This window comes from Ideonella sp. (assembly GCF_041914305.1).
Taxonomy (GTDB): domain Bacteria; phylum Pseudomonadota; class Gammaproteobacteria; order Burkholderiales; family Burkholderiaceae_C; genus Ideonella.
Genome location: NZ_JAYSDQ010000025.1, coordinates 55,655 through 109,887 on the forward strand (window position 1 = coordinate 55,655; position 54,233 = coordinate 109,887).

General features: G+C 69.1%; 52 protein-coding genes (1 of these 52 cut by a window edge). 17 read left to right on the top strand and 35 right to left on the bottom strand.

The features are described 5' to 3' along the window. From ACE3SG_RS25780 to ACE3SG_RS25840, 13 genes are all read right to left on the bottom strand, one after another. Positions 1 to 1,517, bottom strand: partial view of a M14 family metallopeptidase gene (locus tag ACE3SG_RS25780; RefSeq protein ID WP_374569110.1) — the 5' portion only. It extends 253 nt beyond the left edge of the window; the window shows 1,517 of its 1,770 coding nt (coding positions 1-1,517); it begins with the start codon at positions 1,515 to 1,517; its stop codon lies off the left edge, out of view. A gap of 218 nt (positions 1,518 to 1,735) precedes the next feature. Beyond that, positions 1,736 to 3,505, bottom strand: a complete 1,770-nt coding sequence (locus ACE3SG_RS25785) for a M14 family metallopeptidase (RefSeq protein WP_374569111.1) — start codon at positions 3,503 to 3,505, stop codon at positions 1,736 to 1,738. Between the two features lie 109 nt (positions 3,506 to 3,614). Beyond that, positions 3,615 to 5,159, bottom strand: coding sequence for a malonyl-CoA synthase (locus ACE3SG_RS25790; RefSeq protein ID WP_374569112.1), 1,545 nt, complete (start codon positions 5,157 to 5,159; stop codon positions 3,615 to 3,617). Then, complete coding sequence (locus ACE3SG_RS25795) at positions 5,156 to 6,013, bottom strand: enoyl-CoA hydratase/isomerase family protein (protein ID WP_374569113.1); 858 nt, start codon at positions 6,011 to 6,013, stop codon at positions 5,156 to 5,158. The genes ACE3SG_RS25790 and ACE3SG_RS25795 overlap by 4 nt, the downstream gene beginning before the upstream one ends. Beyond that, positions 6,013 to 7,005 carry a Bug family tripartite tricarboxylate transporter substrate binding protein gene (locus ACE3SG_RS25800; RefSeq protein ID WP_374569114.1) on the bottom strand — a complete coding sequence of 331 codons (993 nt, stop codon included), beginning with the start codon at positions 7,003 to 7,005 and terminating at the stop codon, positions 6,013 to 6,015. The genes ACE3SG_RS25795 and ACE3SG_RS25800 overlap by 1 nt, the downstream gene beginning before the upstream one ends. 25 nt (positions 7,006 to 7,030) lie before the next feature. Beyond that, positions 7,031 to 8,371, bottom strand: coding sequence for a malonyl-CoA decarboxylase domain-containing protein (locus ACE3SG_RS25805; protein WP_374569115.1), 1,341 nt, complete (start codon positions 8,369 to 8,371; stop codon positions 7,031 to 7,033). Then, the gene (locus tag ACE3SG_RS25810; RefSeq protein ID WP_374569116.1) at positions 8,361 to 9,107 is read right to left on the bottom strand and encodes a GntR family transcriptional regulator; all 747 of its coding nucleotides are present in this window, start codon (positions 9,105 to 9,107) and stop codon (positions 8,361 to 8,363) included. Before ACE3SG_RS25810 ends, ACE3SG_RS25805 begins: the two co-directional genes overlap by 11 nt. 217 nt (positions 9,108 to 9,324) lie before the next feature. After that, positions 9,325 to 10,014 (bottom strand): aquaporin Z, encoded by a 690-nt coding sequence (gene aqpZ / locus ACE3SG_RS25815; protein ID WP_374569117.1) that lies wholly within the window; start codon positions 10,012 to 10,014, stop codon positions 9,325 to 9,327. Positions 10,015 to 10,196: 182 nt separating this feature from the next. Continuing rightward, positions 10,197 to 10,820: a hypothetical protein gene (locus ACE3SG_RS25820; protein WP_374569118.1), complete on the bottom strand. Its 624-nt coding sequence runs from the start codon at positions 10,818 to 10,820 to the stop codon at positions 10,197 to 10,199. 436 nt (positions 10,821 to 11,256) lie between these two features. After that, complete coding sequence (locus ACE3SG_RS25825) at positions 11,257 to 11,646, bottom strand: tautomerase family protein (RefSeq protein ID WP_374569119.1); 390 nt, start codon at positions 11,644 to 11,646, stop codon at positions 11,257 to 11,259. 55 nt (positions 11,647 to 11,701) lie between these two features. Beyond that, on the bottom strand, positions 11,702 to 13,042 hold the full coding sequence (locus ACE3SG_RS25830; RefSeq protein ID WP_374569120.1) for a dicarboxylate/amino acid:cation symporter: 1,341 nt from the start codon (positions 13,040 to 13,042) through the stop codon (positions 11,702 to 11,704). A 105-nt stretch (positions 13,043 to 13,147) separates the two neighbouring features. Continuing rightward, on the bottom strand, positions 13,148 to 13,570 hold the full coding sequence (locus ACE3SG_RS25835; RefSeq protein WP_374569121.1) for a DUF3052 domain-containing protein: 423 nt from the start codon (positions 13,568 to 13,570) through the stop codon (positions 13,148 to 13,150). Next, entirely contained in the window at positions 13,560 to 14,450 is an 891-nt protein-coding gene (locus ACE3SG_RS25840) for a hypothetical protein (protein WP_374569122.1), read from the bottom strand. Before ACE3SG_RS25840 ends, ACE3SG_RS25835 begins: the two co-directional genes overlap by 11 nt. 174 nt (positions 14,451 to 14,624) lie before the next feature. Here ACE3SG_RS25840 and ACE3SG_RS25845 point away from each other — a divergent pair, with 174 nt between their 5' ends. Next, entirely contained in the window at positions 14,625 to 15,743 is a 1,119-nt protein-coding gene (locus ACE3SG_RS25845; protein WP_374569123.1) for a hypothetical protein, read from the top strand. Positions 15,744 to 15,766: 23 nt separating this feature from the next. On the opposite strand, the gene lepB is transcribed toward ACE3SG_RS25845, so the two are convergent. Beyond that, entirely contained in the window at positions 15,767 to 16,435 is a 669-nt protein-coding gene (lepB, locus tag ACE3SG_RS25850) for a signal peptidase I (RefSeq protein ID WP_374569124.1), read from the bottom strand. A 434-nt stretch (positions 16,436 to 16,869) separates the two neighbouring features. Between lepB and ACE3SG_RS25855 the strand changes: the two genes are divergently transcribed. Further along, complete coding sequence (locus tag ACE3SG_RS25855) at positions 16,870 to 17,715, top strand: hypothetical protein (RefSeq protein WP_374569125.1); 846 nt, start codon at positions 16,870 to 16,872, stop codon at positions 17,713 to 17,715. Between the two features lie 88 nt (positions 17,716 to 17,803). Beyond that, on the top strand, positions 17,804 to 19,309 hold the full coding sequence (locus tag ACE3SG_RS25860) for a sigma-54 interaction domain-containing protein (protein WP_374569126.1): 1,506 nt from the start codon (positions 17,804 to 17,806) through the stop codon (positions 19,307 to 19,309). A gap of 26 nt (positions 19,310 to 19,335) precedes the next feature. Here ACE3SG_RS25860 and ACE3SG_RS25865 read toward each other — a convergent pair whose 3' ends face one another. The 14 genes from ACE3SG_RS25865 to ACE3SG_RS25930 form a co-directional block, all read right to left on the bottom strand. Next, positions 19,336 to 20,307, bottom strand: coding sequence for a DMT family transporter (locus tag ACE3SG_RS25865; protein ID WP_374569127.1), 972 nt, complete (start codon positions 20,305 to 20,307; stop codon positions 19,336 to 19,338). 3 nt (positions 20,308 to 20,310) lie between these two features. Further along, a complete protein-coding gene (locus ACE3SG_RS25870; RefSeq protein ID WP_374569128.1) occupies positions 20,311 to 21,078 on the bottom strand; it encodes a 2OG-Fe dioxygenase family protein in 768 nt (255 codons plus the stop codon). An 8-nt stretch (positions 21,079 to 21,086) separates the two neighbouring features. Then, the gene (locus tag ACE3SG_RS25875) at positions 21,087 to 22,319 is read right to left on the bottom strand and encodes an argininosuccinate synthase-related protein (RefSeq protein ID WP_374569129.1); all 1,233 of its coding nucleotides are present in this window, start codon (positions 22,317 to 22,319) and stop codon (positions 21,087 to 21,089) included. 157 nt (positions 22,320 to 22,476) lie between these two features. Next, positions 22,477 to 24,657 carry a sugar-binding protein gene (locus ACE3SG_RS25880; RefSeq protein WP_374569130.1) on the bottom strand — a complete coding sequence of 727 codons (2,181 nt, stop codon included), beginning with the start codon at positions 24,655 to 24,657 and terminating at the stop codon, positions 22,477 to 22,479. 83 nt (positions 24,658 to 24,740) lie between these two features. After that, on the bottom strand, positions 24,741 to 26,183 hold the full coding sequence (locus tag ACE3SG_RS25885) for an MATE family efflux transporter (protein ID WP_374569131.1): 1,443 nt from the start codon (positions 26,181 to 26,183) through the stop codon (positions 24,741 to 24,743). Between the two features lie 39 nt (positions 26,184 to 26,222). Next, on the bottom strand, positions 26,223 to 27,026 hold the full coding sequence (locus ACE3SG_RS25890; RefSeq protein WP_374569132.1) for a 2OG-Fe(II) oxygenase: 804 nt from the start codon (positions 27,024 to 27,026) through the stop codon (positions 26,223 to 26,225). Between the two features lie 55 nt (positions 27,027 to 27,081). Next, entirely contained in the window at positions 27,082 to 27,468 is a 387-nt protein-coding gene (locus ACE3SG_RS25895) for a hypothetical protein (RefSeq protein WP_374569133.1), read from the bottom strand. A gap of 3 nt (positions 27,469 to 27,471) precedes the next feature. Beyond that, positions 27,472 to 27,900, bottom strand: a complete 429-nt coding sequence (locus ACE3SG_RS25900) for a DUF2000 domain-containing protein (protein ID WP_374569134.1) — start codon at positions 27,898 to 27,900, stop codon at positions 27,472 to 27,474. Positions 27,901 to 27,955: 55 nt separating this feature from the next. Beyond that, on the bottom strand, positions 27,956 to 28,273 hold the full coding sequence (locus ACE3SG_RS25905; protein WP_374569135.1) for a ferredoxin: 318 nt from the start codon (positions 28,271 to 28,273) through the stop codon (positions 27,956 to 27,958). A 75-nt stretch (positions 28,274 to 28,348) separates the two neighbouring features. Beyond that, on the bottom strand, positions 28,349 to 29,584 hold the full coding sequence (locus ACE3SG_RS25910) for a fatty acid desaturase (protein WP_374569136.1): 1,236 nt from the start codon (positions 29,582 to 29,584) through the stop codon (positions 28,349 to 28,351). A gap of 63 nt (positions 29,585 to 29,647) precedes the next feature. After that, positions 29,648 to 30,460: a phytanoyl-CoA dioxygenase family protein gene (locus ACE3SG_RS25915; RefSeq protein ID WP_374569137.1), complete on the bottom strand. Its 813-nt coding sequence runs from the start codon at positions 30,458 to 30,460 to the stop codon at positions 29,648 to 29,650. A 50-nt stretch (positions 30,461 to 30,510) separates the two neighbouring features. Further along, the gene (locus ACE3SG_RS25920; RefSeq protein WP_374569138.1) at positions 30,511 to 31,776 is read right to left on the bottom strand and encodes an ATP-grasp domain-containing protein; all 1,266 of its coding nucleotides are present in this window, start codon (positions 31,774 to 31,776) and stop codon (positions 30,511 to 30,513) included. Positions 31,777 to 31,804: 28 nt separating this feature from the next. Further along, positions 31,805 to 32,695: a DUF6202 family protein gene (locus ACE3SG_RS25925; protein ID WP_374569139.1), complete on the bottom strand. Its 891-nt coding sequence runs from the start codon at positions 32,693 to 32,695 to the stop codon at positions 31,805 to 31,807. Positions 32,696 to 32,749: 54 nt separating this feature from the next. After that, positions 32,750 to 34,096, bottom strand: coding sequence for a hypothetical protein (locus tag ACE3SG_RS25930; protein WP_374569140.1), 1,347 nt, complete (start codon positions 34,094 to 34,096; stop codon positions 32,750 to 32,752). Positions 34,097 to 34,403: 307 nt separating this feature from the next. Here ACE3SG_RS25930 and ACE3SG_RS25935 point away from each other — a divergent pair, with 307 nt between their 5' ends. From ACE3SG_RS25935 to ACE3SG_RS25975, 9 genes are all read left to right on the top strand, one after another. Beyond that, positions 34,404 to 35,330 carry a LysR family transcriptional regulator gene (locus ACE3SG_RS25935; protein WP_374569161.1) on the top strand — a complete coding sequence of 309 codons (927 nt, stop codon included), beginning with the start codon at positions 34,404 to 34,406 and terminating at the stop codon, positions 35,328 to 35,330. Positions 35,331 to 35,658: 328 nt separating this feature from the next. Further along, positions 35,659 to 36,807, top strand: coding sequence for a substrate-binding domain-containing protein (locus ACE3SG_RS25940; protein ID WP_374569162.1), 1,149 nt, complete (start codon positions 35,659 to 35,661; stop codon positions 36,805 to 36,807). Between the two features lie 72 nt (positions 36,808 to 36,879). After that, on the top strand, positions 36,880 to 38,367 hold the full coding sequence (locus ACE3SG_RS25945; RefSeq protein ID WP_374569141.1) for a fibronectin type III domain-containing protein: 1,488 nt from the start codon (positions 36,880 to 36,882) through the stop codon (positions 38,365 to 38,367). Between the two features lie 15 nt (positions 38,368 to 38,382). Then, on the top strand, positions 38,383 to 39,144 hold the full coding sequence (locus tag ACE3SG_RS25950) for an ABC transporter ATP-binding protein (protein ID WP_374569142.1): 762 nt from the start codon (positions 38,383 to 38,385) through the stop codon (positions 39,142 to 39,144). Next, the gene (locus ACE3SG_RS25955; protein ID WP_374569143.1) at positions 39,141 to 39,887 is read left to right on the top strand and encodes an ABC transporter ATP-binding protein; all 747 of its coding nucleotides are present in this window, start codon (positions 39,141 to 39,143) and stop codon (positions 39,885 to 39,887) included. Before ACE3SG_RS25950 ends, ACE3SG_RS25955 begins: the two co-directional genes overlap by 4 nt. Next, positions 39,884 to 40,876, top strand: coding sequence for a branched-chain amino acid ABC transporter permease (locus tag ACE3SG_RS25960; RefSeq protein WP_374569144.1), 993 nt, complete (start codon positions 39,884 to 39,886; stop codon positions 40,874 to 40,876). Before ACE3SG_RS25955 ends, ACE3SG_RS25960 begins: the two co-directional genes overlap by 4 nt. Beyond that, positions 40,873 to 41,985, top strand: a complete 1,113-nt coding sequence (locus ACE3SG_RS25965) for a branched-chain amino acid ABC transporter permease (protein ID WP_374569145.1) — start codon at positions 40,873 to 40,875, stop codon at positions 41,983 to 41,985. Before ACE3SG_RS25960 ends, ACE3SG_RS25965 begins: the two co-directional genes overlap by 4 nt. Further along, positions 41,982 to 44,117 (top strand): D-(-)-3-hydroxybutyrate oligomer hydrolase, encoded by a 2,136-nt coding sequence (locus tag ACE3SG_RS25970; protein WP_374569146.1) that lies wholly within the window; start codon positions 41,982 to 41,984, stop codon positions 44,115 to 44,117. Before ACE3SG_RS25965 ends, ACE3SG_RS25970 begins: the two co-directional genes overlap by 4 nt. A 22-nt stretch (positions 44,118 to 44,139) precedes the next feature. Then, positions 44,140 to 44,985 carry an alpha/beta fold hydrolase gene (locus tag ACE3SG_RS25975; RefSeq protein WP_374569147.1) on the top strand — a complete coding sequence of 282 codons (846 nt, stop codon included), beginning with the start codon at positions 44,140 to 44,142 and terminating at the stop codon, positions 44,983 to 44,985. Between the two features lie 6 nt (positions 44,986 to 44,991). Here ACE3SG_RS25975 and ACE3SG_RS25980 read toward each other — a convergent pair whose 3' ends face one another. After that, the gene (locus tag ACE3SG_RS25980; protein WP_374569148.1) at positions 44,992 to 45,405 is read right to left on the bottom strand and encodes a hypothetical protein; all 414 of its coding nucleotides are present in this window, start codon (positions 45,403 to 45,405) and stop codon (positions 44,992 to 44,994) included. A gap of 345 nt (positions 45,406 to 45,750) precedes the next feature. Between ACE3SG_RS25980 and ACE3SG_RS25985 the strand changes: the two genes are divergently transcribed. Then, complete coding sequence (locus tag ACE3SG_RS25985) at positions 45,751 to 46,110, top strand: hypothetical protein (protein WP_374569149.1); 360 nt, start codon at positions 45,751 to 45,753, stop codon at positions 46,108 to 46,110. Positions 46,111 to 46,137: 27 nt separating this feature from the next. Here the strand turns inward: ACE3SG_RS25985 and ACE3SG_RS25990 are convergent, their stop codons facing one another. The 6 genes from ACE3SG_RS25990 to ACE3SG_RS26015 all read right to left on the bottom strand — a co-directional run bounded on the left by ACE3SG_RS25990 (position 46,138) and on the right by ACE3SG_RS26015 (position 51,121). Beyond that, positions 46,138 to 47,544: a S8 family serine peptidase gene (locus tag ACE3SG_RS25990; protein ID WP_374569150.1), complete on the bottom strand. Its 1,407-nt coding sequence runs from the start codon at positions 47,542 to 47,544 to the stop codon at positions 46,138 to 46,140. Continuing rightward, complete coding sequence (locus ACE3SG_RS25995; protein WP_374569151.1) at positions 47,541 to 48,224, bottom strand: zf-HC2 domain-containing protein; 684 nt, start codon at positions 48,222 to 48,224, stop codon at positions 47,541 to 47,543. The genes ACE3SG_RS25990 and ACE3SG_RS25995 overlap by 4 nt, the downstream gene beginning before the upstream one ends. Continuing rightward, positions 48,221 to 48,799 carry an RNA polymerase sigma factor gene (locus ACE3SG_RS26000; RefSeq protein ID WP_374569152.1) on the bottom strand — a complete coding sequence of 193 codons (579 nt, stop codon included), beginning with the start codon at positions 48,797 to 48,799 and terminating at the stop codon, positions 48,221 to 48,223. Before ACE3SG_RS26000 ends, ACE3SG_RS25995 begins: the two co-directional genes overlap by 4 nt. 109 nt (positions 48,800 to 48,908) lie before the next feature. Then, positions 48,909 to 49,640, bottom strand: coding sequence for a hypothetical protein (locus ACE3SG_RS26005; protein WP_374569153.1), 732 nt, complete (start codon positions 49,638 to 49,640; stop codon positions 48,909 to 48,911). Then, positions 49,637 to 50,491: an archaetidylserine decarboxylase gene (gene asd, locus ACE3SG_RS26010; RefSeq protein ID WP_374569154.1), complete on the bottom strand. Its 855-nt coding sequence runs from the start codon at positions 50,489 to 50,491 to the stop codon at positions 49,637 to 49,639. The genes ACE3SG_RS26005 and asd overlap by 4 nt, the downstream gene beginning before the upstream one ends. 63 nt (positions 50,492 to 50,554) lie before the next feature. After that, positions 50,555 to 51,121 (bottom strand): DUF1415 domain-containing protein, encoded by a 567-nt coding sequence (locus ACE3SG_RS26015; RefSeq protein ID WP_374569155.1) that lies wholly within the window; start codon positions 51,119 to 51,121, stop codon positions 50,555 to 50,557. Positions 51,122 to 51,153: 32 nt separating this feature from the next. Here ACE3SG_RS26015 and ACE3SG_RS26020 point away from each other — a divergent pair, with 32 nt between their 5' ends. From ACE3SG_RS26020 to ACE3SG_RS26035, 4 genes are all read left to right on the top strand, one after another. Beyond that, a complete protein-coding gene (locus tag ACE3SG_RS26020) occupies positions 51,154 to 51,657 on the top strand; it encodes a YbaK/EbsC family protein (protein WP_374569156.1) in 504 nt (167 codons plus the stop codon). Then, positions 51,654 to 51,914: a DUF1289 domain-containing protein gene (locus ACE3SG_RS26025; RefSeq protein ID WP_374569157.1), complete on the top strand. Its 261-nt coding sequence runs from the start codon at positions 51,654 to 51,656 to the stop codon at positions 51,912 to 51,914. The genes ACE3SG_RS26020 and ACE3SG_RS26025 overlap by 4 nt, the downstream gene beginning before the upstream one ends. Before the next feature lie 9 nt (positions 51,915 to 51,923). Next, a complete protein-coding gene (locus ACE3SG_RS26030; protein WP_374569158.1) occupies positions 51,924 to 52,517 on the top strand; it encodes a 2-hydroxychromene-2-carboxylate isomerase in 594 nt (197 codons plus the stop codon). 218 nt (positions 52,518 to 52,735) lie between these two features. Then, on the top strand, positions 52,736 to 54,233 hold a 1,498-nt coding region (locus ACE3SG_RS26035), incomplete at its 3' end, for an MFS transporter (RefSeq protein WP_374569159.1).

Below are 54,233 nucleotides of genomic sequence, written 5' to 3' on the forward strand. Positions count from 1 at the left end.
TTGTTGTAGTGGGTGTCGTCGATCGTCGCGGTCACGGTCACCGGCGTGCCGGCCGGAATGCCGTTGGTGCTGAGCTTGACCTTCAGCGCGTCCGGCCCGGCCGGCGTGATGTAGGGCGTGCGCACCACCTTGGCGGCGTACATCAGCGTGTTCAGGTTGTCGGGCTTGATCGTGCTTTCGTAGCTGGTGCAGCTCTGGAAGAACGAGGTGCCCATCTCGATCGTGTAGGCGGGCACACCCAGCTCGCCGTAGCTGACCGCGTCCGACGTGCCGTCGGTCGCATACAGGCCGATCGACTGCTCGGGCAGGTAGTGGTTGAAGTAGGCGAACTTGCGGCCCAGCGTCTGCAGCGCGTTGCCGTTCGGGGCCGCCTTGGTGCGGAAGCCGTACGGCCACAGCACCAGCTCGCTGTAGCTGTGGATGTCGATGTGGATGCCGCTGGTGTCGGCCGGCGCGGCATCGTCATAGCCCGAGCCGCGGCGGTCCGGCCAGAGGTTGCGCACGTAGCTTTCGACGGTCTGGGTCTCGGGCTCCGAGCCGGCGGACGGGCCGCGGAAGGTCTCGGCGCAGGGGCTGCCGCTGGAGCCCTGGCCGTTGGTCACGTTCCAGCTGTAGCTGAAGTTGCGGTTCAGGTCGGCGCCACGGCTGTTGCTGTTCGGGCCGCAGTAGGCGGTGTTGGTGTTCTTGCGCCACAGCAGCCCGCCTTCGGCCTTCTTGCGGCCATCGGGGTTGGTCTGCAGCAGCAGGTGGACCTCGTGGTGGTCGAGGATCCAGGTCGCATCGGCGTTCTTGCCGTAGCCGGTCAGCAGCTGCTTGGCGAAGGCCAGCATCACCGGTGCGGTCACGTACTCGCGGGCGTGGATCGCCGAGTTGACGAACAGCTTGGGCTTGGGTTCGCCGTTCGGGCCGGTGGTGTCCTTGTTGGTCAGCTTCAGCACGCCCATGTCGTAGCCGCCCGAGCCCTGGGTCTTCTGCCAGCTGTCGCCGACGTCCGTCCAGGTGGCCAGCTTCGGGTAGGTGGTGGTGAAGCCCTGGGCGGCCGCGAAGGTTTCTTCGACCGTCTCGTAGCACGGGTAGTTCGGGATCGACTCGCCGCTTTCGAGGCGCTCGGTGGCCAGCTTGGCGCCCGAGGCGCCGAGGATGTTCGGGGCGCCGGCTGCGCGCAGGCGCCGGATCATCGAATCGTGCTTGGCGGTGAACTGCTCGTCCTTGACGACGCGGAACTTGAACGACTTCAGCTTGGCGATGTCTTCGTCGTCGAGCTGCAGCACCAGGTAGCCGGCCTTCCAGTTCGATTCGAGCAGTTGCTCGTGGAAGGTGATCGCGGCCTTGCGGCCGGTGGCCGCGTCGGGGAAGTAGGCCCGGTAGAAGTTGCTGACGCTTTGTTCCTGCTGCAGCAACTGGTCCATCTCGACGGCGTCATGCGCGCTGATGGTCTGCTGTGCAGCGGCGCTCGTGGCCAGGCTGGCAGTCGCGAAGGCCACCGACAGGGCGGTGGCAAGGGGGAGTCGCTTCACGGGGGTCTCCTGAGGCTTTGTGAACGGCTGGCACCGGTATGGCGCCGCCGCCTGAACGATTGTGTGGGGCACCCCCCAGCGCCGCCACCCGGGCCCCCTTCGGTTCTAGGGGGTCGAATTGTTCAACTTTCGTCACCGCCGGCGCCGCGGCGGGCGGCCTGGCCCACGCGGCGCCGTCGCGCGGGCCAGCCCAGGCCGGGCCCGGCCCGGCTTCTTCGTCACTGGATCTTCAGGAACACGGCGCTGACCGCGCCCTGGTTGCCGGCGGCGTCCTTGCCGCGCACATAGACCAGGTGCTTGCCCTTGCTCAGGCCCGTGGTCGACAGCGTGGCGCTGGCCAGCTCGGTCTTGGTGTCGAAGGCACCGTCCTTCGGCCCCAGCACCAGCGGGGTGGCGCCCGGCATCCACGGCGGCACGTCGAGGTAGGCCTCGGCGCCGGCGATGTTCTGCGTCGGCTCGGTGCCCTTGCTGTTGTTGTAGCGGGTGTCGGTGACGGTGGCCGTCAGCGTCACCGGCGTGCCGGCGGGCACGCCGTTGGTGCTGAGCTTCAGCTTGGTCACGTCCGGGCCGGCGGGGGTCAGGTAGGGCGTGCGCAGCACCTTGGCCATGTACATCAGCGCAGCCAGGTTCTTCGGCTTGATCGTGTTCTCGTAGCTGGTGCAGCTCTGGAAGAACGAGGTGCCGATCTCGAAGGTCATCCCCGCCACACCCAGCTCGCCGTAGCTGACGTCGTCCGAGGTGCCGTCGGTCGGGTACAGGCCGATCGACTGCTCGGGCGTGTAGCCGTTGAAGTAGGCGAGCTTGCGGCCCAGCGTCTGCATCGCCACGCCGTTCGGCGCGACCTGCTTCACATGGCCCCACGGCCACAGCACCAGCTCGCTGTAGCTGTGCACGTCGAGGTGGATGCCGCTGGTCTCGGCCGGGGCGGCGTCACCCTGGTTCGGGCCGCGGCGGTCGGCCCAGATGCTGCGGGCGTACGCCTCCACCGCCTGGGTCTCGGGCTCGGAGTGCGCGGACGGGCCACGGTAGGTCTCGTCGCACGCATTGCCGCTGGAGCCCTGGCCGTGCGTGATGTTCCAGGTGTAGCTGAAGTTGCGGTTCAGGTCGGCCCCGCGGCTGTTGCTGTTGGCGCCGCAGTAGTTCTTGTTGGTGTTCTTGCGCCACATCAGGCCGCCCTCGGCCTTCTTGCGGCCGTCGGGGTTGGTCTGCAGCATCAGGTGGACCTCGTGGTGGTCGAGGATCCAGGTCGAGTCGGCGTCCTTGCCGTAGCCGGTCAGCAGTTGCTTGGCAAAGGCCAGCACCAGCGGCGCGGTGGCGTACTCGCGGGCATGCATGCCGGCATTGATGAACAGCTTGGGCTTGGCTTCGCCGTTCGGGCCGGTGGTGTCCTTGTTGGTCAGCTTCAGCACGGCCATGTCGTAGCCGCCGGTGCCTTGCGTCTTCTCCCAGCTCTCGCCCACGGGTGTCCAGGTGGCGAGCTTGGGGTAGGTGGTGGTGAAGCCCTTGGCTGCGGCGAAGGTTTCCTCCACCGTTTCGTAGCAGGGGTAGTTCGGGATCGACTCGCCGCTCTCCAGGCGCTGCGTGGCCAGCTGCGCACCCGAGGCGCCGAACATGTTGGGCGCGCCGGCGGCACGCAGCCGCTTGACCATCGCCTCGTGCTTGGCGGTGAAGGCTTCGTCCTTGACGACGCGGAACTTGAAGGCCTTCAGCTTCGCGATGTCTTCGTCGTTGAGCTGCAGCACCAGGTAGCCGCCCTTCCAGTTCGACTCCATCAACTGCTCGTGGAAGGTGACGGCGGCCTTGTGGCCGGTCTCGGTGTCGGGGAAGTAGGCGCGGTAGAAGTTGTCGACGCGTTGCTCTTGTTCCAGCAGCTGGTCTATCTCAGCGGCGTCGTGCGCGCTGGTGACCTGTTGGGCGGGGGCGCTGGTGGCCAGGCTGGCGGCGGCGAATGCGACCGCCAGGGCGGCGGCGAGAGGAAGTCGCTTCACAGGGTCTCCTTGACGTTTGTGGACGACGAACGCCGGTATGGCGTTGCATCGAGCGGGCGATTGTGTGGCGCCCCCCTGCCGCCCGCCACCCGGCCCTCGTCAACATTCGTCAAGCGTTGAAGTGCCCCTTGTGCTGCTCGCGCAGAAGATTCTTTTGCACTTTTCCCATCGTGTTACGCGGCAGCTCACTGACCACGAACACCTGCTTGGGCACCTTGAAGCCGGCGATGCGGTTCTTCAACGCGGCGATCAGCGCGGCGCCGTCGATGCGGGCACCCGCGCGCGGCACCACGACCGCCAGCACGCCCTCGCCGAAGTCCGGGTGCGGCACGCCGATCACCGCGCTCTCCTGCACGCCGGGCAGCTCGTTCAGGAAACCCTCGACCTCGGCGGGGTAGACGTTGTAGCCGCCGGTGATGATCAGGTCCTTGCTGCGGCCGACGATGGTCACGTAGCCGTCGGCATCGATCTTGCCCACATCGCCCGTCTTGAACCAGCCGTCGGCGGTGAACTCTTCTCTCGTCTTCTCGGGCATGCGCCAGTAACCGGCGAACACGTTCGGCCCCTTGACCTCGATGCCGCCGACCTCGCCGGCCGGCAGCGCCTGGCCCTGGTCGCCGCGCACCCGCAGACCCACGCCGGGCAGCGGGAAACCGACCGTGCCGCCGCGGCGCTCGCCGTCCTCAGCGCGGTAGGGGTTCGAGGTCAGCATCACCGTCTCGCTCATGCCGTAGCGCTCGAGAATCGTGTGGCCGGTGCGCGTGCGCCAGTCGTTGAATGTCTCGATCAACAACGGCGCCGAGCCACTGATGAACAGCCGCATGTGCCGGCAGGCGGCCTGCGTCAGCCCGGCCTCGCCGAGCAGGCGCACGTACAGCGTGGGCACACCCATGAACACGGTGGCCTCGGGCAGGCGTGCCAGCACCGCCTTGGGGTCGAACTTGCTGAACCACAGCATCTTGCTGCCGTTCAGCAGCGCCCCGTGCGAGGCGACGAACAGGCCGTGCACATGGAAGATCGGCAGCGCGTGGATCAGCACGTCGCCCCCTTCCTTGACATTTCGCCAGCCCCAGTAGTCCTTCAGCGTCTGCGCGTTCGACAGCAGGTTGCCGTGCGTCAGCATCGCGCCCTTGCTGCGGCCGGTGGTGCCGCTGGTGTAGAGGATCGCGGCCAGGTCGTCGGCGCTCTTGGTGGCCGGGGTGTGCTGGTCGGCGTGGAACGCGGCGCGGTCGAGCAAGGTGCCGGTGCGGTCGTCGTTCAGCGTGAAGACATGGGTGGTGCCGGCCTTGAAGGCGAGCCGGCTGATCCAGGTGAAGTGCTTGCCCGAGCAGACGACGACGGCCGGCTCGGCGTTGCCGATGAAGTATTCGATCTCGGCCGCCTGGTAGGCCGTGTTCAGCGGCAGGAACACATGGCCGGCGCGCAGCACGGCCAGGTACAGCAGCAGCGCCTCGACGCTTTTCTCGACCTGCACCGCGATGCGGCTGGCCGGCGGCAGTGCCAGCGAGTCCAGCAGGTTGGCGATGCGTGCGCTGGCGTGGTCGAGGTCGCGCCAGGTGTAGACGTGGGTGGTGTCGGGGCCGTCGGCCGGCTCGATCGCGCAGGTGTCGAGGTCGGCCGGAAAGGCTTGGCGCAGGGCGGCAAAGAGGTTCATGGGCGGGGCTCGTCGGGGTCGGGCGCGGTGTCGGGTGCGGCGTGGGGCGCATCAGCACTGCCGAAGCGCGCGGGGCGTTTCTCGTTGAAGGCGGCCAGGCCTTCGCGGTGCTCGGCCGAAGGGGCGTAAGCGTAATGCGGCGCACGTTCGTCGGGGCTGCTGCCGTGCGGGCGGCCCATGGGGCTGAACTGGCGCAGCGCACGCTTGTTCAGGCGCAGGGCCTGCGGCGACAGGGCCGCCATCGCCTCGGCGCTGCGCCGTGCTTCGGCCGCCACCTGGGCATCGGCCACCACGCGGGTCACCAGGCCACGCTGGCGCGCTTCGTCGGCGCTGAGCACGCGGGCTTCGAGCAGCAGCTCGCGCAGGGTCGTCTCGCCGATCACGCGCGCCACGATCTCGATCTCCAGCGGTGCCATCGGAAAGCCGAGCTTGGCGATCGGCACGCCGAAGCGGCTCGATGCACCGCACAGGCGGATGTCGCAGCAGGCCGCGATCTCCAGCCCGCCGCCGACGCAGGCGCCCTCGATCTGCGCGACCAGCGGCCGCTCGCAGTCGAGCAGCGCATGGAGCGCCGGGGCCACCACCTCTTCGTGGTAGTGCGCCAGCGTGTCGGCGTCGAAGCGGAAGTCGGGGAACTCTTCGATGTCGGCCCCGGCGACGAAGCTGCCGCCATCGCCTTGCACGATCACGACCCGCGGGCCTTGGCCGGGCGGCAGGGCATTCAGCGCTTCGACCTGCGCACGCAGGTCGCGCCACATCTGCACCGACAACGCATTCAGCTTGCCGGGGTGCGAGAACTGCAGGCGCGCAATGCCTTGCGCATCTGCCGGGTGCAGGACGACGTGGCCGGCCATCAGTCGAGCTTGGCGCCAGAAGACTTGACGACCTCGGCCCAGCGCCTGGTCTCGCTGGCGACGAACTTGCCGAAGTCGTCACCCCACAGGCTCGGCACGTTGGCGCCCAGCCCGTTCCAGGCCGACTTGATCTCGTCGGTTGCGAAGGCCTTCTTCATCTCGGCCTGCATCGCGCTGATGATCTCCTTCGGCGTGCCCTTGGGCGCCCACAGGCCATACCAGGTCGCGACCTGGTAGGTCGGCACGCCGCCTTCGGCACTGGTCGGCACGTCGGGGAAGCCGGGGGCGCGCTTGTCCGAGGCCACGGCCAGCGCCTTGATGCGGCCGCTCTTGATGTGGGTGGCGCTGGAGCCCAGGCCGTCGAACATCAGGTCGACCTGCCCGGCCACCAGGTCCTGCAAGGCCGGGCCGGCGCCGCGGTAGGGGATGTGGGTGATGAAGGTCTTGGTCTGCAGCTTGAACAGCTCGCCGGCCAGGTGGTGCGAGGTGCCGTTGCCGGCCGAGCCGTAGTTCAGCTTGCCGGGGTTGGCGCGCACGAATTCGAGCAGGCCCTTCAGGTCGCTGACCGGCACGCGCTGCGGGTTGACGACGATGACCTGCGGCACGCTGGAGATCAGGCCCACCGGCACGAAATCGGTGTCCAGGTGGTAGTCGAGCTTGGGGTACATCGACGGCGCGATGGCATGGTGCACCGCGCCCATGAAGAAGGTGTAGCCGTCGGGAGTGGCTTTCGAGGCCACGGTGGCGCCCACGGTGCCGCCGGCGCCGCCCTTGTTGTCGATGATGAACTGCTTGCCCGTCTGCTTGGTGAGCATCGCCATCAACGGGCGCGCGAAGGCATCGGTGCCGCCGCCGGCGGGGAAGGGCACGACGATGGTCACCGGCTTGCCGGGCCAGCCGCTGGCCTGCGCCATCGCCAGCGGTGAAACCAGGGTCGACGCGGCGGCCGTCAGTGCGAGCAGCGCCAGGCGGCGGGGGTGATGAGTCGTCATCGTTTGTCTCCGTCAGTGGATCTTGTCAAAGCAGCCGCGAGATGGCGCGCGAGTGGGCGACTGCGCCGTGCACGAAACGGTCGTGGCAAGCGTCGATGTTGGCCAGGTCGTAGAGGTAGTTGACCATCAGCCCGGCCGATTGCTTCAAGCCCTTGGGCGATGGGTTGCCCTGCGGGTTCAGCCGCTCCAGCCGCGCGCCGTTGTCGAGGTGAAACCGGGCCACCGGGTCGCCGCCAGCCTGCGGCGACTGGTACACCAGGTACAGCGCGGCCAGCTGCAGCAGCGCCTGCTGTGCCGGCTTGGGCAGGGTGGCGTGCGTGGCGGGCTGGGCCAGGCTGGCCAGGTCGCCGCCGCAGGCCCGCTGCAGCGTCGCGCGCGCGGTGCCCATCCGCTCGGCCAGCGCGGGCTTCACGCCGGGCAGGCGCTCCGCCGGGTCGGCGGCCTGCAGCCAGGCCATGAAGCCGGGGATCGGCGACAGCGTGCAGAAGGTCTTCAGCTGCGGCAGCTCGGCCTTCAGCTCGTCGGCCACGCGCTTGATCAGGAAGTTGCCGAGCGACACGCCGCGCAGCCCCGGCTGGCAATTGCTGATGCTGTAGAACACGGCGACCTTGAAGCTGTCGGGCGACAGCGCCGGTGCCTTCTTGTCGATCAGCGGCGGGATCGCCGCGGCCATCTCGGGCAGCAGCGCCACCTCGACGAAGATCAGCGGCTCTTCCGGCAGCTGCGGGTGAAAGAACGCGAAGCAGCGCCGGTCGGGCAGCAGGCGGCGGCGCAGGTCGTCCCAACCGTCGATCTCGTGCACCGCCTCGTGGTGGATGATCTGCTCCAGCAGCTGCGCCGGCGAGCGCCAGCTGACCTGGCGCATTTCGAGAAAGCCCGGGTTGAACCAGCTCGACAGCAGGTGCAACAGGTCGGCTTCGAGCGCGCGCCATTCGGGCTTCTTCGGCAGGCGCTCGAGCAGCGCGCGGCGCAGGCCGATCAGTGCGGCGGTGCCGCCCGGGGCCCGGTTGATGCGGCGAAACAGCTCTTGTCGCCGCGGCTCGGTGCGTTCGATCAGTGCGATCAGATGGGCCGCGTCGGGCCGCGCGGCATAGGCCTGCGCACTGGCCAGCACCGCCATCGGCTCGGGGCTGAAGTGGTCGGCCAGGTGGGCGAAGAAGCGGTCCAACGCGGCGCTGCGGGCGCCGTCCTTGCGGCCCGGCTCGGCCAGCAGGTCTTGCAGGCGCTCGACGATCTGGCGCGCGATCTGCGTGCTACTGGCCTCGCCGCGCTGCGACAGCAGGTGCTCGCAGTCGGCGGCCAGTGTCCGCAGGTCGTGCTCGGCGCCGCGGCGCCGAGCGGCTTCGCGCAGGCTGTCAACCAACATCGCTGGGGCCTCCGGCCGGCGGATCGGCCTGCGGGTCGTTGTGGGGGGCGGCGTCGCGCTCCAGTGCGCGCACCGCCTTCAGCGCCGCGAGCTGGGCCATCAGGTGGTCGTGCATCGTGCGTTCGGCGCGCGCGGCGTCGCCGGCCAGCATCGCGTCGATCAGCACCCGGTGCTCGTTGATCGACGCGTCGATGCGGCCGGGCAGCTTCAGCTGGCGGCCGCGCATCAGGCGCAGGAACTGGCGCAGGTCGCCGGTCGAGCGGTCGAGCCAGCGGTTGCGCGCCAGCCGCTGCACGAGGGTGTGGAACTCGTGGTTGGCGCGGTAGTAGCCGTCGCGGTCTTGCGCAGCGGCGTGGCGCTCGAGCTCGTCGTGCAGGCGGCGCAGCAGCGCGCGGTCGGCCGCGCTGGCGTTGCGCGTGGCCTCGAAGGCGCAGCGGCCTTCCAGCAGCGCCATCACCGGGAACAGCTGGTCGGCGTCGTCGTCGCTCAGCTCGACCACCCGGCAGCCGCGTTGCGGTACCAGCTCGACCAGGCCTTCGGCGGCCAGCACCTTCAGCGCCTCGCGCAGCGGCGTGCGGCTGATCTGCCAGCCCTGGGCCAGCGCCTTCTCGTCGATCCACTCCCCCGGCGCCAGCTGGCGCTCGAAGACCATCGCTCGAAGGCGAGCGGCCACTTCGTCGTGAAGCGAGGTGCCGCGGACCGGTGCCACCGACAAGCTGGCCGAAGAGGTGAGCATGCGGGGTAGCGTAATCCTGTAATTACAAAATCACAAGCGGAATTTCGCGACCCACCAGGCGCTGACGGCGGGTGACCGATGGCCGCTGGAATGTCATTCGGATCGGCCGGCGGGGGTGATCGGGCGGGCAGCCCGCCACCGGCTCCCGCGCGCTGGCGCGACCCCGGAAAAGAGCCCGGCGAACCGGGCCCGGTGGCGAGGCGGGGGCGTCTCTCGGTCAGTCTTCCGAGCCGATGACACCGTAGACCTTGGCGCCGATCACCGCGCCGACGATGGGCGCGACCCAGAACAACCACAGCTGCTCGATCGCCCAACCGCCGACGAACACGCCGACCCCGGTCGAGCGGGCCGGGTTCACCGAGGTGTTGGTGACCGGGATGCTGATCAGGTGGATCAGCGTCAGGCCCAGGCCGATGGCGATCGGCGCAAAGCCGGCGGGCGCGCGCTTGTCGGTCGCGCCGAGGATGACGATCAGGAAGAACGCCGTCATCACCACCTCGCAGACCAGCGCCGCCACCATCGAATACTGGCCCGGCGAATGCGCGCCATAACCGTTCGAGGCGAAGCCGCTGCCGACCGCATCGAACCCCGCCTTGCCGCTGGCGATGACGAACAGCACACCGCCGGCCGCCACCGCGCCCAGCACCTGGGCCACGATGTACGGCAGCAGTTGGGCCGCCGGGAACCGGCCGCCCGCCCACAGCCCGATGCTGACCGCCGGGTTCAGGTGGCACCCCGAGATGTGGCCGATCGAATAGGCCATCGTCAGCACCGTCAGGCCAAAGGCCAGCGAGACCCCGTGCAGCCCGATGCCGACACCCGGGAATGCGGCCGCGAGCACCGCGCTGCCGCAGCCTCCCAATACGAGCCAGAACGTGCCGAAGAACTCGGCGCCATATGCTTTCATGTTCGCTCTCCTTCCTGTCTTGGGCTGGATTGCCGGCGCGATTCTGAGCAGCGCTGCGTGACAGCCGCAAGCGCGGTCAAACCCTGCCGGCCTGGCGGCCCCAAAGCCAACGCGCGTGGCATGGTGGGCCGGCGAGGCCCCCACGCGCACGCGCGCTGCAGGTGAGTCGAAGAGAAAGTCGCTTACTCGGCGCAGTCGTCGGTGCCCGGCACCGTTTGTGCGCAGACCGTCGAGCGGATGCGGTCGATGCGGATCATCAGCAGCGTGCGATCGCCGGCCGCGGCCAGGCGGGCCGAGCGGAAGGCGTCGAACGACCATTCGTTCAGGTGCTTGGGCAGGTTCAGCGAGCGCAGGGCGCCGGTGTTGCCGAACTGGCTCAACAACGACACGGTGAACTTGGCATCGGGCTGCAGCACGTGGTCGATGTAGACGCCGCCGACCGCTTCCAGGTCGTAGGTGTCGCCAAACGGCTGGTTCAGGTCGTTGTTCAGCGTGACGCGAAAACCGTCGACACGGGCGCGGTGGTCACCGACACGCAGTTTGAAGTGGTAGGGCCGCAGGAAGTCGTAGGCGGCGATGCCCGAGCCGTCGTCGTTGCGCAGCATCTCGGACGAGGGCTGCTTGGTCTCGTAGCTGTAGCTGATGGTCACCGGGGTGGCCTCCGCCACCATCGTGCCGTCGTCGAAGACACCGCTTTGCGTCACCACACCCGTCATGCGGTACTGCACCAAGGCAGCTTGCGCCGACATACCCACCAGCAGCGCGGTTGCCGCAGCCACTGCCCGAACGACTTGCTTCATCATCATGAGGAATGTCCCCTGTGTCTTGGACCCTGAGATTCCAGTGCCGATGATTCCCGGCGATCGGAATTAGAAGCGTCGCAACAGGCAGGCGCAACCCCAAGTCTGCTCAGCACACAGTGCGGGTTTCTGCCAAATACTGCACACCCCGACGCGGGGTATGCCTCAGTTGGCGGCAAATTCGGTCGATACAGATTTCCGCCTGCCGCCAATCGAGATGCAACGCACGGTTACAGCAAGCGGTATTCCCGGCGAGATACTCGAAAACACCTAGGGCGACGCTGAATAAGTCCCCGCGAGGCTGCGCGCCCTGGTTGGGGATGGGCTGCAAGGCGCAAACCACAGCCATAGCTCGTGCTATGGCGAGGATTTGCAACGCAGCAGACCGCCCCAAGCAGGGATGCGCGGCCCGTGTGGGACTTGTTCAGCGTTGCCCTCGGGTTCAGACCTTCAGGTCAAACCCCAAGTCCAACTCGCTGGCAGGGATACCGCCGCGCAGGCCCCAGTTGTCCAGTGGGGGCTCGTGCAGCACGATCATCACGTCGCTCGGCGCGATGCCCAGCGCTTCGAACCGCCGGATGATCGACGCGTACAAGGCCCGCTTGGCCGCCAGAGAGCGCCCCGGGAACATCGTCACCTCAACCAGCATCGCGTTGGCGGTCTTGCCGGGCGGATGGGCCCAGTGCTCGGGCCGGTGCTCGACGTAGCGAATGCTGCGATCACCCTCGGGCACCTTCAGCGCCTCGCGAAAGCTCTGGTAGACGGCGTCCATCAGGGCCTGCACCTGTTCGGGTGGCCAGGAACGGCAGGTTTCAATGCGGGCCAGGGGCATCGTGCGACTCCGATCGCTGTGGTGGGGCCCCTAGCGTAGCCGCCCGCGCCGGCCCTCAGCGTGACGCGGCCACGGGCATGCGCTGTTCGGTGGCGTCCAGCACCTGTTCAGGCTCATCGGCCTGGATGGCGTCGGTCTCGGCCGGGTGGTTCAACTGCTGCTCGAGCCGCGCGGTGTCGAGATCGCCGGTCCACTTGGCGACGACCACGGTGGCCACGCCGTTGCCGATCAGGTTGGTCAACGCACGCGCTTCGGACATGAAGCGGTCGATGCCGAGGATCAGCGCCAGCCCCGCCACCGGCACGCCGCCCACCGCCGACAAGGTGGCCGCCAGCACGATGAAGCCGCTGCCGGTGACACCCGCTGCGCCCTTGCTGGTCAGCAGCAGCACGCCCAGCAGCGTCAGCTGCTGCGTCAGCGTCATCGGCGTGTTAGTCGCCTGTGCGATGAACACCGCCGCCATCGTCAGGTAGATCGAGGTGCCGTCGAGGTTGAACGAATAGCCGGTCGGGATGACCAGGCCGACCACCGACTTGCGTGCCCCCAGGTTCTCCATCTTGGCCATCATGCGCGGCAGCACCGATTCGCTCGACGAGGTGCCCAGCACGATCAGCAGTTCTTCCTTGATGTACTTGATGAACTTCCAGACCGAGAAGCCGTGCAGCCGGGCGACCAGCCCCAGCACGACGAAGATGAAGACCAGGCAGGTCAGGTAGAAGGTGCCCATCAGCTTGCCCAGCGACAGCAGCGAGCCGACGCCGTACTTGCCGATCGTGAACGCCATCGCCCCGAAGGCGCCGATCGGCGCGACCTTCATGATGATGCCGACGATCGAGAACAAGACGTGCGAGGTCTTCTCGATGATGTCGAACACCAGGGTGCCGCGGCCGCCGAACTTGTGCAGCGCGAAGCCGAACATCACCGAGAACAGCAGCACCTGCAGGATCTCGCCCTTGGCGAAGGCATCGACCACCGTGCCGGGAATCACGTTGAGCAAGAAGTCGACCGTGCCCTGCATCTTGCCCGGGCCGGTGTAGGCGGCGATGCCTTTGGTGTCCAGCGAGGCCGGGTCCACATTCATGCCGGCGCCGGGCTGCACCAGGTTCACGATCACGAGGCCGACGATCAGCGCGACGCTGCTGACGACCTCGAAGTACAGCAGCGCCAGGCCACCGGTCTTGCCGACCTTCTTCATGTCCTCCATGCCGGCGATGCCGACGACGACGGTGCAGAAGATGATCGGCGCGATGACCATCTTGATCAGCTTGATGAACGCATCGCCGAACGGCTTCATCGCCTCGCCGGTGGCCGGGAAGAAATGGCCCAGTGCGACCCCGATCACGATCGCGGTGATGACCTGGAAGTAAAGCGACTTGTAGATCGGCTTGTGGGCCATGGCGGGCTCCGGCAGGCTGAGAAGGGCGCGAGTCTGCGCTCATCCAACACGCCGCGCGTCCGCAATTCCCGCAATGCCGGCGCGGCCGACATGGGGCCAGCAGGCTCAGCGCAAGGCCTTGCGCACCACCAGCTTCAATCCCGACCACACCTCGCTGACGGCGCAGACCTTCACGTCCACCCAGCCCAGCGGCAACGCCACTTCGCGGATCACGTCTTCGGTGATGTCGGTCGGCACCTTGCTCGACTTCTTCGGCCACGAGACCCAGACGGTGGCGTCGGCCGGGAGTTGCTCGCGGTAGCGGCGCAGCGCCTCGGCCAAGCGGCGCCTGTCGTCGGCGAACAGGTGGACCAGCGCGGTCTCCGGGCCCGGGTGAGGGGTGAACACCAGGCCCGCCGGCAGCGGCGCCAACCAGCCCCGATAGCCCTCGGGCTCGTGGGCCACGTGTACCCTCATGCCGGGCTTCAGCCCCAGCTTGCCGGACAGCGGCGTGCCGGAATAGCCTGCTGCCGAGCCCTTACTCTGCATCGCGCAGGTCCATCGCGCGGCGCACGGTGGCGGCCTTGAACGCCTCCCACTCGGCATCGTCCATCGGCCGGCTGCCGATGCGGCTCAGCTTGAAACTCTTCCACTCCGGGTTGTCGGGCAACGGGTGCTCGAAGCGCTCGATCAGGCCGTCTTTCGCGTTGACCCAGAGCGTGCCCTTGATGTTCTTGAACGCCGGGCCGCCGACCTCGAAGCGGTGGCAGGGGATCTCGTCCAGCTCCTCGTCGCGCACGAAGCGGAAGGTGGCCTTGCCCTTGTCGACGAAGCCGCCGTCCACCTCGCCCGCATCGGGCTTGAACTTGGTCTTGAGGAACGCGAAGTCCGGGTCGATGATGCCGACCTCGAAGCTGTGCCGCGGGTTCTTCAGGTGCGGCAGCGTCGCGTTCAGGCCGCTGAGGTCGAAGTTGTACAGGTGCGCCGGCCAGTGCCCCGGTGTCACCGGCATGCGGGTGTTGGCCACCTCGGCCACCAGGCGCCGCTGCTGTGCATCCGCGTCCAGCGCCATCTGCTGCCGCGGCGTGCCCGATTCGAGCCGGTTGAACGACTTCATGCGCGACTCGCTCAAGGTCGCCGGGTCCAGCTCGGCCTGCACCAGCGCCAGGTACTGGCCATCGGCCTCGACCTTCAGCACCTCCATCATCAGCGGCGCCGAGAAGTGCACCGACAACACCAACCGCTTGCTGCCGTCGAGGTTCGACTTCAGGTAGTGCACCACCTGGCCGACCGGTGCGCGTGCCGGCTTGAACTCGTAGTCCGACAACGAGGAGCCGGGCTCGGGTTTCGCGGCGGCCTGGGCCAGCAGCGGGGCGGCCAGCAAGCCGGCCAGGGCAAGGCGAAGGAAGCGGGGAACAGTCATCGTCATGGGGCTCACTCAAGTCAGGTGATCAACGATTCGGCGCGATTGTGCGCCGGCTGCACGGGCTGGGCCGCCGGCCTCGATGCGTGCAACATAGGGGTTATGAACCGGGCCGCGATGTGGAGAATCGCTTTCCGGTGCCGTGGGCACCGAAACCATCAAATCACATCGGAGGATCTCATGCCGACAGATCAGAAATCGAGCCTGGCCGGTGCAGGCCGGCTTGGCCTGGGCATGGCGCTCGGCGCCTGGGTGCTGGCCGCACACGCCCTGCCGTCGTACGACTGCCATCGACTGGAGGACTACAGCATCGGCACGGGCTCGGCGCCCGCCCGGTTGAACAACCTCGGCCAGGCCGTCGGCGCCGTTGCCTACAACGAACCCTTCGGCCTGGGGTGGGACAAGAAGGGCCGGCTCGTCGCCACCTACCGGGCGCCTGGCTCGGGCGTGACGTGGAATGAAATGACCGGCATCAACGACGACGGCGTCGTGGTCGGCACCGGCTGGGCGGGCTACACCGGCCCCGATCCCAGGCCCGAGGCGGTCGTGTGGAAGGGCAACAGCCCGACGGTGCTGCCCACCTTCCCCGGTGGCACGGCCGCTGCGCAAGGCATCAACCGCAGCGGCCAGGTCGTGGGCACGCGCTATCTCGACGGCAGCCCGGCGGTGGCCACGGTCTGGACGAATGAAGTGCCCGCCGCGTTGCCGCCTCTCGTGGCGGGCAACTCTGCCAGGGCCATTGCGATCAATCGGCGAGGCGACGTGGCGGGGACCGCTGCGACCGCGATGGACGGCGTCAGCCACGCCGTCCGCTGGCGCGACGGGGTGGTCACCGACCTCGGCACGCTCAAGGGCTGGGACGGGTCGTGGGCGACGGGTATCAACGATGCGGGCGTCGTCATCGGCGTCAGCTGGAAACCCGGCGCGGTTCGCGCCACGGTGTGGAAGGGCAACAAGCCTGTCGCGCTGCGGCAGCCGCTGCATTCCGATTCCAGCACCCCCTTGGGCATCAATCGCAGCGGAGAGATCGTCGGCCGCGCCGGCAGCAATGGCTACGAGCCGATGTACTGGGCCAGCGTCGATGCCGAGCCGGTCGAGATCAATCAGCTGATCGGGCGTACTTGCTCCAGCCCCGAGGGCGGGGGGGTGCAGATCATCATGGTCGAAGCCATCAACGATCAAGGGGCCGTCCTCGGCTGGGGCTCGTGGCAGCCGCGAGGCGCACCCGCCCCGCAGATCGTCGCGTTCAAGCTGGTGCCGACCGTGGCGTCGAAGGCGCCTGCCGACGCCCCACGCTGAAGCCCCGCGGCACTCGGCCTCGGTCATTGGATGGCCGAGGCCGTGCGCCCCCAGCGCGGCAGCCAGTTGCCGGTGATGTCGGCCGATAGCAGGATGTGATGCGCCCGGCCGATCAGCAACGCGCGCGGCACCGGGCCGATGAAGCGAGAGTCTTCGCTGTTGTCGCGGTTGTCGCCGAGCATGAAGAACTGGTCGGCCGGCAACTTCAGCGGGCCGAAGTCGCGCCGTGCGCCCATCCGCGGCAGGATCTGCACGGTGCGGCTGCTGCCGGCCACGTGCTCGGTGGCGCGGATCGCCGGCACGCTGACATCGCCGCCCAGCACTTCAGAGGCCGGCGTCATGTCGGTGTATTCGGCCTGCTCGCCGTTGACGAACAGCACCTCGTCGCGCATCTGCACCACATCGCCCGGCAACCCGACGATGCGCTTGATCAGCCGCGTGCCGTCCTTGGGCGAGCTGAAGGTCACCACGTCGCCGCGGCGCGGCTCGCCCAGCCGCGCGATGGACACATCGGTCAGCGGGATCTTCGCGTCGAACGCCAGCCGGTTCACGAACACCACGTCGCCCTCCAGGATCGTCGGCCGCATCGAGCCGGTGGGGATCGGGTTCCAGTCCGCCACCGCGGTGCGCACGAACCCAAAGCACAGCAGGAACAGCAAGAAGCCGCGGTTGTCCTTCAGCCACTGTTTCATCGAAGCCTCTTCGAGGGAAAGCCAGAGACCGCAAATTGTGCGCACGCGCCGGCCCGCACGGCGCGGCCAGGCGATGAACGGCGGCCGTGGTCGACATGAGCTGCCGCCGGGCGCGATGAACGGTGGCCCTCTGTCTCGGCAGTGACGGCGCCGCATACCACTGCCGCCATCGCGGTTGATGGCTTGTGCCGATACTTCGCGACACCCTGGAGGGATCGCCGCCACAGCGCATGACGGCGGGTTGACTTGGTTCACCACCCACAGGGAGACCGCCTCATGTTGCAGACTCGGCCCGCTCGCAGGGCGCCGCTGATCGCGGGCGCCAGACCGGCCGCGACCTGACCCGCTTCGACCTCGACTTCGACCTGCCGCAGCACCTGCTGCCCGAGTTCCCGGCGCCGATCTTCCTGAGCACCCGGCCCGACCTGGGCGACGTGTCCAAGGGCCAGCTCGTCACGCTGGACAACTTCGAGAAGCTGTTCAAGGACGCGCTGAACCCGAAGCAGCTCGAAGGCCTGCGCCTGCTCGTCACGCCGTTCCCGCAGCAGCAGTTCAACCTGACCGACGACCGCCGCGCGCTGCGGCCGCACATGGGCGTGGCCTGCTTCGACTGCCATGCCAACGGCCACAGCACCGCGGCCACGCACACCGTGGGTGACATCCGGCCCGACGACCTGCGCCACCGCATCGACACGCCGTCACTGCGCGGGGTCAGCGTGCAGCGGCTGTTCGGCTCGCAGCGGGCGCTGAAGTCGGTCGAAGACTTCACCGAGTTCGAGCAGCGCGCCGCCTACTTCGACGGCGACCACACCAAGGCCGCGCGCAAGGGCGTGAACCCGCTGGAGCGCGGCAGCCAGGTGCACTTCATGGGCGAGTTCCAGAACCTGCTGGACTTTCCGCCGGCACCGAAGCTCAACGTGTTCGGCCGGCTCGACCCGGCCCTGGCCAGCGCGGCCGAACTGCGCGGCGAGAAGGTGTTCCACGGCAAGGGCCAGTGCGTGGCCTGCCATGCGCCGCCGTACTACACCGACAACCTGATGCACAACCTGCGCACCGAGCGCTTCTACACCGAGGGTGTCACGATCAACGGCCGCCGGGTGATGCAAGACGGGCCGATCAAGACCTTTCCGCTGCGCGGCATCAAAGACTCGCCGCCGTACCTGCACGACGACCGGCTGCTGACGCTGGACGACACGGTCGAGTTCTTCAACCTCGTGCTGGGCACCAAGCTCGAAGCGCAGGAGAAGAAAGACCTGGTGGCCTTCTTGCGCACGCTGTAGGTCACGCCCGAAGGTCAGCACAGGGCCCCGGGCTGACCCCGTCGCGGCGCCACGAAGGGGTGTGCAACACTGCGGCAGGGAGCCTCCCATGCCCGCACCGCACACCCCCGCCACCGGCCTGCCGCAAGACGCCAGCAAACTGTTGCGTCTGGCCGCGCAATCGATGTTCGACACCTTCGCCCAGGCCGCGCTGGGCATGATGGTGGTCGACCGCCAGCACCGCATCGTCTGGATCAGCGAGGGCTACAAGCACTTCCTGCCGGCACTCGGCTTCGAGCGCGAAGAAGACTTCGTCGGCAAGCCGGTCGAGGCCGTGGTGCCGAACACGCTGATGAACCAGGTCATCGACTCGGGCCGCCCGATCGTCGTCGACCTGTTGACCAACCGGGCCGGCACCTTCCTCGTCAGCCGCCTGCCGCTGCGCGACGACGCCGGCCACGTCATCGGCGCGATCGGCATCGTCTGGCTCAACGAATCGCCCGACCACAGCGAATCGACGATGCAGCCGCTGATGGCCAAGTTCAGCCGCATGCAGCGCGAGCTCGACGACGCCCGACGCGAGCTGGCCACCCAGCGCCGGCCCAAGTACACGATCGCCAGCTTCATCGGCACCAGCCCGGCGGTGATGGAGGTCAAGCGCCTGGCCCGCCGCGTGGCCGGCACCGACTCGACCGTGCTGCTGCTGGGCGAAACCGGCACCGGCAAAGAGCTGATGGCCCAAGGCATCCACGCCGGTAGCCACCGCGCTGCCGGCCCCTTCGTCGGCGTCAACATCGCGGCCGTGCCCGAGACCCTGCTCGAAGCCGAGTTCTTCGGCGTCGCGCCCGGTGCCTACACCGGCGCCGACCGCAAAGGCCGCCCCGGCAAGTTCAAGCTCGCCGATGGCGGCACGCTGTTCCTCGACGAGATCGGCGACATGCCGCTGGCGCTGCAGGCCAAGCTGCTGCGGGTGCTGCAAGAGCAAGAGGTCGAGCCGGTCGGCAGCAACAAGGTCGAGAAGCTGGACTGCCGCATCATCGCCGCCACCAGCCGCGACCTGCCGGCGATGGTGAGCGAAGGCAAGTTCAGGGCCGACCTGTACTACCGGCTCAATGTGCTGCCGATCCGGCTGCCGGCGCTGCGCGAGCGGCTGGCTGATCTGGACGCCCTGGCCGATCACCTGCTCGAAGACATCGGCAGCCGCACCGGGCTGGTCCACAAGAGCCTGGGCGCCGACGCGCTGGAGCTGCTGGCGCGGCACGCCTGGCCCGGCAACATCCGCGAGCTGCGCAATGTGCTGGAGCAGGTGGTGTTGATGACGGACGACCTGCACCTGGGCGTTCAGCATTTCGAGCGGCTGATGCCGGCCTGTTCGACCAACGCGGCGACGGTGTCGAAGGCCGCACAAGACCACGCGCCCGCCCGCTTGCAGTCGCTGCCCAAGGCGGTGGCCGAGTTGGAGGCTTCGGCCATTCGCGCGGCGCTGCAGGCCACCGGCGGCAACAAGCTGGCGGCCGCCCGGATGCTGGGCATCTCTCGCGCCACGCTGTACGAGCGGCTGGGGGCACTGGGCCCGGGCGCCTTGGGCGACAGCAAGAGCGCCACCGTCGCCTGACCGGGTGCCAGCCGTCGGCTGAAGACTCAGCCGTTCGGCTTCCAGCGCGGCAGCCAGCTGCGAAGCGTTTCGCGCTGCGACGGGTGTGGTGCCTCGGCCCCCGTGGCCAGCCACGCAGCCGCCACCACCAGCGCGCCGCCGATCCAGCCGGTGGGGGTCAGGTGGTCGTTCAGCGCGATCACCGCGAACACGGCGCCGAAGGCGGGCTCGCAGCCCAGCAGCAGCGAGACGCGGCTGGGGCTGACGTGGCTGGCGGCGAAGTTCTGGGCGAAGAAGGCGAAGACGGTGCACAGGCACGCCAGGTAGAGCATCAGGCCCCAGAACGCCGGCACCGCGACGGCCGACACGATCAGCTTGGGCGTGCCGGCGATGAACACCAGCGCGCAAGCCCCGGCCGCCGCCACGCCGGACTGCAGCGCGGTCATCGTCAGCGCCGGCATGCCCAGGCGCAACAGGTGGTAGCGCGTCAGGCAGACCAGCAGTGCGCGCAGCACGGCCGCCAGCAGCATCAGGAACTCACCCCGGGCCCAGGCGCCGGTGCCGCCGTTGCTGCCGGTCAGCAAGGCAACACCCAGCAGCGAGAGGCAGGCGCACAGCAGCATCAGGCGCGAGGTGCGCTTGCCGAACATCAGCCATTCGACGAAGGGCGTGATGACGACGCAGGTGCTGATCAGGAAGGCGGCGTTGGCGGCGCTGGTCAGTGCCACGCCGAAGCTTTCGCACAACAGCACCGCGAGCAGGTTGATGCCCAGCGCGCTGCCGGCGGCCAGGCGGGCACGGCGGTCGACACCCGTCAGCAGCGGCCGCAGCGCCGGCAGCAGCACGACGAAGGTCATCACGAAACGCAGCGCGACGAACTCCATCGCCGGCACGTACTGCAGCGCCAGTTTCGCCACTCCGTAGCTGCTGCCCCAGATGGCGGCCACCACCAGCAGCATCAGCTCGCTGGCCCGCGTGGCGCGCGGTGAGCCGGGTCCCGCCGGGTCAGTGGCATTCACGGGTCAGGCCTTCCAGCGTGTGTAGGCCAGCACCAGCACGTCGCGCCAGGCGCCGGCATGGGCCTTGCGCTGCACCACCGGGCTGACCTCGTGCAGCGTGCGCACGTCGTCGAGCAGCAGCAGGTCCATCGGCGCGCGCAGCCGCAGGCGCTGCAACTCGCGGTGGTCGGTGTCGGCCACGCGGGTGTCGGCGCCTTTGATGTTGGCGCGCCGCACCATCAGCGCTGCGGTGTAGTCGACACCGTCGCGGTGCAGCCCCTCGGGCGTGGGCTGGCCGGGGCAGTCGGGCCGGGCCAGGATGCGGTACGGGTGTAGCTCGACCTTCCAGTCGGAGCGCTGGCCTTCGCTGTGGTGGATCAGCGCGAGCGTCAGCTCGATCAGGCTGCGCAGCATCGGGTGCTGCACGAAGCTCGCTTCGAGCGGCTCGAACAGGCGGTCGATGCCGCCGTTCAGCGGGTTCACGCTCGGTGCCTGCCGGTAGGCGGTGTGCGGCAGTTGCTGCCAGGCGCTCGATTGCCGGCAGGCGAGGGCGCCGTAGCGGCGCAGCCGGTAGGTGCCGCCGTCGCCCATGAAGTGGTCGAGCGCCAGCCGGTCCCAGTGGGCGGCGAAGCTGCGCCAGGCGGTGGCTTCGGCGCGCACCGCCTTGGCCACCGCCGCGCTGGACATGTGCAGCAGCCCGTCGCTGGCGAGCCAGCGCGCCTGCCGCGTCAGCCAGCCGTCACCGCGCCCGCGCGCAGGCCGGCCACCGTCTGACGCCGAAGGTGACTGCATCAGCGCGCTCACGCTGCCGCCCCCGACACGTAGGGCAGCACACGAACGCTGTCGTCCTCGACATCGACATGGGTCTGGCTGCGCAGCCGGGCCACGTCCTGCTCCCAGGTGTCGCGGTCGGTCAGGTACAGCGGCTGCTCGGCACGGATGCCGCACAGGTCTGCCGCCCCGGCGCGCAGGCGAAAGTGCACGGTGCCGCTGACGCGTTGCGCGGTGCTGGCGATGAAGGCGTCGGCCGCCTGCCGCAGGCCGCCGTACCACCGCCCCTCGATCGCCTCGCGCACCCAGGCCTGTTCCTGCGTCAGCTTGGCGCGGATCAGCTCGGCGTCGAGCGTCGCCGTTTCGAGGTGGCGATAGGCCTGCATCAGCAGCGTCGCGGCCGGGGCCTCGCGCACTTCGAGCACCTTCTCGCCTTGCTCCAGGTGTTCGAGGCCGCTGTAGCGGCCGATGCCGAAGGCGCCGGCCTGCCGGTTGAGCTCGGCGATCAGCGCGAGCGGCGCCAGGCGCTGCCCGTCCATGTCGACCGGCACGCCCGCTTCGAACTGCAGCGACAGGTGGGGTGACGGGGGCTCGGTGTGGCGCGGCGCCGTCCAGACGAACAGCGACTCCGGCACCCAGAAGGCTTCCGGGTTGTCGAGCGAGCCCGACTCGAATTCGCGGCACCACAGGTTGGCGTCGACGCTGACGCCACGGGCGCGAAAGTTCGGCAGGCCGGCCGCGGCCAGCAGCCGGATCTTGGTCTCGCGCGGCAACGCGCCGAACTCGTAGGGCGAGCCATGCCAGCCTTCGAAGCCCAGCTGGCGGATCGCGCCGTTGAGGCGGCGCAGGCTGTTCTGCGACTGGTTGGCGGTGTGCAGGATCACCTCGCAACCCAGGCGCTGCGCGTGCTGCACCGCCACCTTGGCCAGCACCGGCCGCGACAGCGACGAGCTGATCGGGTAGGTGCCGAGATAGCGGGCCTGCGCGCGGATGGCCGGCAGCACTGACTGGTCGATGAAGGCCTCGCGCGCATCGACGCGCACGAGCTTGGCGCCGAAGTGATCGGTCACCGCCTGCAGGTCGGCGGGGTCGGTCTCGTCGCCCAGGTCGACGGCCAGCGCCGTCACCTCGAAGCCGCGCCGGGCCAGCTCCATCAACAGGTAGCTGCTGTCCAGGCCGCCGCTGAACAGGGTGATCACCTTTCGTGTGTGCCCGGCCAGCAGGTCCAGGTCGCCAAAGCTGCGCAAGGTCAACTGCTTCATCGTTGTCTTCTCCCCGGTGGTGTTTCGATGGCGTGTGACGGCCCATCGCACAACCATTCTTGTCGCTTTGCGCCGGCGGCATAAGCCTGGGCGCAAGCACAGCTGCCTTTCGCTGTGGGAACGAAAGCCCGGCGTCAGCGCGCCGCCGCGGAGGTGCTCAGAACGCGAACTGCCACTTGGCGAAGACCTCGCTGGCGCGCTGCAGGCCCAGCGCCGAATCGTCCGCGCGGTGCGTGGTGGCGCCGAGGTAGAAGACCGACGCGCCCGACAGGCGGTGCGAGTAGGTCAGCGACACGTCTAGGCTGCGGTCCTGGTGCGTGTCGGGGTCGCCCGGCAGCAGGCTGGTGCGGGTGGTCTGGTGCCGCTGCACGATCGTGCGCAGCGCGTCGCGCGGGCCGAAGTGGTAGATCAGCACCGCGCTGTCGGCGCGGTCGAACAGCGCCCGCCGGCCCTTGGCGCGCAGCTCGGTCCACTCGCTGCGGGCCTCCAGCTCGACCCGGTGGGCAAAGCGCCAGTGACCTTCAACCAACCACACCGCGCCGGGCCGCTTGACGTCGGCCTCCACGTCGACCATGTCGCCCTGGGTCAGTTCGACGACGACCTCGCTGAACCAGGCCGCGGGGCTGGCCCGGAATTCGAAGTAGGCCTGGTTCAGCGCGTGCAAGACACCCCCGGCGCGCACCCGCTGCAGCTGGTGCGGATGCGGCTCGACGATGAACTGCATGTCGTAAGGCCCATGCACCCAGATGCCGGGTGCGAACAGGCGCTGGATCGTCTGGCCGTGCAGGTCCTGGGTGTCGACGGCGAACAGGTAGGGGTTGGCCTCGGACCAGCTGCCCTCGAAGCGGTTCTTCTGCTGAATCTGGGCCGTCACCTGGCGAAAGCCCGATTGCGCGGTGAAGCCGGTGTCGTTGCGGTAGTTGGCCGAGGCCTGCTCCAGCGTCAGCGAGGGCTCGATGAAGTCGGAGTTGCGGATCCAGTCGACCAGCGCATAGCCGCCCTTGCGCTCGGCCTCGCGGTGCAGCTGGCCGTCTTCGCCGGGCCAGGCGCTGGTCCATGAATGCATCGCGATGCCGCGAAGCCGGTCGCCGGCGTCCGAGCGCCAGACCAGGTCGGCACCGAGCACCGAGTTGCCGCCGGCGCCGCCCTCGTATTGCCGGTCGATCGCGATCAGCCCGGCCGACGCATTGCCCACGTGCATGCGGGCGCGGCCCAGCTGGATCGCCGAGGCCGGCTGCAGCACGATGCCGGCCTCGTAGGTGCCAGGCACCAGCGCCAGCGCGCCGCCCTTGTCGCGGGTGCTCAGCAGCACAGCCTCGCGCGAGTCGCCGCGGTAGCTGCCGCGAACGCCCCACGAAGGCTGCGTGATCGAGCGGGTGTAGATGGCCTGCAGGCCGCCGCCGCCTTGCTCACTCATCAGCGAGGGTGCTTCGAGGATGTCGCTGCTCTCGAGGAAGAACGGTCGCTTCTCTTGCAGCTGCAGCGGAAACTGCACGTTGCTCGACAGCTGCGGCACGTCGAGCTCGACCTGCGAGAAGTCGGGCTTGATCGTCGCGTCGAGCATCCAGTTGCCGCCGGGGTACCAGCTGGCGTCGAGGCCGGCCTCGAGCTGGCTGTCGCGCTGGGTGGCGGCGTGGCCGGCCCGGGTGCGCTCGGTGCGGGCGGTCAAGGTGGGGCGCAGCGACCAGGCGCTGTCGCGGCCGGCGAGTTCAAGATCTTGCAGCGCATTCATCCGCTCGATCGCGCTGCCGGCCGACATCGACAGCGGCGCGCTGGCGAACTTGTAGTGCGCATCGCGCGGGTAGCTGCGCACCACCTGCACCTGCCAGGCCGGCCCGGTGCGGGTGTCGAAACGCAGCGCGGCGAACGGCACCCGCAGCTCGACCGTGTAGCCCGCGTCGTTCATCCGCGCCACCGCATCGACCTCGAAGTCGGGCGAGAAGTCGAGCCGGTTGGTGTCGGCGGAATAGACGCCGTCGGCCAGCACGCCGGCCGCATTGACCCGCACGAACAGCGCCGACTTGCCGGCGCCGATCGGGTCGATGAACACGCCGACGTAGTCCTGATCGTCGAGCACCGTGTCGCGCCGCACCAGCTGGGCGCGCAGGCTGTCGATGTCCGGGTCGGTGGCCTCGATGCCGAAATACAGCGCGCGCTCGTCGAACAGCACGCGCACGCGGGTGCGCACCGGCGCCGGCCGGCCGTCCACCGGCTTGACCTGCCAGAAGGCGTCGACGGCGGGGGCCTGTTGCCAGGCGCTGTCGTCGAGCGCCCCGGTCATCTGCAGCACGTGGCCGGCGGGGATGCGCGTGGCGACCAGCGGCGGCGCCGTGTCCACGGCCCGCACCGGCAGTGCCGCGCTGCAAAGCGCCGCCACCCAGCACCACCGAAAAAGCCCAAGCCAACCCGACTTCACTGCCCTCACGCGAGCCCTTCCTTGATCACGTTCAATGCCGCCGGCGCCGCGGCCGGCTCGATCGCCTGGCGCGCCACGCGCCGCAGCAACGACACCAGCCACACCGCCGCCAGGCTCAAGCCGGCCGCCAGGCCGACCCAGAAGCCGGTGACCCCCATCGCCGGCAGGTTCCACTGCGGCGCGATGGCCTCCGGCAAGCCCAGCCCCAGCACGCAGCCCAGCGGGATCGCCACGCCCCAGAACGAGCACAGGTGGATCACCATCGGTGGCCGCGTGACCTTGTAGCCGCGCACGGCGCTGGCGGTGGCGATCTGGGTCGCATCGCTCAGCTGGAACAGCGCGGCGATGACCAGCAGGCTCGCGGTGGCCAGCTGCACGGCAGGGTCGACACTGTAGAGCGAAGCGATGTCGTGCCGGAACAGCGCGATGCCCAGCCCCGACAGCGCACCGAACGCCACCGCCATGCCGATGCCGACCCAGGCCACGAAGCGCGCACGCTGCGGCTCACCAGCGCCGAGCGATTGGCCCACGCGGGTGATGATGGCGATGCCGAAGCTCAGCGGCACGACGAACACGACCGAGGTCACGTTGATCGTGATCTGGTTCGAGGCGATGGCCACCACGCCGAAGCGCGCCACCAGCAGCGCCACGGCCGAGAAGGCGCTGGCCTCGGCGAGGTAGGTGATGCCCATGGGCACACCCTGGCGCAGCATGCCGGCGATCTCGCGCAGGTGCGGCGCCTCCCAGCGGTCGAACGGGTTGCTGGCGCGGTAGGCCGGGTCGCGCCGGATCCACAGGTACAGCCCGCCCGCCATCAGCCACAGCCCGCTCGCGGTGGCCAGCGCGCAGCCGTTGGACCCCATGCGCGGGAAACCCGCGTGGCCGTAGATCAGCAGCCAGTTGGCCAGCACGTTGTAGGCCAGCGCGGCCAGCGAGATCAGCATCATCGGCTTGGTCTTGTCGATGCTGGCGCTGTAGCCGTACAGCGTGCGGTGCAGCGTCAGCGCCGGCAGCCCCAGGCTGATGAGGTGGACGAACTCGATCGCCTTGCTGCGCACCTCGGCCGGTGCGTCGAGCCTGTCGATCAGCAGCGCGCCGGCGTTCAGCAGCAGCATCGCTACCACGCCGATGCCCAGCGCCATCCACAGCGCTTGCCGCGTCATCGACGCGACACGGTCCGGTCGCTTGGCGCCGTACTCGTGCGCGACGATCGCGTTGATCGGCAGCATCAGGCCGACCAGCGTGACGTACATCATCGTCCAGCACGACACCCCCACCGACACGGCGGCCAGCTCGAGCGAGCCCAGGCGGCCGGCCATCACCGTGTCCGACACGGCCATGCCGACGGCGGCGATCTGCCCGATCAGGATCGGCCAGGCGAGCTTCCACATGGCCCGGGCTTCGTGGCGAATGCGGTGGCTCAGCGATTCAATGGGGGTGGTCGTCATGGGGTGTCTCCCGGCCGCAGGCGCGGCAGGTCGTTTGCTTCAGTTCCAGAGTTGCAGGCGCTCGTGGCGGCGGTAGCCGATGAAGGCCTGGGCGCTGACCCGGTCGGCGCCGGCGAACGCGCCCACCGCATGTGGCCGGCGGCAGTTGAACAGGATCAACTCGCCCAGCCGCGGCTGCACCTTGATCGACGTGGGCAGCTCGGCGCGCCAGTCGGCCGCGGTGGTGGCCAGCGGGTGCAGCGGAGGCACATCCCAGACCTCGAGCTCGCCGCCGGTCGACGGCACCGCGAGGTAGATGTTGGCCGCCAGCTGCGCGTCCAGCACCGCGTACTTCTCGGGCAGCGCGTCGAAGTGCGGCTGCTCGGCGCTCAGCTTCGAGTAGGCCGCGCGTGTGACACGGGCAATGCCGGTCAGCATCTTGCGGCCCTGGAAGCAGGCCACCGTGGCGCCGTGCGGGCACTGCTCGTCCAGCTCCAGGCGCAGTTTGTCGATCGGCGTCACCGCGGGCCGGGCCAGGCCGCGCATGCCTTCGCGCGCCGGCTCGACGCTGCGGTAGTAGAGCTCGAAGGCCTCGCTGCCGGGCGCCGCGCCGTAGGTGGCGTTGAAGGGCTGGCCGAGCCGGTCGACGCCGAAGTACTGCTGCTCGAGCTTGCCGTCGACGACGATCTCGTGCGTGTAGCGCTCGACGCTCTGGCTGCCGAGGATCTTGTCCGAGAAGCGCCGGCAGGCGTCTTGCGGGTAGAAGTCTTCGACCACCAGCAGCAGCAACTCGTCGTTGGCCAGCGCCATGACATCGGCGCCGGTCAGCTTGCTGGCTCGCTTGATTCGATTGGGTCTGTGCATGTGGGCTCCCCTGAGCGTTGCGTTGGGTGGTCCCGCCCGTGCGGGCGGGATCGGGTCAATCGATGAGTGCCGCGTGGACGAAGCGCTTCTGGCTCGCGTCCCACGGCGGGTCCATGCGGATCAGGCTGACGCACTTGCCGCTGACCGAGTACGGCCGGCCCGGCGCCAGCGCGACCACGTCGCCGGCCTGCATCACCTGCAGCTCCTGCGGGTCGAGCAGCTCGACCACGGCCGCGCCCCACAAGACCTCTTCGGTCTCGGTGACGCGCTCGTTCAGGTGGTAGCCCTCGCTTTGCGCGGGGTAGCGGCCATCGGTGTAGACGATGGCGAGCGTGGCGTCGGGGCTGACGACGACCTTGCCGCCGGGCACGTCGAATTCGGGCCAGGCCTGCGCGCCGTGCCAGCTCTTGGCGTTGGCGTAAGCCAGTTCAAGCGGTGTCATGGTTCAGCCCTTGAACAGCGAGAACTTCTTGGTCAGCGGGTCGACGCGCTCACGGTCGCCGAACAGCAGCACCAGCACGTAGTCGAGCGACTCGGGGCTGGCCTTGGCCGTGGCGCCGATCTGCGCATCGGCCGACGGGCCAATCATCGAGGTGGTGAAGACGTTGTAGCTGACACCCTCGTCGGCCCGGGCGCGCTGCAGCAGCCCGGCCAGCTGGCCGCTGTTGTGCGTCTCGAGCACGATGAACGGGAACTCGCTGATCCGTGCGTCGAAGCCGGTGGCCTGGTTGGTGTAGGTCAGCGCCCGCCCATCGGTCGTGGCCTTGTGGGCCAGACCGAAGGCAGCGTGGGCGACGGCATTCATGATGACGTTCACGGGGTGCGAGCGATTCACGATGACCGCGAACTTGCGGTGGTTGTTTTCGTAGGCCATGTCGGTGGGTGTTGCGTGGCGAGGTGGAAGGAGGGCGGGGCAGGCGGTCGTGCGTTCAGATGCGCAGCCGCTCGACGACCTCGCCGCGCGCCAGGTGCTGGTCGACGATGTCGTCGATGTCTTCCAGGCTCACGTAGCTGTACCAGGTGCCTTCGGGGTAGACGACCAGCGTCGGCCCCATCTCGCAGCGGTCCAGGCAGCCCGAGCTGTTGACGCGGGTCTGGCCCGAGCCGGACAGGCCGAGCGCCTTGACGCGCTCTTTGCAGCGCGCCAGCGCGTCGCCGGCGCCGAGCTGCGAGCAGCAGGCGCGGCCGCCTTCACGCTCGTTGGTGCAGAGAAAGACGTGGCGTTCGTAGTAAGGGGTGTCGTTCATGGTGAAGTGGTCGAAGGGCTGAAGAAGACCCGTGGCGGGCCAAGGGCCGAGAGGTGTGTGGCGGCGCGTTCGGCGTCAACGCTCCTGGGGCGACGGGCGCCAGCGCGCCGGGTCGGGCTGGGGCCGAGGGGCCGGCTCGTCGGGCAGTGCGGCGGCCAGCGCCAGGCTGCGCAGCACGTGGGCCACCATCACGTCCAGGCCCCAGAGCTCGCGCCCTTGCATGCCGGCGCCGTGGCCGCTGTCGATCGCACGCTGGCGCTCGTAGATCGCCGAGGGCCAGGTGGCCGGGTCTTGCCGCAGGATGCCGCACAGGTGGTGCCAGTCGTGCGCCGGCAGGTCACCGACCAGCACGCACAGCCTTGTCGGCAGATGGAAGAACACGGTGCGCAGCCACCAGCGGGCCCAGGCCAGCAGGCCGGCCCGCTCGCCGTCTCGCGACGGCGTGGCCTCGCCGCAGAAGCGGCCGTGGCAGCGGTCGGCGTAGCTGAACATGCACGGCGGGCCCTTGGCCGACTGCAGCCAGACATGCTCGGTCGAGAACTGCAGCAGCGCGCTCATCTGGTAGACCGGCACCAGCGGCAGCCACAGGACCAGCAATGCCGGCAGCCAGCCGAAGGCCAGCGGCGCGCCAATGAACACCAGCGCCAGCCACAGCAGCGCGAGCCCGCGCCAGGCCGGTGGGCGGCGCAGGTTCGACCTCAAGCGCACCAGCAGGAACCAGGCGTGAAAGCGCGGCGAGAACAGGGTCATCCACAGGCGGCGCCGCAGCACGCTTTCGCGCTCGCCGGGGCGCAGCCCGCAGCGGTAGAGCAGGTTCGCGTCGGCATCACCCAGCGTCGTGAAGACGGCGCGGCGGTGGTGGTCGAGGTGGTCACGCTCGTACTCGGCTTCGCTTTGCGACAGCGAGAACAGCGTCAGCAGGCGGGCCATGCGGCGGTTGGCGTCTTCGCTGCCCGCCAGCAGCGTGCCGTGGATCGCGTGGTGGCCGTACACGACCTGGATGCAACGCCACAACCCGGCCATCACCAGCGAGGCCGGCACCACCAGCAGCCCACCCAGCATCTGCCAGGCGAGCGCATCGGCCGTCAACAAGAGGTACTGGGTCACGGCCAGCAACACCAGCCCGAGCACGGTCAGCGCCAGGCTGGTGGCCGGGCGCAGGCGCCGGCGCGGCGCCTCGTGCTGCAGCGGCTTGCCGGTCAGCCACGTCCACAGCGGCTGCGACCAGGCCGGAAACACCAGATAGGAACGGCGGACCTCGGACTCGCTGTCAAGCACCGAGCCCGCCTGTTCAAAGCGAGTCTCAACCACGGAACCCTCCTTCGTCTTCTGAGGGCCGGCCCCACGCGGGCCGACCCACCGCCGTGAGGCGGGTTACGCGATGGCCTCGTCGTAGCAGGGCTCCAGCGCGGCATGGTTTTGCGCGCAGAGGAACTCCGGCCGGGCGGGGCGGGTGGGGCGTGGCACGTTGGTCACGCTGTTGTAGGAGATGAAGGCCACGCGCCGATCGAACGGCGACATGTTCACGCCCGACCCGTGGAACAGGTTGGCGTGGAACACGATGCAATCGCCGGCCCGGCCCTTGCCGGTGACGATGCCGTTCTTCTCGACCATGCGCTTGAGCAGGTTGCGGTCGGCGGTGTAGCGCAGCTTGGCGGTGGTGTTGCTGAGCCACGGGCTTTGCGCGTCGTACTCGGCGATCTCGTTCTTCACCGCGATGTGAAAGCCCTCCTTGTGCGAGCCGGGGATCATCAACAGCGGGCCGTTGAAGTCGGTCGAGTCGTCCAGCAGCACCGCCATCGTCAGGAAGGCCGGCTCCGGCACCTCGTCTTCGCGGTGGTAGAAGGTCATGTCCTGGTGCCATTCCCAGATGTCGCCGACGAAGGCGGCCTTCACGTTCAGCTTGAACTGGTGCACGTAGACATCGGTGCCCAGCAGCTGCTTGGCCATCGCCAGCAGCTTCGGGTGGCTGCACAGCTTGTTCATCAGCTCGCTGCGCAGGTGCACGCCGTGCAGGCCACGCACGGTCACGCCGTCGCCTTCGGTCACGCGGCCGGGGTCGGCCAGGTCGCGTGCGGCCTGCTCGGATTCGGCGCGCAGGTTGTCGACGGCCCGTGCGCTCAGGCACTCGGGCACGATGAGGTAGCCGCGGTCTTCGTAGGCGGCGGCTTGTTCCTTGCTCAGCATGTGGCTGTCCCCTGTGGAATGAAGATGGGTCGTGGTCGAGGCGCGCGGCCTCACTCGGTCAGATACAGCGCCTGGGCCCGCTCGAGCTCACGCAGCGTCTGGTAGTCCAGGTCGATCACCTTGGGATCGGGGTGGCTCAGGAAAATCAGCCCCGGGCTGGTGTACGAATCGATCGTCGGCACCAGCGCGTCGCCGGCCTTGAGGAACAGGTCGGCGCCGTGGAAGCTGGGCAGGCCCTGCAGCCGGTCGAGGTCGAAGCCCTTGAGCGTGCCGCGGCTGCTGGACAGCATCTGCACCATGCAGGCATGGCGGCGGCGCTGGGGCAGCGGGGTTTGCAGGCGTTCGAGGAAACGGTCCTCGATCAGGTAGGCCTCGGCGGTCAGCTGCACCGGGTCGTAGCCGTAGGCCTCGGTGATCATCGACACGTCGAGCGCGCCCATCATCCGCGCCGCCGTCTCGATCAGCAGCACCTCGCCCTTCGGCGTGACCATCACCTCGGTGTGGCTCGGCCCGAAGGCGATGCCCAGCGCGTCGAGCACCTTGGCCACGTAGCCGGTCATGGCCTCGAAATGCGGGTCGTCCTGCAGCACCAGGGTCTCCTTCTCGTAGACCTTGGACTGCCCGCGGCGCGACTTGTCGGTGCGCCAGATGTCGGTGACCAGGTGCCGGCCCTGGCAGCTGACGAAGTTGACCGCGTACTCCTGGCCCAGCACCAACGGCTGCACCAGCACCTCGTCGACCACGTCTTCGAAGATGTCCTTCGAGTTCAGCAGGCGGGCGAAGGTGGTCAGCAGCTCGACCTCGTCCTGGCAGATGTTGAAGCCGAAGGTGCCGGAGCTGGACTTCGGCTTCAGCACGATCGGCCAGACGCCCTGCTCGCGGGCCCAGGCCAGCGCGTCCTGCGCGTCGGCCGTCTTCAGGCAGGGGATCGCCGGCAGGCCGGCGCGCCGCACCGCATCGGCCATCGCGTACTTGTCGCGCCGGGCCGGGCTCTTCGCGGTGCCGTTGCTGCGCAGCTTGAAATGCTCGGACAGCTGATCGGCCAGCGTCACGCCCGACTCGATACCGGGCACGATGCATTTCATGCCCGGGTAGTGGCGGGCCAGGTGGTCGATCAGGCCCGGCAGGTTGCCGTCGAACAGGATGTTCTCGACGAAGCTGTAGCTGCCCAGCGCGTCGCGCTGCTGGTCGCTCAGCTCGCGCAGCGTCTGCACGTGCACGGTGTCGTAGCCCAGGCCCGCGAAGGCCGGGCCGAGCTGGCGGGTGGTCGAGTACGCGTCGATGATGACGCAGACATGTCTTCTCAGTCGTCGCATGGGGTGTACCTCTGGCGGACCGCGGTGCTTACATCAGGACTTCGATCGGGCTCAGGTCTTCGGCGTCGGTCGCCTCTTCCTGGTTCGGCAGGTGGCTGGCGAACTCGGTCAGCGCGACGCGCCAGCTGTCCACGTACTCGCGGGTCAGGCTCAGCATCTGCTCGCGCTTTTGCAGCGTGTCGGCAATGCCGCAGGTGCCGGTGTCGTCGTCGCTGACGGCCTTGTGATGCGCCACCTCGGCCTCGATGTGCGAATCCATCCAGGTGAAGTGCGCCGGCTCGGTGAAGACCCGACGGCCCTGGTGGGTGACGCGAGTCATCACGCGCTTGAACGCGACCGTGATGTCCAGCGCGATCGCCTCGACCACGCGCAGCTGGATCGCCGCGCCGAGCGGGTGGTCGGCCAGGCGGCGCATGTTCTCGATCAGGCGGGTGGCTCCCGGGCCCAGCGGCAACGGGCCGTTGGCGTAGGGCGCGCCGGCGAGCTTGCGCAGCGGGGTGACGAAGTCGGTCTCCCACCAGGCGTAGTGCATGCCGGCCGGGCCGCCGGGCGCGACCTTGCTGAAGGCCACCATCAGGTTGCTCAGGTCGTCGCCGATCACGCCGAAGATCGTCTGCATCGTGCTCAGCAGGTCTTCGCGCGGGTACTCCTGGCTGTCGGCCTCTTTGGCGAGCTGGCCCAGGCCGGCGATCGACGTGAACATGAAGCACTTGGTCATCTCGCGCCAGCCGTGGGCGATGCGCAGGGCGGGCAGCGGGGCGATGTCGCGCACCTTCTTGGCGCCGGTGAAGAAGTCGTTGGTCTCGCGGGTCAGGCGGGCGCCTTCGATCAGGTCGGCGATCTGGTGGTCCAGCAGCACCTGTTCGGTGAGGTTGGCGTTGTTGCCTTGGGGGCGGGTGCGGTCGGTGATCATGCTCATGGGAAGTCCTCGGGGGTTGAACGTGAGAAAGACAGGGGGCGATCGGCGGCGGGGTCAGCCCGCTGCCGGTTCGCGCAAGGGTTGTTGCGTGGCCAGGCGCGACAGCAGCGTCTGGTAGGTGTCGGGTGTCGCCGGCGAGGCCCACAGGCAGGACGCGACGCCCAGGCTGACGTTGACGACGCGCGAGTGCTTGCTGGCCCGCACGTTCACGCCGCTGGCGTGTCCGTCGACCAGGAACAGGCCCAGAACCAGCCGGTGCGCGGCGCGCTCGCCATCGGGGCCGGGCAGCTCGATCGTCGTGCTGTCGATCGGCGCCTGTGCGGTCCAGTGCTCGACCCCTTGCTGGGCGAACACCGCGCGCATCTCTTCGGCGCTGTGCTCGCTGCCGAAGTACACGCCCCGGCCGCCGCTGGAGCAGTTGAGCTTGAAAACGTAGAGGTCTTTCTCGGCCAGCAGCGCCTGGGCGTTGTCGGGGTTCATCGCCAGCGTCTTCGGGACGAAGCGCTCGATCGCGCGCAGCTCCCGCTCGTCGAGCAGCGACTGGTAGGCGGTCTCGTGCAGAAGCGCGAACCAGCGCTTGTTCGAGCGGATCTCGGTCTCGAAGGTGTTGATCACCATCGCGCCGCTTTCGCAGATGCGCTGGATGAACTGCCCGCCGTCGTCCATGTCGGCGAACATGAAGCCGCGGTAGACCAGCACATCGCTGCCCTGGCCGGGCTGCAGCCAGTCCGCGGGGTAGTCGTCTTCGTAGGCCATGCGCACGTCGAGACCCGGCAGGGCCTGCTGCAAGGCCTCGTGCAGGAAGTCGAAGGCGAAGGTCTTGGTGCCGCGGTAGCGGCTCCAGTCGCACACCAGCACGCGGCGCAGGCCGTGCGCCTGGGTCAGGCGCTGGAACAGGCGGCAGATGTCTTCGTGCGGCGAGCGCTGGTGGGCCGCGAGAGGCCAGCCCAGTGCTTCGCCGTAGACCTTCTGGCACTCGAACAGCTCGAAGCCGGCGACGGTGGAGTCGCAGTTGATCTCGCAGAACTTGTAGCCGTCGGCCGTGGGCACGACATCGAAGCGCACGACCAGGTTGCGCCCTTCGACCAGGTTGTCCCAATCGACGAAGGGCTGGATCGCCGGCGGCACTTCGAACAGATCGCACAGCCCGGCCCGGCCGAGCGAGCGGGTCAGGTGGCCCAGCACCTTGCCCTGGGCGCGCAGCAGCAGCCGGCCGGCCTCGGCGATGTCGTCGAACTGGCCCCGGTCCATCACCAGCGGGATCGCCAGGTAGGGCTCGTCGGCCGCGTTCTTCGACGCCAGGTAGCGGCGAGTTTCTTCGACCGCGCCGCAGGCCTCGATCAGGTCGCCGCGCCGCCCGAGCGCGTACAACCAATCTGTGTTCATTTCATGAAACTGCATGGGTATCTCCGGTGGTCGTCATTACTTTCGGCATTTGCATAACGTTGTTTGTTATGGGCGCAAGCGCGCAGGCGCAACCGTGTCCCCAAGCTTGGGGATATGGCTGTGGCATCACGGGTCCGGTCGAGCCGGCGGGGTAATAATTGCCCGACGTGCGAGGGGCAGGCCGAGGCTTATCGAAGTGGTGCGTCAGGTCCTTGTTGCATGGGGCCGATGTTTGGCCATTACGGGCCGATAAAACAGTGGCACTCAGGAACAGGACATTTGCATGGGCAGCACCAATGAGTTTCTGAAGGTCTTGCCGGAGATGGTGACGTTTGTCCGCGTGGCAGAGCTGGGAAGTTTCTCCGCTGCGGCGACGAATCTCGGAATGACCCCTTCAGCCGTGAGCCGGCAGGTGAGCCGGCTCGAACGCAACCTGAAGATCCAGCTGATCCAGCGCACGACGCGCCAGCTGCGCTTGACCGAGGCCGGCATCGAGGCCTTCGCGCGTTGCTCCGATCTGGTCTGCGCGGCGCAGGCCACGATGCAGGTCGCGCAGCTGCATTCGCTGGCGCCGCAAGGCTGCCTGCGCTTGTCGGCACCGAAGGCTTTTGCGCGCCGCGTGATGCACCCACTGATCCTCGACTTTCTCGCCAGCCACGCCGAGGTCGATGTGCAGTTGGTCGTGACCGACCGCGATGTCGACCCGATCAAGGACGGCATCGACCTGGTCGTGCGGCTCACGCGCTCGCCGCCCGAAGGGCTGGCGGCCCGCGCGTTGTGCCCGGTCGAGACCATCCTCTGCGCCACGCCGCAGTACCTGGCGCAGACCGGGCCGATCGAGCACCCGCGCGACCTGGTCTCGCGCAGCTGCCTGTTCCTGGGTGAGAACCCGTCGGACCACCGCTGGCGGTTCCGGCGCGACAACGAGTCGGTCGATGTCGCGGTCAATGGCCGCTACGCGGTCAACCACACCGAGATGCGGCTGGGCGGCGTGCTGGCGCACTTCGGTGTCGGCTGTCTGCCCGACTTCGTGGCGCGGCCGGCGATGCAGCAAGGCGCCATCGTCCGCGTGCTGCCCGATTGGCAGCTGCAATCGGCGTACAGCGGCCACGCCTATGTGCTGTACCCGCCGAACCGCTTCTTGCCGCCCAAGTGCCGGGTGTTGATCGACTACCTGGTCGAGGGCATCGCCAGCCCCGGCGAGCGTGTCCGGCACGCCAGCCCGACGCTGCTCAGCGCCACGGCCTGAGCGCTGCGGCCCGCGCGGCGTGGCTCGACGGCGCCGGTGTCGGGAATCCGAACACGGCGTGTCTGACAGTCGGACACGCGTGCCCACGGCCGGGCGCGCCAAGGCACTGGTGTGCCGCAGACCTCCGCGCGTGTCGCGGTGTGGCGCCGGGGGGTGATCGGTGTTTGCCCGGGGGCTCGGCCCGAACGGCACGCTCGTTGCAACGTGAGTGGCACTGCGCACACCCAAAACCAGGAGACACCCGCCCATGCAGAGCCTTGCCGCGACCCCGATCCATCGGCCCCGCCAGCCTGAGAAGGGGTGGGCCGGCGGCCTGGCCCTCGCCGTGATGGTGGCCCTCGCGGGTCCGGCGATGGCGGCCGACATCCGCATCGCCCACATCCACAGCCTGACCGGCCCGCTCGAGGCCTACGGCAAGCAGACGACGATCGGCTTCAACCTCGGGCTCGACTACGCCACCGGCGGCACGATGATGGTCGCGGGCAAGAAGATCGTCGTGATCGAGAAAGACGACCAGGGCAAGCCCGACCTGGGCAAGAGCCTGCTCGCCGCGGCCTATGGCGACGACAAGGTCGACCTCGCCGTTGGGCCCACCTCGTCGGGCGTGGCGCTGGCGATGCTGCCGGTGGCCGAGGAGTACAAGAAGATCTTGGTCGTCGAGCCGGCGGTGGCCGATTCGATCACCGGCGACAAGTGGAACAAGTACATCTTTCGCACCGGCCGCAACTCGTCGCAAGACGCGATCAGCAACGCCGCCGCGCTGGACAAGCCTGGCACCGTGATTGCCACGCTGGCGCAAGACTACGCCTTCGGCCGTGACGGCGTGAAGGCCTTCAAGGACGCGCTGAAGACCGCCAAGATCGTCCATGAAGAGTACCTGCCGCAGACCACGACCGACTTCACCGCCGGCATCCAGCGTGTGGTCGATGCGCTCAAGGGCCAGCCCGGGCGCAAGGTCATCGAGGTGATCTGGGCCGGTGGCACGCCGCCCTACAACGCACTGGCCGCGCAAGAGCTGGCCAAGCGCTTCAACATCGAGGTCTTCACCGGCGGCAACATCCTGCCGGCGATGACGGCGTACAAGAACTTCCCCGGCATGGAAGGGGCGACCTACTACTACTTCGGCATCCCGAAGAACCCGGTCAACGAGTGGCTGGTGGCCAACCACTACAAGCAGCACAAGGCCCCGCCGGACTTCTTCACCGCCGGTGGCATGACGGCGGCGATCGCGGTCGTCGAGGCGCTGAAGAAGAGCAGCGGCGACACGGCGACCAACAAGCTCATCGCGACGATGGAAGGCATGAGCTTCGAGTCGCCGAAGGGCAAGATGACCTTCCGCAAGGAAGACCACCAGGCGCTGCAGAGCATGTATCACTTCAAGATCAAGGTCGACCCGGCCTTTGCCTGGGGCGTGCCCGAGCTGGTGCGCGAGATCAAACCGGAAGAGATGAGCGTACCGATACGCAACAAGCGCTGAGCCGCGCTTCGGCTCATTGCCCGGAGGGCGGGCGACAGACTCGCCCCTTCACACCCAGTCTGGAGACAAGCCATGAAAGCCGCACGTGTTGTCCGTGCGGTCGCGGCGTTGGCCGCGATCGCGTTCGCCCCTGCCCATGCCGCCGCGCCTTTGCCGAAACTGAACGTGGACAAGACGCAGACGACGGTCTCGGGCCTGTCGTCGGGCGGCTTCATGGCCAACCAGCTGGGGTATGCCTACGCGGGCACGTTCAAGGGCATCGGCGTGTTCGCCGGCGGCCCCTACATGTGCGCCGGCCACAGCAACTACACCGCCTGCATGTACAACGCGACGATCAGCGCCGGCATGCTCAGCACGATGCAGGCCGACCTGAACAACTGGAGCGGCTCGGCCAACGATGCGCTGGCCAACGTGGCCAACCAGAAGGTCTACCTGTTCGTCGGCACCAGCGACTACACCGTCGGCCCGAACCCGATGAACGCGGTCAACACGCAGTACGCCAACAACGGCGTGCCCGCGGCCAACCGCGGCTATGTGCAGCGCAGCGGCACGGCGCATGTCTTCCCGACCGACTTCGACAGCAGCGGCAACAACAGCTGCGCCAGCAGCGCGTCGCCCTACATCAGCAACTGCGGCTACGACGGCGCCAAGGCCGCGCTGACCCAGTTCTACGGCACGCTGAACCCGCGCAACAACGCACCCGCCGCGGCCAACTACATCGAGTTCGACCAGACACCGTTCAGCGCCGGCAACCCCGGCTTGGCCGCCACCGGCTGGGCCTATGTGCCGGCCAACTGCGCCGGCGGCGCGCAGTGCAGGGTGCACGTGGCGCTGCACGGCTGCCAGCAGAACTACGCGACCATCGGCGACAAGTTCATCAAGAACACCGGCTACAGCCGCTGGGCCGACACCAACAGCCTCATCGTGCTGTTCCCTCAGACCCGGGTCGACTCGACCAGCCGGCCCACCGCGGCCAGCGGCTCGTTGCCCAACCCGAACGGCTGCTGGGACTGGGTCGGCTGGTACGGCAACAACTTTGCGCAGAAGGCCGGCACGCAGATGGCGGCGATCAAGGCGATGGTCGACCAGGTCTCGTCCGGCTCGGGCGGCGGCGGCTCGCTGCCGGCGCCCACCGGCGTCGGCACGTCGAGCGCCACCGACACATCGATGACGATCGCGTGGAGCGCAGTCAGCGGCGCGGCCAGCTACCGGGTGTTTCGCGGCGGCGCGCAGGTCAATGGCTCGCCGGTCACCGCCACCAGCTACGTCGACACGGGCCTCACCCCCGCCACGACCTACGCGTGGACCGTGGCCGCGGTCGATGGCAACGGCGCGCAGGGCGCCATGTCCACCGCCGCCAGCGGCACCACCACCGGCAGCGCGCCGGTCTGTTTCACGGCCAGCAACTACGCCCACACGACCGCTGGCCGCGCCCACGTCGGCGGCGGTTATGCGCTGGCCAACGGATCGAACCAGAACATGGGCTTCTGGAACGTGTTCGTCATCACGACGCTGAAGCAGACCGGGCCGAACTACTACGTGCTGGGAAGCTGCCCATGACATTGCACTGACCGCATGCTCGAAACCCGACAACTCACCATCCGCTTCGGTGGCCACGTGGCGGTCGACCACGTGTCGTGTGCGTTCGCGCCCGGCACGCTCACCGCCATCGTCGGCCCCAACGGCGCCGGCAAGACGACCTACTTCAACCTGATCTCGGGCCAGTTGCCGGCCAGCGAGGGCCAGGTGCTGCTCGACGGCATGGACATCACGCCGCTGCCCGCCCCGCTGCGCACCCGCCGCGGGCTGGGGCGGGCGTTCCAGCTGACGCAGCTGTTCCCGGGCTTGAGCGTGCTCGAGAACGTGCGCCTGGCGGTGCAGGCTCGCCACGGCGGCGGGCTGAACCTGTGGCAGGTCTGGCTCGACCGAAAAGACTGGCTCGAAGAAGCGCGCGAAATCCTCGCCACCGTGCACCTGCAAGACCGCCACGACGCGCCCGCGGCCAGCCTGCCGCATGGCGACCAACGCAAGCTCGAGGTGGCGCTGCTGATGGCGCTGGAGCCGCGCGTGTACATGTTCGACGAGCCCACCGCCGGCATGAGCGTCGACGAGGTGCCGGTGGTGCTGGACCTGATCCGCGCGTTGAAGGCGCGCCGCGACTGCACGATCTTGCTGGTCGAACACAAGATGGACGTGGTGCGCGAGCTGGCCGACCGCATCATCGTGCTGCACAACGGCGAGCTGGTGGCCGACGGCGACCCGGCCTCGGTGATCGCCAGCGACATCGTCCAAAGCGCCTACCTTGGCACGGCGCCGGTCGAAGAGGCCGCCGCATGAGCCCGGTGCTCGAACTCGAGGGCGTTCACACCCACATCGGTGCGTACCACATCCTGCACGGCGTCGACCTCGTCGTGCCCGAGGGCCAGGTGACGATGCTGCTGGGCCGCAACGGCGCTGGCAAGACGACGACGCTGCGCACGATCATGGGCTTGTGGGCGGCCTCGCAGGGCCGCGTGCGCTTCAAGGGCCAGCCGATCGGCGGCCCGGGCCAGCAGGCGCCCACGCCCGACATCGCCCGCCGCGGCATCGCCTACGTGCCCGAGGGCATGGGCATCTTCGCCGACCTGACAGTGAAGGAGAACCTGCTGCTCGCGGCCCGCTCGGCACGGCGCGAGCAAGACCTGGACAAGGCGCGGCTCGACTGGTTGTTCGGCCTCTTTCCGGCGCTGCACAAGTTCTGGCTCTACCCGGCCGGCAAGCTCAGCGGCGGGCAAAAGCAGATGCTGGCGGTGGCCCGCGCGATGATCGAGCCGCGGGCGCTGCTGCTGGTCGACGAGCCGAGCAAGGGCCTGGCGCCGGCGATCATCCACAACCTGGTCAGCGCCTTGGCCGAGCTGAAGCGCCAGCAGACCACGATCCTGCTGGTCGAGCAGAACTTCATGATGGCCCAGGCGCTGGGCGACCAGGTGGCGGTGATGGACGACGGCCGCGTGGTGCATGCCGGCCCGATGGCCGAGCTGGCCCGCGACGAGGCCCTGCAGCAGTCGCTGCTCGGGCTGTCGCTGGGGGCGCACCAATGAGCGCCGTTGCGCAGGCCCGCTTCGACGGCAAGCCGCTGGCGCTGGTGGCGGCGCTGGTGCTGGCCGCGTGGCCGTTGGTCGGCTCGGCCTCGACCTGGCTCACGCTCACCGTGGCCGGGCTGGCGATGGGGCTGATCGTCTTCATCATCGCGTCGGGCCTGACCCTGGTCTTCGGCCTGATGGACGTGCTGAACTTCGGCCACGGCGTGTTCATCGCCTTCGGCGCGTTCGTCGCCACCAGCGTGATGGGCGGCATGGCCGACTGGACCGGCAGCGACGCGGCCTGGCAGAACCTCGCGGCCGTGTTCGCCGCGATGCTGGCCGCGATGGCGGTGGCCGGCGCGATCGGCTGGGCCTTCGAGCGCGTGATCGTGCGGCCGGTCTACGGCCAGCACCTGAAGCAGATCCTGATCACGATGGGCGGCATGATCGTCGGCGAAGAGCTGATCAAGGTGCTCTGGGGGCCGGCGCAGATCCCGCTGCCGTTGCCGCCGGCGCTGCGCGGCGCGGTGTTGATGGGTGATGCGGCCGTCGAGGTCTACCGCCTGTTCGCGGTGGCCATCGGGCTGGCGGTGTTCGCCGCGCTGCTGTGGGTGCTCAACCGCACCAAGCTCGGCGTGCTGGTGCGCGCCGGTGTGCAAGACCGAGAGATGGTCGAGTCGCTGGGCTACCGCATCCGGCGCCTGTTCGTCGGCGTGTTCGTGGCCGGCTCGGCGCTGGCCGGGCTGGGCGGCGTGATGTGGGGGCTGTACCAGCAGAGCGTGGTGCCGCAGATCGGCGCGCAGGTCAACACGCTGATCTTCATCGTCATCATCATCGGCGGGCTGGGCTCGACGCTGGGCTGCTTCGTCGGCGCGCTGCTGGTCGGGCTGATGGCCAACTACACCGGCTTCCTGGCGCCCAAGGTGGCGCTGTTCTCGAACATCGGCCTGATGGTCGCGGTGCTGCTGTGGCGCCCGCGCGGCCTGTACCCGGTGACCAACCGATGATCGACCGAGTTCTCTCCCACGACCTGCCGCGCAGCCGCGTGCTCGGCGTTGCGTTGGTGCTGGTGCTCGGGCTGCTGGCGCTCGAGCCGTTCATCTTTCCCGGTGCCAAGGCGCTGAACGTGGCGGCCAAGATGCTGGTCTTCGTGCTGCTGGTCGCCAGCTACGACCTGCTGCTGGGCTACACCGGCATCGTCAGCTTCGCCCACACGATGTTCTTCGGCATCGGGGCCTATGGCGTGGCGATCGGCTGCACGCGCGGCGCCGGCGAAGACGGCGTAGCCTGGGCCGCGGTGCTGGCGGGCCTGGTGGTGGCGCTGGTGCTGTCGCTGGGCCTGAGCCTGCTGATCGGCCTGTTCAGCCTGCGCGTCAAGGCGATCTTCTACGCGATGATCACGCTCGCGGTCGCTGCGGCGTTCCAGACGCTGGCCTCGCAGCTCAGCGAGCTGACCGGCGGCGAAGACGGGCTGAGCTTCAAGACGCCGCTGTGGCTGTCGCCGTCGTTCGAGCCCTTCGACGAGCCGGTGTGGCGCCTGATGATCGACGGCAAGGTCATCGCGTATTACCTGTTGTTCGTCGCCGTGGCGCTGTCGTTCCTGGTGCTGCTGCGCATCGTCAACTCGCCGTTCGGCCGCGTGCTGCAGGCGATCCGCGAGAACGACTTTCGCGCCGAGGCGATCGGCTACCGCACGGTGGTCTACCGGACGCTGAGCAACGTGATCTCGGCCTTGTTCGCCACGCTCGCCGGCGCGCTGCTGGCGCTGTGGCTGCGCTACACCGGCCCCGAGACGACGCTGAGCTTCGAGGTGATGCTCGATGTGCTGCTGATCGTCGTGATCGGCGGCATGGGCACCTTGTACGGCGCGGTGATCGGCACGGTGCTGTTCGTCTTCGCGCAGAACTACCTGCAAGACGCGCTGAAGTGGCTGGGCGGCGAGGGCGGCCTGGCGGCCGGCGTGCCGGTCGTGTCCCAGATCGTGTCGCCCGATCGCTGGCTGTTGTGGCTGGGGCTCGGTTTCGTGCTGTGTGTCTATTACTTCCCGAGCGGCGTGGTGGGTCGTCTGCGTGCATCGGGTCAAAACAACCAACCGACCCGAGGAGAGAAGTCTTGAAGTTGATCACCACCTTGCTGGCCGCCGCTGCCACCTTGGCCTGCGGTTCGGCCGCTTTCGCCGCGCCGCCCAATACCCGCCCGACCGTGCTGCGTGGCCCGATCGCCGAAGCCGCCTACGATGGCGTGACCGACGACCTGCTGACCGCCGGCCTGGGCAAGACCGGGCTGCTCGGCGCCGCGCCGGCCTTCGTCGACCCGCTGCACCCGACCCCGGCCGAGCTGCGCCGCAACGCGATCCACACCAACTACCGCGCGCTGGTCGACTCGACCGTGGCCGGCGGCTTCACGGTGTTCTACGGGCCGAACATCGATGTGAACGGCCACGACACGCTCGGCGAAGGCAAGATCGCCGGGCGCGAGTACATCGTCTGGGCCGACGACGGCAGTGGCGCGCAGAACGTGACGCTGATGGTGCAGGTGCCCGACAGCTTCAACCCCGACCATGCGTGCATCGTCACCGCCACCTCGTCGGGCTCGCGCGGCATCTACGGCGCGATCGGCACCTCGGGCGACTGGGGCCTGAAGCACGGTTGCGCGGTGGCCTATGCCGACAAGGGCAACGGCAACGGCTTTCACGACCTGATGAGCAACGCGGTGACCGCGCGCGACGGCACGGTGTTCGACGCCGCCAGCGACCAGTACGAGCCTTTGTTCGTGGCTTCGGTCAGCGACGCCGAGCGCGCCGCCTTCAACGCGGCGACGCCGAACCGCGTGGCCTACAAGCACGCGCACTCGCAGCAGAACCCCGAGAAGGACTGGGGCAAGAACACGCTGGATGCGGTGCGCTTCGCGTTCTATGTGCTCAACGAGCGCTACGGCAAGCTGGGCCACGACGGCCAGCACCGCGCGACCTTGAATGCGAAGAACACGCTGGTGATCGCCAGCAGCGTGTCCAACGGCGCCGGGGCCGCGCTCGCGGCGGCCGAGGCCGACACCGAAGACCTGATCGACGGCGTTGCGGTGACCGAGCCCAATGTGCAGCCACGCTTCACGAAGAACCTGGTGATCCAGCAGGGCGCGACCACCGTGGCGACGATCGGCAAGCCGCTGGCCGACTACTTCACGTTTGCCAACGTCTACCAGCCCTGCGCGCTGCTGTCGGCGCAGGCCGGCTTGTCCTTGCACGCGGCTTTCTGGCCCGCGGCCTACACCACCTCGGCGCAGAACCGCTGCGCCGCGCTGGCCGCCAAGGGGCTGGTCAGCGGGGCGACGATCGAGCAGCAGGCCGACGATGCGCTGGCCAAGATGCAGGCCTACGGCTGGCAGGCCGAGAGCAACTTCCTGCAGCAGTCGCACTTCCGCTTCGCGACCAACGCGATCGCCGTCACCTACAGCAACGCCGCCGGCCGCTTCAGCGTGCTCGACAACCTGTGCGGCTTCAGCTTCGCCAACACCGACACCGGCGGCAACGTGATCGCGCAGGTCCCGGCCGTGCAGGCCGGCCTGTTCTCGACCGGCAACGGCGTGCCACCGACCAGCGGCATCAACATCGTCTACAACGACTCGGTCGGCGGCGCGAAGCTGGACTTCTTGGCCACCTCGCCCAGCAGCGGCACGGCCGATTTCGCGCTCGACGGCGCGTTGTGCCAGCGCGCGCTGGTGACCGGCCGCGACACGGTGACCGGCGCCAGGCTGGTGGGCGACATGAAGGCCAAGTCCGACCGCGTGCGCGCCGGCATCCAGGAGGTGCAGCTCGGCGCCCACCTGCACGGCAAGCCGACGCTGATCGTCGCCGGCCGCAACGACGCGCTGCTGCCGATCAACCACGCCTCACGCGCCTACTTCGCGAAGAACCAGGCGGGCGGCGACAAGGCGCGCAACACCCGCTACATCGAGGTCACCAACGCGCAGCACTTCGACTCGTTCATCGCGCTCGGCCTGTTCCTCGGCTACGACACGCGCTTCATCCCGCTGCACGTGTATTTCAACCGGGCGATGGACGCGATGTGGGCCCACCTGACCAGCGGCACCCCGCTGCCGCCAAGCCAGGTGGTGCGCACCGTGCCGCGCGGCGGTGTCAGCGGCGCCGCGCCGGCCTTGACGGCGGCCAACGTGCCGCCGATCCAGGCCAGCCCGGCGGCGGGGGATGTGATCGGCTTCAGCGGCAACACCTTGTCGATCCCCGACTGAGAACCCATTGGGAGGGCCGGCGATGACGCACTTCGAATCGCGCTACCTGGTCTGCGAAGGCCGCGAACTGCACTTCACCGAGTGGGGCGCGGCCAATGAGCGGGTGGTCATCGCCTGGCATGGCCTGGCGCGCACCGGGCGCGACATGGACGACATCGCCGCGCACTTGGCCGGCCGCGGCTACCGCGTGATCTGCCCCGACACGATGGGCCGCGGCCTGAGCGAATGGAGCCCTGCCCCGGCCGAGGAATACTGCCTGCGCTTCTACGTGGCGCTGGCGGTGTCGCTGGTCAACCAGCTGGGCATCGAGCGCTTCGACTGGCTGGGCACCTCGATGGGCGGCGCGATCGGGCTGCGTGCGGCGGCCACGCGGCTGCATGGCCGCATCCGCCGCCTGCTGCTCAACGACATCGGCCCGCGCCTGGCGCCGCCGGCGGTCGAGCGCATTCGTGGTTATGCCGGCCACCCGCCGGCGTTCGCGACGATGGCCGAGCTGCAAAGTTACTTCCGCGGCATCTACGCGCCCTACGGCTTCCTGACCGATGCGCAGTGGCTGCGCCTGACCGAAACCTCGGCCCGGCGCCTGCCCGACGGCCGCGTGACGCCGCACTACGACCCGGCGATGGTGCAGCAGTTCATCGTGCACCCGACCGACTACGACCAGTGGTCGGCGTGGGACGCGCTGGACATCCCGGTCCGCTGCCTGCGCGGCGAAACCAGCGACCTGCTGGAGCCCGAGGTGGCGCAGGCGATGCGCGAGCGCGGCCCGAAAGCCGAGGTGATCGAGATCGCCGGCTGCGGCCATGCGCCGGCACTCAACGTGCCGGCGCACTTTGCGCTGGTCGAGGGCTTCTTCTCAGAAGCCTAGCCGGGCCTATTGCGGCGCGGCCGGGCAGGCGACGGCCGGCAGGTGACCGACCTGCTCGTAGTTGGTGGCGCCTTGGCGCACGATGAAGCCGGTCACGTTGTACGAGGCGCCGCAGGCCACCATCAGGGAGCCGCTGACGCCGGTGGCGAAGAAGCTGACCGGGGTCACGCTGTCGTTGTTCGCCTGGGTCACCACCACCCCGTTGATTTTGATCTGCGCCTTGCGCACGACGGCCGGCGCGTTGAAGTCGTCCCTCATGGTGGCCAGCAGCGAACACTGGTTCTGCCCGGCGACGAGGCTGGTCATGATGCATTGGCCGGTGAGGCTGATCGGGTCGGCGTGTGACACCGAGGCGAACGAGGCCAGTGCCGCGGTGCACGCGATGGTCACTGCGCGACGGATGTTGGAAGTGTGGTTCATGAGAATCCCCCCAGTGGGTTGTTGAAATGGTTGGTGGCCGCCGTCGCTTGGGGTGCAAGCGTGTCGGCGAGCCAGGGCTGCCTCTCGGTCAAAAGGCAGCCCGGCACTCTATCGGCAGCATGAGCCTCGGCGACTGTCGGAACGTGGGGGGTGTGCGGGCGGCGGGCGGTGACCGCCGCCAGGGCGCCGCAGCGGCCGGCGCCCAGCCCTAATGCCGAAAGTCAATGGCCTCTTGTGCGCCGCCGAAGGCTCGCCCGGCAACCTTTCGGCCCCGCCGCTGCACCTACCGACGAGCACTTTCGTGATGGGCATGAAGGTGCGCCACGAAGGTTCGAGGAGCGAGCAATGAATGTCACGCGCAAGCGTTTCCTGGGCGCGGTGGGCAGCGGCACGGTGGTGCTGTGGCTGCAAGGGTGCGGCGGTGGTGGTGGAGGGTATGGTGACGATGGCAACGACCCGCCGCAGTCCTGCGGGGCGAGCGGCGCGGCGATTGCGGGCAATCACGGGCACGTGCTGACGATCCCCGAGGCGGACCTGAGCTCGATGACCGACAAGACCTACAGCATCCAGGGCAGCGCGGGGCATGACCACACGGTTACGCTGACGGCCGCGCAGCTGGCGTCGCTGAAGGCCGGGCAGAGCGTGGCGGTGACATCGAGCACCACCTTGGCCCACAACCACGCTGTCACCAGCAACTGCGCCTGAGCGCGGCGCAAGGTGGGCAGGCGTGGGCTACGGCGCGCGTTTGCCCGCGGCCTGGCGCGAGCGCAGCGTGTCGAGCGCGGCGCTCGCGTTCAGCGCCGTCGCACCGCTGGCGCCGTGGATCAAGGCGCACAAGGCCGCGCGGTCCAGCCGCGGGTCGGCCGACAGCAGCAGCGCCGCCACGCCGCTGACATGCGCGGCGGCGATCGACGAGCCGCTCGCGTAGTCGTAGCCGGTGCCGGGCTGCAGCGTCAGCACGTCGCGCCCCGGCGCGGCCACCACGTCGGCGGCGTCGCTGGCCAGCTCGCCGGCGACGCCGGCCGCCAGCACGCCGGCGGTGCCGGTCGGGAAGCCGCCACGCCGCCCGTCCGGCGGCAAGGCACCGACGACGATGCGGCCCTGGCGCAGCAGCTCGGCCAGCAGCTTGTCGAGCAGGGGGTCGCTCGGGCCGCCCAGGCTCAGGTTGACGATGCGCGCGTCCGACTCCAGCACGCCGCCGAGCGCCTTGGCCAGCGTGAACGAGTTGCAGCGGGCACCGGCATCGGCCGTGGGGGCCGGCCGCGCCCAGCAGGCCTTGAACAGCTCCAGCCCCGCTTGCGGCGCGATGCCGACGATGCCCTCACGGTTGTTGCCGACCGCGGCGATCACGCCGGCCACCTCGGTGCCGTGGCGGTCGGACTCGAAACGGCCCGCCGGCTCGCCGACCAGGTCTCGCGTGGCGACGATGCGGCCGAGCAGGTCGGGGTGGTTCAGCGCCGCGCCGGTGTCGACCACCGCGATGCGCACGCCAGCGCCGGTGCTAAAGCGGTGCGCCTGCGCCGCGCCGGTGTCGACGAAGCCGCGCTGCAGGTTCACGTAGGGGTCGTTGTAGGGCACCTGCTCGGTGGCGGATGCCGCGGCGCCCACCGCACTGAGGCTGCCGGTGGTCGCCGTCGTGAGGGGCGCGGCGGTGGGGGCCGCGCGGGTCTCGAAGTCCTGCAGCGCCTGCGCCAGGCGCACGCGCGGGTCGGCGGCCAGCGTGGCCAGCAACTCGTCGCGCGAGCGGCCCGGCGGCAGCTCGAACACCACGCAGTGCCAGCCGAGCGCGACGATCGGCCAGCCGGCCGCTTCACGCAGGCCATGCTGCTGGGCGATCGCCGCCAGCGTGGCGGCCGCGCGCGCGCCCAGCAGGTAACGCGGCGCCGGCCCATAACCGCCCAAGCTGCTGCCGGCGCGGCCGGCCGGTGCGGCCAGCGGGTTGTCGACCGCGAGCACGATGTAGCGGCTGCTGTCGTTGCGCATCGTGGCCACCGGGTCGACCGGGGCCAGGCCGGCGCTCGGCGGTGCTGCGCAGCCACCGAGTGCCCCGCTGAGCGCACCACCGAGGGCGCAGGTGGCGAGCAACGTGGCGAGCCGGCCGGCCAACCCTGGCGCGCAGGGGGGCCGTGGTGATTTCATGGCGCGCTGCCGATCGGCTCGGCCAGGCGGATGCCGGGTGACGCGCGCAGCCGGGCCAGAGCGTCGGCGCGCGGTGCCGCCGCTGCGCCGGGCGCCGGGGCCAGGGCATAGGCGCCGCCGGCATTCGGGCCGCTGACCACCTGCAGCGCCTGCGCCTGCAGCAGCGACTGCCACTGCGCCAGCGTCATCGTCGCGTCGGGCATCACGCGCAGCGTGGCGGCGGGGCCGGGGCCCGGCGCTTCGGACAAGGTGCGGTACGCCGCGCCGTCACTGGCAGGCGCGAGCTGAAAGCTCATCACGCCCAGGCCAACGGCCTGCACCACGACCGCGGCGGCCAGCGCCCAGGTCAGGCGGTGCGACCCGCGCGCCGCGGCGGCGACCCGCGGCGCCGGCAGCGGCTCGTCGGCCACGTCGTCCAGCCGGGCCAGCAGGCGTTGCAGGCCGGCTTCGGTGGCGGGGTCGACGGCGGCGGGGTTGGCCACCGGGGGGGCGGCCAGCGCGTCGTGCAGCCGCTGCTGCCAGGCCAGCTCGGCGCGGCAGTCTTCGCAGGTCGCGACATGCTCGCTCACCCAGCGCGCCTGCTCGGGGGTGGCGTGGCCGTTGACGACCCAGGGCAGGGCGGCCCAGGCGCGCAGGTGGTCGGGGCGCGGGTCCGAGGGGTGGGTGGGCTCGTCGTTCATGGCACTGCTTTCGGGGGGCGTTGGCCGGCCAGGTCGGGCAACAGGTTGCGCAGCTTGACACGGGCGTGGAACATGCGCGCCTTCACCGTGCCGACGGGGCACTGCATGATGGCCGCGATGTCTTCCAGCGAGTGGCCGCCGCCATAGGCCAGCTCCAGCACCACGCGCTGGTCGGTCGGTAGCCGGGCCATCGCCTTGCCCAGCCAGTCGCGCAGTTCGTGCTCGGCCTGCGGGTCGGCGCTGGGGTCGACCAGCTCGTGCACCGCCGGGTCACCGGCGTCGTCGTCGCCGTGCTGGCGCAGCGATTTCAGTGCGCAGCGGTAGGCGATGCCGAAGATCCAGGTCGACACGCGCGAGTCGCCGCGGAACGAGCCGGCCTTCTGCCAGACGATCCAGAAGCAGTCGTTGATGACCTCGTCGATCACGTCGGGCCGCCGCGTCAGGCGCGACAGGAAGCGCGCCAGCCGGCGGTGGTAGGGCCGGTACATCTCGGCCAGGGCCGCACGGTCGCCGCTGGCCATGCGGCGCAGCAGCGTGCGTTCGGCGTCGTCGTCGGTGGGCGGGCTGGGGTTCATGGGCGGCGGCTGTGCATGCCGGTAAGTGCGGGTGCCGCGCCAAAAGGTTGCCCCGCCTGCAAGAAAAAAACCAGCGGGCCGGCGCCCGCCACCAGCGTCGCCCGTGCCGTCAGAACAGCCAGCTGACGCTCAGCGTGGTGTGCGGCTCGGCCGCGCGCTGCAGGTAGAACCGGGCGCTGTCGCTGGCGCCCAGGTAACGCAGCGCCGCCCGCCACGGGCCGGCCTGCCAGACCAGGCCCAGGTCGGCGTAGGTGTACCAAAGATCGGGCCACCACATCAACTCGGCCCGGCCGATGCCGGCCGCCAGCACCCACTGCTCGGTGAGTGGCCAGCGCAGCCCCAGGTCGATCGCGGGGTAGGTGTGCGAGGCGTCTTCGCTCAGCTGGGCGGCCGACAGGTCGAGCGACCACAGGTCGCGGTAGCTGGCGCCGACACCGGCCTCGATGCGGTCGTAGAAGCGGTAGTAGCCGCCGCCGGGGTAGGCGTAGGCGCCAACGTGGGCCTGCCATTGCCAGTTTTCGCTGGCGCTCCAGTAGGCGCTGCCGCGTGCGACGGCCTGGTAGTCGCGGGCATGGTCCAGCGGCGCGCTGAGGGCCAGCGTGGCCGACCAGCGGGTGCCGTCCGACACGCCCACCAGCGCCTGGGCTGCCGCCTGCTGTGGCCACTGCGACACGCCACGCTCGGTCAGGTCGCTGGCGAGCGAGGCTTCGCCATGCACGGCCCAGGTCTGGGCCGATGCCGTGGTGGCCGCCAGCCATGCGGCGATGCCAACCCACAGCCAACGGGTTGCAGGGCTGTCATGCCGGCGGCGGCGCGCCGGCGGCAAGCCCCGCGTGCTCATCCCGCCATCGCCTCGCCGAGGCGAACCGCGCCGCCCGGCGCCCAGGCCGGGTTGAAGCGCAGCGGCGGCTGGCCGTCGGCGCGGCGCGGGAACAGCATCACCACCGTCGAGCCGAGCAGGAACCGGCCCATCTCTTCGCCCTGGCGCAGCGCGATGTTCTCGTTGTGATATGCCCATTCGCGCAGGTGGCCGGGCCGCGGCGGGTTGACCACGCCGTGCCACACGGTGGCCATGCTGCCGACGATCGTGGCCCCCACCAGCACCAGCAGGAACGGGCCCTGCGGGCCATCGAACAGGCAGACCACCCGCTCGTTGCGCGCGAACAGCCCCGGCACGCCGCGCGCCGTGGTCGGGTTGACCGAGAACAGCGCGCCGGGCACATGCACCATGCGCAGCAGGCGGCCATCGCACGGCATGTGGATGCGGTGGTAGTCGCGCGGGCTCAGGTACAGCGTGGCGAACGAGCCGCCGTGGAAATGCGCGGCCAGCGCCTGGTCACCACCGACCAGCGCCACGGTCGAGTAGTGGTGGCCCTTGGCCTGGAAGATCTGGTCACCGTCGATCGGGCCGAACTGGCTGATCGCGCCGTCGACCGGGCAGATCAGCGGTGCCTGGGCGATCGGCCGGGCGCCGGGCTTCAGCGGCCGCGTGAAGAACGCGTTGAAGCTCTTGTAGGCGGCGAGGTCGGGCTCGGCGGCCTCGGCCATGTTGACGCCGTAGCGCCCGACGAACCAGCGGATCACCGAGGTCGTCAAACCACCGGCCTCGCGGCGCGCCAAGGCGCCCATCAGCGATGTCAGGGCCTGCTTGGGCAGCAGGTATTGCGGCAGCACGCGCAGGCGGTCGGACACGGCAGATGACAGGTTGGCGGCAAGGGGCGCGATTGTAGGAGTGTGGCCGCCCAGCCGCCGTGTCTAACGGTGTGGCGGCGGGAACAGCGCGTCCCAGCCCTCGTGCCCGAGCCGTTCGAGCGTCTCGATGTTGCGCTCGTAGATCGACTCGGCGTCGGGGAAGGCCTCGACCGCGCGGTCGAGGCTGGCCTCGCGCAGCAGGTGCAGCGTGGGGTAGGGCGAGCGGTTGGTGTAGTTCGAGATGTCGTCGGGCTCGGTGCCGGCGAACTGGAACTGCGGGTGGAAGCTGGCGACCTGCAGCTCGCCTTCGAGGCCCATCTCGGCCAGCAGCGCATCGGCGCTGGCCAGGAAGTCGTTGAAGTCGAGAAAGTCGTGCAGCACCTGCGGGTGGATCAACAGCGTGGTGTCGGTCTGCTCGGGGTCGACCTCGGCCAGGTGTTGAAGCTCGCGCTGCAGCTCTTGCAGCAGCGCCTCGGGCTCGACGGCGGCACTGACCACGTAGCGCACCTGGCCCTTGGTGTGCACGGCCTTGGCGAAGGGGCACAGGTTCAGGCCGATCACGGCTTTTTCGAGCCAGTCTCGGGTGGTGGCGATCACGGTGTCGGCGTCGGTGGGCGTGGTGGCACTCATCAGGGGCATTGTGGCGCGGCGACAATCCGCCCATGGCTGCCGAATCTTCATCGTCCGACACACAGCACGAAGCCTTTGCCCAGGTCACGCGCCTGCTCGCCGACCTGGGCCACCCGCATGCGCCGCGCTGGCTCGACGTGCCCGCGCGCACCTGCCAGGAGGCTGCCGAGGCACTGGGCCTGGCGACCGGGCAGATCGCCAAGAGCGTGATCTTCCGCCGCAAGGCCGACGACGCGGCGGTGCTGGTCGTCGCCTCGGGCGACAAGCGGGTCGACGAGAAGAAGGTCGCGGCGCTGGTGGGCCCGGTGGGCCGCGCCGATGCCGAGTTCGTCAAGGCCAAGACCGGCTATTCGATCGGCGGCGTTGCGCCGGTGGGCCATGCGACACCGCCGGTGACGCTGATCGACCGCGAGCTGTTCCGCTTCGACGAGGTGTGGGCTGCGGCCGGGCACCCGAACGGTGTCTTCCGCCTGGCGCCGGCCGACCTGGAGCGCCTGACCGGCGCGCCGGTGGCCGATGTGGTGCAACAAGCGTGAACGCAGAGCTGCCACCGGCCCCCCCCTTGGCCAGCCCGGACCCCGTCGGGGGACCGGCCGCCGCCCCCGCCGGGCCAGGTGTCCCATCCCCTTGCACCAGCGTGTGCCGCATGAACGACCGCACCGGCTGGTGCGAAGGCTGCTACCGCACGATCGACGAGATCATCGCCTGGAGCAAGATGGCCGACGACGGCAAGCGGCAGGTCTGGCGCCTGCTGCCGGCGCGCCGGCAGGCGCAGGCCAAGAAGGGCGCGTAAGGAACCCACATGACGCCGATCGTCTTTCACTTCGACGTGATCTCGCCGTTCGCCTACCTGGCCTTCGAGCAGTTGCCCGAAGCGCTGGTCGGCTGCAGCCATGTCGTCGACTACCGGCCGGTGCTGTTCGCCGGCCTGCTCAAGGCCCACGGCCACAAGGGCCCGGCCGAGATCGAGCCGAAGCGTGAATGGACCTTCCGCCAGGTCGACTGGCTGGCCAGGAAGCTGGGCCTGGCGACGATGCGCACCCCGGTGCCGCACCCGTTCAACCCGCTGGCGCTGCTGCGCCTGTCGCTGGCCTGCGGCCCGGCCGGGCGGATGCCCAACCGGCGCATCGTCGAGGCGCTGATGCGCCACGTCTGGCAGGCCGACGGTGCCGACCCCAACGACCCGGCGCGCCTGGCCGCGCTGCGAGCCAGTCTGGCCCCCGAGCGCGACCCCGACAGCGACGAGGTCAAGGCCGAACTGCGCGCCTTGACCGACACCGCGATCGCCCGCGGCGTGTTCGGCGTGCCGACCTTCGAGGCGCTGGGCAAGCTCTACTGGGGCCTGGACGCGCTGCCGATGCTGCGCGAAGACCTGCTGGCCGCCGACGCTGGCTGAAGCGCCCCGGGCCTGACGCGCCAGTGTGACGGCACGGTGACCTCGGGTGTTACCCGTGGTTGCGGTTGTCATCCCACATTGCGCAATGAATTGTCAGGGTTCCACCTGAGTTTGTCAGCTTCGCATCAGCCAGCTGTCAGAACGAGGTCAGAGGCGGCTTCGATAGTCGCGCCATGCGCCGCCGAGGTGGTGGCGTAACGATCTCTCAGGAGACATCCATGGCAACTGCAGCAGCGGCGAGCACGCCGATGACGAAAGAAGAGAAGAAGGTCATCTTCGCCTCTTCGCTCGGCACGGTGTTCGAGTGGTACGACTTCTACCTGTACGGCACCCTGGCCGTCATCATCGGCAACCAGTTCTTCTCGGCCCTCGACCCGGCCTCGCGCACGATCTTCTCGTTGCTGGCCTTCGCGGCCGGCTTCGTCGTGCGGCCTTTCGGCGCCATCGTGTTCGGCCGCCTGGGCGACATGATCGGCCGCAAGTACACCTTCCTGGTGACGATCTTGATCATGGGCCTGTCGACCTTCATCGTTGGCGTGTTGCCCAGCTACGCGTCGATCGGCGTGGCGGCACCGATCATCCTGATCGGCCTGCGCATGCTGCAGGGCCTGGCGCTCGGCGGTGAGTACGGTGGTGCCGCCACCTACGTGGCCGAGCACGCGCCGCATGGCAAGCGCGGCGCCTACACCTCGTGGATCCAGACCACGGCCACGGTGGGCCTGTTCCTGTCGCTGGTCGTGATCCTGGGCGTGCGCACCTCGATCGGCGAGAAGGACTTTGCCGACTGGGGCTGGCGCATCCCGTTCCTGGTCTCGATCTTCCTGCTCGCCGTCAGCGTGTGGATCCGGTTGAGCATGAACGAGTCGCCCGCCTTCAAGAAGATGAAGGAAGAGGGCAAGACCTCGAAGGCGCCGCTGACCGAATCGTTCGGCCGCTGGCCCAACCTGAAGATCGTGATCCTGGCGCTGCTGGGCCTGACCGCCGGCCAGGCCGTCGTCTGGTACACCGGCCAGTTCTATGCGCTGTTCTTCCTGACCGGCGCGCTGAAGGTCGATGCGGCCACCGCCAACATCCTGATCGCCGTGTCGCTGCTGATCGGCACGCCGTTCTTCATCGTGTTCGGCGCGCTGTCCGACAAGATCGGCCGCAAGCCCATCATCATGGCCGGCTGCCTGATCGCCGCGCTGACCTACTTCCCGCTGTTCAAGGCGCTGACCGAGGCCGCCAACCCCGACCTGGCCAAGGCCCAGGCGGCGAACAAGGTCACCGTCACCGCTGACCCGAAGGAGTGCTCGTTCCAGTTCAACCCGACCGGCACGGCCAAGTTCGTCAGTTCGTGCGACATCGCCAAGCAGGTGCTGTCGGCCGGCTCGGTGAGCTATGACAACGTCGCAGGCACCGGCGTGGCCAAGATCAGCATCGGCGAGACGGTGGTTGAGAGCTTCACCCACGTCGGGCTGACCCCCGACGAGATCAAGAAGAAGGACGGCGAGTTCAAGAAGGTGGTGGGCGACGCGCTGAAGGCCGCCGGCTACCCGACGAAGGCCGACCCGGCGAAGATCGACAAGGTCAAGATCGTGCTGATCCTGGCGCTGCTGGTGATCTACGTGACGATGGTCTACGGCCCGATCGCCGCGATGCTGGTCGAGCTGTTCCCGACCCGCATCCGCTACACCTCGATGAGCCTGCCGTACCACATCGGCAACGGCTGGTTCG

Bases quoted from the DNA above. Each gene is read 5' to 3' on its own strand.
- ACE3SG_RS25790 (WP_374569112.1), bottom strand. From the start codon at position 5,159: ATGAACCTCTTTGCCGCCCTGCGCCAAGCCTTTCCGGCCGACCTCGAC.
- ACE3SG_RS25795 (WP_374569113.1), bottom strand. From the start codon at position 6,013: ATGGCCGGCCACGTCGTCCTGCACCCGGCAGATGCGCAAGGCATTGCG.
- ACE3SG_RS25800 (WP_374569114.1), bottom strand. From the start codon at position 7,005: ATGACGACTCATCACCCCCGCCGCCTGGCGCTGCTCGCACTGACGGCC.
- ACE3SG_RS25805 (WP_374569115.1), bottom strand. From the start codon at position 8,371: ATGTTGGTTGACAGCCTGCGCGAAGCCGCTCGGCGCCGCGGCGCCGAG.
- ACE3SG_RS25810 (WP_374569116.1), bottom strand. From the start codon at position 9,107: ATGCTCACCTCTTCGGCCAGCTTGTCGGTGGCACCGGTCCGCGGCACC.
- aqpZ (WP_374569117.1), bottom strand. From the start codon at position 10,014: ATGAAAGCATATGGCGCCGAGTTCTTCGGCACGTTCTGGCTCGTATTG.
- ACE3SG_RS25820 (WP_374569118.1), bottom strand. From the start codon at position 10,820: ATGATGATGAAGCAAGTCGTTCGGGCAGTGGCTGCGGCAACCGCGCTG.
- ACE3SG_RS25825 (WP_374569119.1), bottom strand. From the start codon at position 11,646: ATGCCCCTGGCCCGCATTGAAACCTGCCGTTCCTGGCCACCCGAACAG.
- ACE3SG_RS25830 (WP_374569120.1), bottom strand. From the start codon at position 13,042: ATGGCCCACAAGCCGATCTACAAGTCGCTTTACTTCCAGGTCATCACC.
- ACE3SG_RS25835 (WP_374569121.1), bottom strand. From the start codon at position 13,570: ATGCAGAGTAAGGGCTCGGCAGCAGGCTATTCCGGCACGCCGCTGTCC.
- ACE3SG_RS25840 (WP_374569122.1), bottom strand. From the start codon at position 14,450: ATGACGATGACTGTTCCCCGCTTCCTTCGCCTTGCCCTGGCCGGCTTG.
- ACE3SG_RS25845 (WP_374569123.1), top strand. From the start codon at position 14,625: ATGCCGACAGATCAGAAATCGAGCCTGGCCGGTGCAGGCCGGCTTGGC.
- lepB (WP_374569124.1), bottom strand. From the start codon at position 16,435: ATGAAACAGTGGCTGAAGGACAACCGCGGCTTCTTGCTGTTCCTGCTG.
- ACE3SG_RS25860 (WP_374569126.1), top strand. From the start codon at position 17,804: ATGCCCGCACCGCACACCCCCGCCACCGGCCTGCCGCAAGACGCCAGC.
- ACE3SG_RS25870 (WP_374569128.1), bottom strand. From the start codon at position 21,078: ATGCAGTCACCTTCGGCGTCAGACGGTGGCCGGCCTGCGCGCGGGCGC.
- ACE3SG_RS25875 (WP_374569129.1), bottom strand. From the start codon at position 22,319: ATGAAGCAGTTGACCTTGCGCAGCTTTGGCGACCTGGACCTGCTGGCC.
- ACE3SG_RS25885 (WP_374569131.1), bottom strand. From the start codon at position 26,183: ATGACGACCACCCCCATTGAATCGCTGAGCCACCGCATTCGCCACGAA.
- ACE3SG_RS25890 (WP_374569132.1), bottom strand. From the start codon at position 27,026: ATGCACAGACCCAATCGAATCAAGCGAGCCAGCAAGCTGACCGGCGCC.
- ACE3SG_RS25895 (WP_374569133.1), bottom strand. From the start codon at position 27,468: ATGACACCGCTTGAACTGGCTTACGCCAACGCCAAGAGCTGGCACGGC.
- ACE3SG_RS25900 (WP_374569134.1), bottom strand. From the start codon at position 27,900: ATGGCCTACGAAAACAACCACCGCAAGTTCGCGGTCATCGTGAATCGC.
- ACE3SG_RS25905 (WP_374569135.1), bottom strand. From the start codon at position 28,273: ATGAACGACACCCCTTACTACGAACGCCACGTCTTTCTCTGCACCAAC.
- ACE3SG_RS25915 (WP_374569137.1), bottom strand. From the start codon at position 30,460: ATGCTGAGCAAGGAACAAGCCGCCGCCTACGAAGACCGCGGCTACCTC.
- ACE3SG_RS25920 (WP_374569138.1), bottom strand. From the start codon at position 31,776: ATGCGACGACTGAGAAGACATGTCTGCGTCATCATCGACGCGTACTCG.
- ACE3SG_RS25925 (WP_374569139.1), bottom strand. From the start codon at position 32,695: ATGAGCATGATCACCGACCGCACCCGCCCCCAAGGCAACAACGCCAAC.
- ACE3SG_RS25930 (WP_374569140.1), bottom strand. From the start codon at position 34,096: ATGCAGTTTCATGAAATGAACACAGATTGGTTGTACGCGCTCGGGCGG.
- ACE3SG_RS25935 (WP_374569161.1), top strand. From the start codon at position 34,404: ATGGTGACGTTTGTCCGCGTGGCAGAGCTGGGAAGTTTCTCCGCTGCG.
- ACE3SG_RS25940 (WP_374569162.1), top strand. From the start codon at position 35,659: ATGGTGGCCCTCGCGGGTCCGGCGATGGCGGCCGACATCCGCATCGCC.
- ACE3SG_RS25945 (WP_374569141.1), top strand. From the start codon at position 36,880: ATGAAAGCCGCACGTGTTGTCCGTGCGGTCGCGGCGTTGGCCGCGATC.
- ACE3SG_RS25950 (WP_374569142.1), top strand. From the start codon at position 38,383: ATGCTCGAAACCCGACAACTCACCATCCGCTTCGGTGGCCACGTGGCG.
- ACE3SG_RS25955 (WP_374569143.1), top strand. From the start codon at position 39,141: ATGAGCCCGGTGCTCGAACTCGAGGGCGTTCACACCCACATCGGTGCG.
- ACE3SG_RS25960 (WP_374569144.1), top strand. From the start codon at position 39,884: ATGAGCGCCGTTGCGCAGGCCCGCTTCGACGGCAAGCCGCTGGCGCTG.
- ACE3SG_RS25965 (WP_374569145.1), top strand. From the start codon at position 40,873: ATGATCGACCGAGTTCTCTCCCACGACCTGCCGCGCAGCCGCGTGCTC.
- ACE3SG_RS25975 (WP_374569147.1), top strand. From the start codon at position 44,140: ATGACGCACTTCGAATCGCGCTACCTGGTCTGCGAAGGCCGCGAACTG.
- ACE3SG_RS25980 (WP_374569148.1), bottom strand. From the start codon at position 45,405: ATGAACCACACTTCCAACATCCGTCGCGCAGTGACCATCGCGTGCACC.
- ACE3SG_RS25985 (WP_374569149.1), top strand. From the start codon at position 45,751: ATGAATGTCACGCGCAAGCGTTTCCTGGGCGCGGTGGGCAGCGGCACG.
- ACE3SG_RS25990 (WP_374569150.1), bottom strand. From the start codon at position 47,544: ATGAAATCACCACGGCCCCCCTGCGCGCCAGGGTTGGCCGGCCGGCTC.
- ACE3SG_RS25995 (WP_374569151.1), bottom strand. From the start codon at position 48,224: ATGAACGACGAGCCCACCCACCCCTCGGACCCGCGCCCCGACCACCTG.
- ACE3SG_RS26000 (WP_374569152.1), bottom strand. From the start codon at position 48,799: ATGAACCCCAGCCCGCCCACCGACGACGACGCCGAACGCACGCTGCTG.
- ACE3SG_RS26005 (WP_374569153.1), bottom strand. From the start codon at position 49,640: ATGAGCACGCGGGGCTTGCCGCCGGCGCGCCGCCGCCGGCATGACAGC.
- ACE3SG_RS26015 (WP_374569155.1), bottom strand. From the start codon at position 51,121: ATGAGTGCCACCACGCCCACCGACGCCGACACCGTGATCGCCACCACC.
- ACE3SG_RS26020 (WP_374569156.1), top strand. From the start codon at position 51,154: ATGGCTGCCGAATCTTCATCGTCCGACACACAGCACGAAGCCTTTGCC.
- ACE3SG_RS26030 (WP_374569158.1), top strand. From the start codon at position 51,924: ATGACGCCGATCGTCTTTCACTTCGACGTGATCTCGCCGTTCGCCTAC.